The organism is Mycobacterium sp. NGS40 (assembly GCF_059812735.1).
This window is the reverse complement of the sequence record NZ_JCALDG010000016.1, coordinates 115,344-162,106: the sequence shown is the minus strand read 5'-3', so window position 1 is coordinate 162,106 and position 46,763 is coordinate 115,344. Positions and strand designations below refer to the sequence as shown.

The 46,763-nt window shown below is 67.0% G+C and carries 43 protein-coding genes and 1 pseudogene (1 of these 44 only partly in view); 10 read left to right on the top strand and 34 right to left on the bottom strand.

Features of this window, described 5'->3' with window-relative positions; translation table 11 throughout:
* A partial coding sequence (locus AC5Y5O_RS22985) for a DUF5134 domain-containing protein (RefSeq protein ID WP_500027605.1) occupies window positions 1-343 on the top strand: 343 nt, incomplete at its 5' end.
* 9 nt (window positions 344-352) lie between these two features.
* On the opposite strand, the gene AC5Y5O_RS22980 is transcribed toward AC5Y5O_RS22985, so the two are convergent.
* The 5 genes from AC5Y5O_RS22980 to AC5Y5O_RS22960 all read right to left on the bottom strand — a co-directional run bounded on the left by AC5Y5O_RS22980 (window position 353) and on the right by AC5Y5O_RS22960 (window position 5,804).
* Complete coding sequence (locus tag AC5Y5O_RS22980) at window positions 353-1,648, bottom strand: fatty acid desaturase family protein (RefSeq protein ID WP_096285312.1); 1,296 nt, start codon at window positions 1,646-1,648, stop codon at window positions 353-355.
* An 85-nt stretch (window positions 1,649-1,733) separates the two neighbouring features.
* The gene (locus AC5Y5O_RS22975) at window positions 1,734-2,885 is read right to left on the bottom strand and encodes a ferredoxin reductase (RefSeq protein WP_096285310.1); all 1,152 of its coding nucleotides are present in this window, start codon (window positions 2,883-2,885) and stop codon (window positions 1,734-1,736) included.
* Between the two features lie 87 nt (window positions 2,886-2,972).
* Window positions 2,973-3,479: a DUF6912 family protein gene (locus AC5Y5O_RS22970; protein ID WP_096285308.1), complete on the bottom strand. Its 507-nt coding sequence runs from the start codon at window positions 3,477-3,479 to the stop codon at window positions 2,973-2,975.
* A 2-nt stretch (window positions 3,480-3,481) separates the two neighbouring features.
* On the bottom strand, window positions 3,482-4,321 hold the full coding sequence (gene ppk2 / locus AC5Y5O_RS22965; RefSeq protein ID WP_423790882.1) for a polyphosphate kinase 2: 840 nt from the start codon (window positions 4,319-4,321) through the stop codon (window positions 3,482-3,484).
* Between the two features lie 73 nt (window positions 4,322-4,394).
* A complete protein-coding gene (locus tag AC5Y5O_RS22960; RefSeq protein WP_096285304.1) occupies window positions 4,395-5,804 on the bottom strand; it encodes a WS/DGAT/MGAT family O-acyltransferase in 1,410 nt (469 codons plus the stop codon).
* A 202-nt stretch (window positions 5,805-6,006) separates the two neighbouring features.
* On the opposite strand from AC5Y5O_RS22960, the gene AC5Y5O_RS22955 reads away from it, so the two are divergent.
* The gene (locus tag AC5Y5O_RS22955) at window positions 6,007-6,552 is read left to right on the top strand and encodes an Rv3235 family protein (protein WP_096285302.1); all 546 of its coding nucleotides are present in this window, start codon (window positions 6,007-6,009) and stop codon (window positions 6,550-6,552) included.
* A 4-nt stretch (window positions 6,553-6,556) separates the two neighbouring features.
* Here AC5Y5O_RS22955 and AC5Y5O_RS22950 read toward each other — a convergent pair whose 3' ends face one another.
* The 11 genes from AC5Y5O_RS22950 to AC5Y5O_RS22900 form a co-directional block, all read right to left on the bottom strand.
* Window positions 6,557-7,714 carry a cation:proton antiporter gene (locus tag AC5Y5O_RS22950; RefSeq protein ID WP_096285300.1) on the bottom strand — a complete coding sequence of 386 codons (1,158 nt, stop codon included), beginning with the start codon at window positions 7,712-7,714 and terminating at the stop codon, window positions 6,557-6,559.
* Between the two features lie 4 nt (window positions 7,715-7,718).
* Window positions 7,719-8,201 (bottom strand): cation:proton antiporter regulatory subunit, encoded by a 483-nt coding sequence (locus AC5Y5O_RS22945; protein ID WP_096285298.1) that lies wholly within the window; start codon window positions 8,199-8,201, stop codon window positions 7,719-7,721.
* A gap of 78 nt (window positions 8,202-8,279) precedes the next feature.
* Entirely contained in the window at window positions 8,280-9,035 is a 756-nt protein-coding gene (gene mddA, locus AC5Y5O_RS22940) for a methanethiol S-methyltransferase (protein WP_500027601.1), read from the bottom strand.
* A gap of 47 nt (window positions 9,036-9,082) precedes the next feature.
* Window positions 9,083-10,666 carry an HD domain-containing phosphohydrolase gene (locus AC5Y5O_RS22935; protein WP_500027597.1) on the bottom strand — a complete coding sequence of 528 codons (1,584 nt, stop codon included), beginning with the start codon at window positions 10,664-10,666 and terminating at the stop codon, window positions 9,083-9,085.
* Between the two features lie 33 nt (window positions 10,667-10,699).
* The gene (locus tag AC5Y5O_RS22930) at window positions 10,700-11,446 is read right to left on the bottom strand and encodes a hypothetical protein (RefSeq protein WP_096285292.1); all 747 of its coding nucleotides are present in this window, start codon (window positions 11,444-11,446) and stop codon (window positions 10,700-10,702) included.
* A gap of 129 nt (window positions 11,447-11,575) precedes the next feature.
* A complete protein-coding gene (secA, locus tag AC5Y5O_RS22925; RefSeq protein WP_096285290.1) occupies window positions 11,576-14,425 on the bottom strand; it encodes a preprotein translocase subunit SecA in 2,850 nt (949 codons plus the stop codon).
* Window positions 14,426-14,507: 82 nt separating this feature from the next.
* The gene (gene hpf, locus AC5Y5O_RS22920) at window positions 14,508-15,188 is read right to left on the bottom strand and encodes a ribosome hibernation-promoting factor, HPF/YfiA family (RefSeq protein WP_500027619.1); all 681 of its coding nucleotides are present in this window, start codon (window positions 15,186-15,188) and stop codon (window positions 14,508-14,510) included.
* Between the two features lie 346 nt (window positions 15,189-15,534).
* Window positions 15,535-16,167, bottom strand: coding sequence for a ComF family protein (locus AC5Y5O_RS22915; protein ID WP_096285286.1), 633 nt, complete (start codon window positions 16,165-16,167; stop codon window positions 15,535-15,537).
* Window positions 16,168-16,195: 28 nt separating this feature from the next.
* Window positions 16,196-17,221, bottom strand: coding sequence for a nitronate monooxygenase (locus AC5Y5O_RS22910; RefSeq protein WP_500027594.1), 1,026 nt, complete (start codon window positions 17,219-17,221; stop codon window positions 16,196-16,198).
* Entirely contained in the window at window positions 17,214-18,101 is an 888-nt protein-coding gene (locus AC5Y5O_RS22905) for a Crp/Fnr family transcriptional regulator (protein ID WP_500027592.1), read from the bottom strand. Before AC5Y5O_RS22905 ends, AC5Y5O_RS22910 begins: the two co-directional genes overlap by 8 nt.
* A gap of 104 nt (window positions 18,102-18,205) precedes the next feature.
* The gene (locus AC5Y5O_RS22900; RefSeq protein WP_500027588.1) at window positions 18,206-19,240 is read right to left on the bottom strand and encodes an AraC family transcriptional regulator; all 1,035 of its coding nucleotides are present in this window, start codon (window positions 19,238-19,240) and stop codon (window positions 18,206-18,208) included.
* 229 nt (window positions 19,241-19,469) lie between these two features.
* On the opposite strand from AC5Y5O_RS22900, the gene AC5Y5O_RS22895 reads away from it, so the two are divergent.
* Window positions 19,470-20,543, top strand: coding sequence for a methyltransferase family protein (locus AC5Y5O_RS22895; RefSeq protein WP_500027586.1), 1,074 nt, complete (start codon window positions 19,470-19,472; stop codon window positions 20,541-20,543).
* 102 nt (window positions 20,544-20,645) lie between these two features.
* On the opposite strand, the gene lpqB is transcribed toward AC5Y5O_RS22895, so the two are convergent.
* From lpqB to AC5Y5O_RS22845, 10 genes are all read right to left on the bottom strand, one after another.
* A complete protein-coding gene (gene lpqB / locus AC5Y5O_RS22890; RefSeq protein ID WP_165796309.1) occupies window positions 20,646-22,400 on the bottom strand; it encodes an MtrAB system accessory lipoprotein LpqB in 1,755 nt (584 codons plus the stop codon).
* A complete protein-coding gene (gene mtrB / locus AC5Y5O_RS22885; protein ID WP_096285276.1) occupies window positions 22,400-24,091 on the bottom strand; it encodes an MtrAB system histidine kinase MtrB in 1,692 nt (563 codons plus the stop codon). Before mtrB ends, lpqB begins: the two co-directional genes overlap by 1 nt.
* A 100-nt stretch (window positions 24,092-24,191) precedes the next feature.
* Window positions 24,192-24,878 (bottom strand): two-component system response regulator MtrA, encoded by a 687-nt coding sequence (gene mtrA / locus AC5Y5O_RS22880; protein ID WP_007168097.1) that lies wholly within the window; start codon window positions 24,876-24,878, stop codon window positions 24,192-24,194.
* Between the two features lie 80 nt (window positions 24,879-24,958).
* Window positions 24,959-25,591, bottom strand: a complete 633-nt coding sequence (locus tag AC5Y5O_RS22875; protein WP_096285274.1) for a dTMP kinase — start codon at window positions 25,589-25,591, stop codon at window positions 24,959-24,961.
* A gap of 88 nt (window positions 25,592-25,679) precedes the next feature.
* Complete coding sequence (ahcY, locus tag AC5Y5O_RS22870; protein ID WP_096285272.1) at window positions 25,680-27,137, bottom strand: adenosylhomocysteinase; 1,458 nt, start codon at window positions 27,135-27,137, stop codon at window positions 25,680-25,682.
* A gap of 85 nt (window positions 27,138-27,222) precedes the next feature.
* Window positions 27,223-27,828: a TetR family transcriptional regulator AlkX gene (alkX, locus tag AC5Y5O_RS22865; RefSeq protein WP_423790860.1), complete on the bottom strand. Its 606-nt coding sequence runs from the start codon at window positions 27,826-27,828 to the stop codon at window positions 27,223-27,225.
* Window positions 27,829-27,845: 17 nt separating this feature from the next.
* Window positions 27,846-28,028, bottom strand: coding sequence for a rubredoxin (locus AC5Y5O_RS22860; protein ID WP_500027580.1), 183 nt, complete (start codon window positions 28,026-28,028; stop codon window positions 27,846-27,848).
* Entirely contained in the window at window positions 28,025-28,198 is a 174-nt protein-coding gene (locus tag AC5Y5O_RS22855) for a rubredoxin (protein ID WP_096285266.1), read from the bottom strand. Before AC5Y5O_RS22855 ends, AC5Y5O_RS22860 begins: the two co-directional genes overlap by 4 nt.
* A complete protein-coding gene (locus AC5Y5O_RS22850; RefSeq protein WP_096285264.1) occupies window positions 28,195-29,442 on the bottom strand; it encodes an alkane 1-monooxygenase in 1,248 nt (415 codons plus the stop codon). The genes AC5Y5O_RS22855 and AC5Y5O_RS22850 overlap by 4 nt, the downstream gene beginning before the upstream one ends.
* A 102-nt stretch (window positions 29,443-29,544) precedes the next feature.
* On the bottom strand, window positions 29,545-31,020 hold the full coding sequence (locus AC5Y5O_RS22845; protein WP_096285262.1) for an amino acid permease: 1,476 nt from the start codon (window positions 31,018-31,020) through the stop codon (window positions 29,545-29,547).
* Window positions 31,021-31,115: 95 nt separating this feature from the next.
* On the opposite strand from AC5Y5O_RS22845, the pseudogene AC5Y5O_RS22840 reads away from it, so the two are divergent.
* Window positions 31,116-32,515 (top strand): annotated as a pseudogene (locus tag AC5Y5O_RS22840) (FAD-dependent oxidoreductase).
* On the opposite strand, the gene manA reads toward AC5Y5O_RS22840, so the two are convergent.
* The 4 genes from manA to AC5Y5O_RS22820 form a co-directional block, all read right to left on the bottom strand.
* On the bottom strand, window positions 32,493-33,719 hold the full coding sequence (manA, locus tag AC5Y5O_RS22835; protein ID WP_096285260.1) for a mannose-6-phosphate isomerase, class I: 1,227 nt from the start codon (window positions 33,717-33,719) through the stop codon (window positions 32,493-32,495). The pseudogene AC5Y5O_RS22840 and the gene manA sit on opposite strands and share 23 nt — an antisense overlap.
* A gap of 8 nt (window positions 33,720-33,727) precedes the next feature.
* Window positions 33,728-34,840 (bottom strand): TobH protein, encoded by a 1,113-nt coding sequence (locus AC5Y5O_RS22830; RefSeq protein ID WP_096285258.1) that lies wholly within the window; start codon window positions 34,838-34,840, stop codon window positions 33,728-33,730.
* Complete coding sequence (locus tag AC5Y5O_RS22825; protein WP_500027576.1) at window positions 34,837-36,234, bottom strand: phosphomannomutase/phosphoglucomutase; 1,398 nt, start codon at window positions 36,232-36,234, stop codon at window positions 34,837-34,839. The genes AC5Y5O_RS22830 and AC5Y5O_RS22825 overlap by 4 nt, the downstream gene beginning before the upstream one ends.
* Before the next feature lie 67 nt (window positions 36,235-36,301).
* Window positions 36,302-36,784, bottom strand: coding sequence for a DUF3499 domain-containing protein (locus AC5Y5O_RS22820; protein WP_207768472.1), 483 nt, complete (start codon window positions 36,782-36,784; stop codon window positions 36,302-36,304).
* Window positions 36,785-36,957: 173 nt separating this feature from the next.
* Between AC5Y5O_RS22820 and AC5Y5O_RS22815 the strand changes: the two genes are divergently transcribed.
* Entirely contained in the window at window positions 36,958-37,380 is a 423-nt protein-coding gene (locus AC5Y5O_RS22815; RefSeq protein ID WP_500027617.1) for a metallopeptidase family protein, read from the top strand.
* A gap of 18 nt (window positions 37,381-37,398) precedes the next feature.
* On the opposite strand, the gene AC5Y5O_RS22810 is transcribed toward AC5Y5O_RS22815, so the two are convergent.
* On the bottom strand, window positions 37,399-37,770 hold the full coding sequence (locus AC5Y5O_RS22810) for a WhiB family transcriptional regulator (protein ID WP_341477073.1): 372 nt from the start codon (window positions 37,768-37,770) through the stop codon (window positions 37,399-37,401).
* A gap of 291 nt (window positions 37,771-38,061) precedes the next feature.
* On the opposite strand from AC5Y5O_RS22810, the gene cofD reads away from it, so the two are divergent.
* Genes cofD through AC5Y5O_RS22790 form a run of 4 tightly spaced genes read left to right on the top strand, consistent with a single transcriptional unit; the run spans window position 38,062 to window position 42,548 of the window.
* Complete coding sequence (gene cofD / locus AC5Y5O_RS22805) at window positions 38,062-39,063, top strand: 2-phospho-L-lactate transferase (RefSeq protein ID WP_500027573.1); 1,002 nt, start codon at window positions 38,062-38,064, stop codon at window positions 39,061-39,063.
* A complete protein-coding gene (locus tag AC5Y5O_RS22800) occupies window positions 39,060-40,421 on the top strand; it encodes a coenzyme F420-0:L-glutamate ligase (protein WP_500027571.1) in 1,362 nt (453 codons plus the stop codon). The genes cofD and AC5Y5O_RS22800 overlap by 4 nt, the downstream gene beginning before the upstream one ends.
* A gap of 10 nt (window positions 40,422-40,431) precedes the next feature.
* A complete protein-coding gene (locus AC5Y5O_RS22795; protein ID WP_096285247.1) occupies window positions 40,432-42,009 on the top strand; it encodes an Eco57I restriction-modification methylase domain-containing protein in 1,578 nt (525 codons plus the stop codon).
* The gene (locus AC5Y5O_RS22790) at window positions 42,006-42,548 is read left to right on the top strand and encodes an NUDIX hydrolase (RefSeq protein ID WP_207768471.1); all 543 of its coding nucleotides are present in this window, start codon (window positions 42,006-42,008) and stop codon (window positions 42,546-42,548) included. The genes AC5Y5O_RS22795 and AC5Y5O_RS22790 overlap by 4 nt, the downstream gene beginning before the upstream one ends.
* 78 nt (window positions 42,549-42,626) lie before the next feature.
* Here AC5Y5O_RS22790 and manB read toward each other — a convergent pair whose 3' ends face one another.
* The 3 genes from manB to rfbD are packed head-to-tail and all read right to left on the bottom strand — an operon-like array spanning window position 42,627 to window position 45,502.
* Window positions 42,627-43,706, bottom strand: coding sequence for a mannose-1-phosphate guanylyltransferase (gene manB, locus AC5Y5O_RS22785; RefSeq protein WP_500027568.1), 1,080 nt, complete (start codon window positions 43,704-43,706; stop codon window positions 42,627-42,629).
* Between the two features lies 1 nt (window position 43,707).
* A complete protein-coding gene (locus AC5Y5O_RS22780) occupies window positions 43,708-44,604 on the bottom strand; it encodes a glycosyltransferase family 2 protein (RefSeq protein ID WP_096285243.1) in 897 nt (298 codons plus the stop codon).
* Window positions 44,597-45,502, bottom strand: a complete 906-nt coding sequence (rfbD, locus tag AC5Y5O_RS22775; RefSeq protein ID WP_500027564.1) for a dTDP-4-dehydrorhamnose reductase — start codon at window positions 45,500-45,502, stop codon at window positions 44,597-44,599. The genes AC5Y5O_RS22780 and rfbD overlap by 8 nt, the downstream gene beginning before the upstream one ends.
* A gap of 94 nt (window positions 45,503-45,596) precedes the next feature.
* Here rfbD and AC5Y5O_RS22770 point away from each other — a divergent pair, with 94 nt between their 5' ends.
* Window positions 45,597-46,763, top strand: partial view of an LCP family protein gene (locus AC5Y5O_RS22770; protein ID WP_423790859.1) — the 5' portion only. It continues 300 nt past the right edge of the window; 1,167 of the gene's 1,467 nt are visible here — the first part of the coding sequence; it begins with the start codon at window positions 45,597-45,599; its stop codon lies off the right edge, out of view.

Below are 46,763 nucleotides of genomic sequence, written 5' to 3'. Positions count from 1 at the left end.
TGAGCGACTCACCAACGCCTACTACGCGGCGATGGCGGCGGCGATGGTGTGGATGTACGCGGTGATGAGCGGTAGCCTGCCGGGCCAGGTCAGCCACCCGAAGCCCGATTCGCTGGCCATGAACATGCCCGGCATGGAGATGCCGGCACACGAGATGTCCAAGGCCCCAGCAGGATTCGGGTGGATCACCGCGGTGAACTGGATCGTGGTCCTCGGTTTCGCGGTTGCGGCGCTGTATTGGTCAAGCCGTTGCGCCGCCCGGCGGCAGTCCGCGCGCTTGGTACCGATGTATCAAGCTTGCGCTGCCGCCGGCACCGCGGCGATGTTCTTCGCCCAGCTCTAGGCGCAGCGCCTAGGCCGCCAGGTCGTCGGCGTCCTTGAGCATCTGCTCCATCTTCTTCATGGCGCGCTTGTTGCGGCGCCAGCCCCGAACGGTGGCGATTGCGGTCTTGAGGCCGCGCCGCCGGCCGGTCTGCGGGTCGGTACCCGCGAAGTCGGCTTCCAGTTCGGCGAACATCCGCTCGCTACGGGTTTCCGGAGCGTCGTCGGCGTTGTCCAGCAAGTACTTGTTGGGCAACGACAGCTTGGCCATCGTGCGCCACGTCTTGCCGTACTGCACCAGGAAAGATCCTGTGGTGTAAGGCAAGTCGTACTTGTCGCAGACCTCGCGCACTCGCACCGAGATCTCATGCAGCCGATTGCTCGGCAGGTCGGGGTACAGGTGGTGCTCGATCTGGTGGCACAGGTTGCCGCTCATGAACCGCAGCGCCGGTCCCGCCTCGAAGTTGGCACTGCCCAGCATCTGGCGCAGGTACCAGTGTCCCTTCGACTCTCCGATCATGTCGGTCTTGGTGAATTTCTCTGCGCCATCAGGGAAGTGGCCGCAGAAAATCACCGCGTTGGCCCACACATTGCGGATCACGTTGGCAACGGCGTTGGCCTTCAGCGTGGACTTGTAGGTCGCGCCGGGCGACAGCGAGGTCAGTGCCGGGAATGCGACATAGTCCTTGAGCACCTGACGACCGGCCTTGGCGAAGAACTCGTCCGTGCGCTGCCGCGCTTCGTCCTGATCCATCCGCTTCTTGACGATCTTGCCGATTTCCACGTGCTGCAGGCCGACACCCCACTCAAAACCGAGGGCCAGCAAGGTGTTCCACACCAGGTTTAAAAGGTTGAACTTCTTCCAGCGCTGGTCGCGGGTGACGCGCAGCATGCCGTAGCCGACGTCGTCGTCCATCCCGAGGATGTTGGTGTACTTGTGGTGCACGAAGTTGTGGGTGTAACGCCAGTGCTTGGACGAGCCGCTCATGTCCCACTCCCACGAGGAGGAGTGGATCTCCGGGTCGTTCATCCAGTCCCACTGGCCGTGCATGACGTTGTGGCCGATCTCCATGTTCTCGATGATCTTGGCCACGCCCAAAGTCACAGTTCCGGCCCACCATGCCGAGCGCCGCGAACTCGCGGCCAGCATCAGTCGGGCGGACACCTCCAGCGCACGCTGTGCGGCGATGGTGCGATGAATGTAGCGGGCGTCCCGCTCGCCACGTGAGTCCTCCACGTCCTGGCGGATAGCATCGAGCTCAACGGCCAGGGCTTCGATATCAGCGTCCGACAGATGCGCGAATACGTCGATGTCTGTGATCGCCATCGTTCTCACCTCCCGGCGTTCGATTTTGTGGTCAGTACCTACGCTATCGTAACCTACGACTCCGTAGGTTACCTATGAGTAATACCTAAATGTCGAGCACACAATCGCCGGAAGCCGCCGACACGCAGGTCTGCACCCGGCTTCCCGGCTCGTGTTCCTGCCCGGTTCGCAGGTCACGGACGTGACCCTCCACCAGGGGTACCACGCAAGACTGGCAGATACCCATCCGGCAGCCGAAGGGCATCTGGATTCCGGCCCCCTCCCCCGCATCCATCAGCGAGGTCGCGGCGTCGGCGGCCACCGTGCGACCGGTGCGGCCGAAGGTCACCGTTCCGCCCTGGCCGGCCGGTGCCGACTTGGCCACCGCGAACCGCTCCAGGTGCAACCGGTCGCTGATGCCCGCGGCAGCCCATACCTTCTCGGCCTGGGCCAGCATGCCCTCCGGTCCGCAGGCCCAGGTTTGACGTTCGCGCCAGTCCGGTACCTCGTCGTCGAGCCGGGCGAGGTCGAGGCGCCCCTTCGTGCGGGTCTCGCGCACCTGCAACCGGTACCCGGGATGCACCGAGGCGAGCGCGGTCAACTCGGCACCAAACATCACCTCGGATTCGGTGGGCGCCGAATGGACGTGCTGAATGTCACCAATCTGCTTGCGGCGCACCAGCGTTCGCAGCATCGACATCACCGGCGTGATTCCCGATCCCGCAGTGAGGAACAGAATCGACGGCGGAGCCGGGTCGGGAAGCACGAAGTTGCCCTGGGGTGCGGCCAGCCGCACGATGGTGCCCGGCTCGACACCGCCCACCAGGTGGCTGGACAGGAAGCCTTCCGGCATCGCCTTGACACTGATCGTCACGGTGCGCTCGTGGCCGGACCCCGACCGCGCCACCGGGCTCGACGTCAGCGAATACGACCGCCAGCGCCAGCGGCCGTCCATCCGCAGTCCGATCCCGATGTATTGGCCGGGCTCGAAGTCGAAGCTGAAGCCCCAGCCCGGCTTGATGACCAGGGTCGCGGAATCCTCCGTCTCGCGGCGAACCTGCACGATGCGGCCCCGCAATTCCCGCGCCGACCATAACGGGTTGGCCAGATGTAGATAGTCGTCGGGCAGCAGCGGTGTCGTGATGCGCGCAGCGATCTGGCGCAGCGCATGCCAGCCGGGATGCCGTTCCGCGCCCGCGACCGTCGGGCGCTTGGTGTCGACCACATTCGCGGTGACCGATTGGTATTTCCTACCCATAATGAAAGCTACGGTACCGTAAGTTACGTTATCTTTTCCAGGCTGACCCGCCCGGATTGCGTCACATTCGCCGGCCGGTCGAGGCGGTCACAACAGCTCGAGCAGGAACGGCAGCTCCTGGTTCGCATACCAGGCCAAATCGTAATCCTGGGCGTCGCCGACGATCAGATCGGCATCCTCATCCCCCAGGTCAGCGGCATCGATGGCCTCGATCGCCTTCGCCACGGCCTCCTCCGCGCCGGCGTTGTCGACATAGGCCGCGACCACCTGGTCCATCGAGACCGGCCCGGCGATTCTGACCACCGCATCGTCGAGGTCGGGACGGAAGGTGACGTCGTCGACCTCGGCGGTCAGCACCGCGCGCCGCGGCCGCACCGACTCGGCGTCGTGGGCCGCCAGCAGACGCAGCGACGCCAGCGCCGCCTCGCGCAACGCCACGTCGGCGAGCTCGTCCTCGTCGCCTTCCGCATAGGCCTCGCGCAGTGTCGGGGTCACCGCGAACGCGGTGCCGTTGACCGGCCGCAGCGAGTCCTCGGCGACGAGCTGCTGCAGCATCGTCAATGTGACCGGAATGTAGACCTGGGTCGCGCCCATCCCTAGGCCTCGATCAGGGTCGCCGCGTAGTCGTCGACATACGTCGACAGCTCGCGGGGCGGACGATGATAGTTGCCGCTGACGACCGGACGGTCCGGCAAGTCAACCTTCGGCTGGTCGACCTCGTGGTAGGAGATGCTGGACAACAGGTGGTGCATCATGTTCAGCCGCGCGTGCTTCTTGATATCGGATTCCACTATGTACCAAGGGCTTACCGGCGTGTCGGTGTGCACCATCATTTCGTCTTTGGCGCGCGAATAGTCCTCCCAGCGGTACACCGATTCCAAGTCCGTGGTGGACAGTTTCCAGCGCCGGACGGGATCGTTGCGGCGTGCCTTGAAACGGCGCAACTGTTCGGACTCGGAAACCGAAAACCAGTACTTGCGCAGCAGAATCCCGTCGTCGATCAGCATCTGCTCGAATATAGGAGTCTGGCGCAGAAACAGCGCATGTTCTTGCGGCGTGCAGAATCCCATGACTTTCTCGATGCCGGCGCGGTTGTACCACGATCGGTCGAACAGCACGATTTCGCCCTTGGAAGGCAGGTGCGCGATATACCGCTGGTAGTACCACTGGCCGCGCTCTCGATCCGTGGGCACCGGCAAGGCGGCGATATTGGCGGTACGGGGACTGAGGTATTCGGTGATCCGCTTGATGGCACCCCCCTTGCCCGCGGCGTCACGGCCTTCGAAGAGCACCACGATTCGCGCGCCGGAATACCGTACCCACTCCTGCAGCTTCACGAATTCTGCTTGCAGCCTGAACAATTCGGCTTCGTACACGGCCTCGGAGATCCTGGCGACGGCGCGCGCCGGCGATTTCTTTTTCTTCGTCTTCGCCACTGGTGCGCCGTCATTCGAAGTGCTCACATCAACGAATGGTAGATGCACGCATACCAATTTTCACCGCTAACGACTAGCGGGAAGCGTCGAGTAGTTCCTCGAGTGATTGCTTCAGCAGCGCGGGCAGCAGGTCGACATCGCTCATCGCCTCGCGGTCGGCATTGATTCCGAAATACAGCGTCCCGTTGTACGACGTCACACCGATGGCCAGCGCCTGATTGTGCAGCAGCGGCGGCACCGCATAGGTCTCCAGCAGTTTGGTGCCGGCGATATACATCTGCGACTGGGCGCCGGGGGCATTGGTGATCAGCAAGTTGAACAGCCGCGCCGAGAAGCTGGTGGCCACCCGGATGCCCATGGCGTGCAGGGTCGGTGGCGCGAACCCGGACAACGTGACGATGGTCCGGGCGTCGACCAACCGGGCGGCCGACGGATTGGATTCGGTGGCGTGCGCGATCTGCGACAGCCGCACCACCGCATTGGCCTCGCCCACCGGCAGGTCGACCAGGAACGGGGAGACCTGACTGATCATTTGGCCGGGGCCCGTCGAGTCGTGCTGGTCCTCGGCATACACCGAAAGCGGTGCCATCGCCCGGATGGTGGCGCTCGACGACACCCCTTCCCCGCGCGACATCAGCCAGTTGCTCAGGGCACCGGTCACGACCGCCAGCACCACATCGTTGATGTCGCAGTCGTAGCGGGCGCGCACCGTCCGGTAGTCCTCGAGGCTTCCGCGGGCGACAGTGAAGCGCCGATGACGCGAAACGGTGGCGTTGAGCGGACTACTGGGCGCGGTGCCGCGCGCGACCGTGCGCGCGATGTCGAAGACCCGGCGACCCACGTTGAGCAGTTCGCCGTAGTTCGTCGCCACCCCGGCCATCGCGGAGCCGACGGCCTGCAGCTGCGTGCCGGGGCCCACCAGCCAGTCGGTGAGCGCGCCCAGCAGCAGCCGCGTCGAGCCGGGCTCGCGTTCCGGGATCCAGATGTCCTCGGGGAACGGCGCCGGCTGCCGGGTCCGATCGGCGATCACATGGCCGATCTCCAGCGCGGTCATCCCGTTGATCAGCGCCTGGTGCGACTTGGTGTAGAGCGCGACCCGGTTCTTGGCCAGGCCTTCAACCAGGTACATCTCCCACAGCGGGCGCGTCTTGTCCAGCGGGCGTGCGGCCAGCCGGGCGATCAGCTCGTGCAGCTGTTCATCGCTGCCCGGCGACGGCAACGCCGAGCGCCGCACGTGGTAGGTGATGTCGAAGTCGGCGTCATCGATCCAGACCGGCCGGGCCATGCCGACCCCCACTTCGCGCACCTTCTGCCGATAGCGAGGTATTTGCGGCAACCGCTGTTCGACTGCGGCGAGCAGCGTCTCGTAGCTCAGTCCGTTGCGCGGGCGCTGCAGGATCGACAGCGATCCGACGTACATGGGGGTGGCGCTGTTTTCGAGCCGATAGAAGGATGCGTCCGCTGTGGACAACCGGGTCACCATTGCGGCCCTGGCCTCCTTGGTCAATCCTTCGGGTTCCCCGATGTTCCCGCTCACCGTAATCGTCCGCCAGGGCGCAACACGGCGCGGGTACGCGCGATGTCGAATTGTGCGATGATGGCCGGCAACTGAAAAGCATTGAAAGACCAATTGTCTGTCACTCTCCTGCAGGCCGCTCGTTCACTGACTACTTGGAGAGTGCGCGTTGTCCATCAGCTCCGTAAACCCCGCTCACCGTGACGATTTCGCCGTCGTGCCCGTCGTCGAGTACGAACCGCCGCCGCGGCAGGTGCCGCGTAACAGCGCCGGCTGCCGGCAGCCGGCGGTGGCACGCCGAAGCGGCGGCGGGCCGCGCCGGCCGTACAGCGGGCGGCCGGTCAGGCAACCCGAGCCGGCGGCGGCTTGGTCGGCGACAATGCGTCAGGCGGGCGCCTTCGCCGACGCCGCGCTGCGCCGGGTGCTGGAGGTCATCGATCACCGCCGGCCGGTCACCCAGCTTCGGCCGCTGCTGGTGCATGGCCTCGTCGACTCCGTGCTGTCGGTGAGCCAGGCGCGCGGCGGGCGCCAGGGCGCCGCGGTGCTGCGCCGGATGCGGCTGCAGCCGGTCGGGCACCGGGATGCGGAGACCGCCGCCGAGGTGTTCGGCTCTTACAGCCGCGGCGACCGCATCCACGCCATCGCGGCCCGGGTCCAGATGCTGCCGACCAGCAACGGAATCCGGTGGCAGGTGGTGGCCCTGCACCTCGGTTGAGCGGCTAGGCCGGCGATGCGGCGCCCTCGCGCGACGGGCCGCCCGAGAATCGGGCCAGCACCGGACCCAGGATGGCCATCACGAACACATACGCCGTCGCCAGCGCGGCCACAGTGGGGATCGCCGCGCCGACCAAGCCGATGATGATCAGCGAGAACTCGCCCCGCGCGACCAGTGCGGTCCCCGCGCGCAACTGCCCGCGCCGCGCCACGCCGTCGCGCCGGGCGGCGAAGATCCCGGTGGCCACCTTGGTGGCCGCGGTGACGGCGGCCAGCGCCAGCGCGACCGGAAGCACCGGAACCAGCTCGTGCGGGTCCACCTGCAGACCGATCGCCACGAAGAAGATCGCGGCGAACAGGTCGCGCAACGGTCCCAGCACCTTGCGCGCCCGTTTCGCGGTGTCACCGGTCAGGGTGAGCCCGACCAGGAAAGCGCCGACGGCCGCCGAGGCGTGCAGCGATTCGGCCAGCGCCGCCACCATCAGGGTCACCCCCAGCACCCGCAGCAACAGCTGCTCGGAGTCGGCGTTGGCCACCAGCCGGCCCACGTGATGGCCCCAGTAATAGGACGCGAAGAACGCGACGAAGAGCGCACCGATCGCGACGGCCATCCCCGCGACCGCCTCCAGCCCGGTACCGCCGGACGCCAGCACCGCGAACAGCGGCAGGTAGGCGGCCATCGCGAAGTCCTCGAGCACCAGCACCGACAGCACGGCCGGCGTTTCGCGGTTACCGAGCCGGTGCAGGTCCTCCAGCAGGCGCGCGATCACACCGGAGGACGAGATGTAGGTGACGCCGGCCAGGGCCAGAATCGCGATGCCGTCCAGCCCCAGCAGCCACCCCGCCACCGCTCCCGGGGTGGCGTTGAGGACCGCGTCGACCCCGGCCGAGGGCAGGTGGTGACGCAGGCTGGCGGCGAACTCCGTCGCGGAAAACTCCAGTCCGAGGGTCAGCAGCAGCAGCACGACGCCGATGGGCGCACCCGTCGTGATGAACTCACCGGCGGCGGCCACCGGCCAGATGCCACCTTTGCCCAGCGACAGACCCGCCATCAGATAGACCGGGATCGGCGACAGCGCGAACCGCCGCGAGATGGCCCCCAACACCGCGAGCGCGGCGAGGAGGGCGCCTAGCTGAAACAGCAGCGCCCCCGAAACCTGCACTGGCTCAGCCCTTGTCGACGATTTGCTCGACGGCTGCGATGCCCTCTTCGGTGCCGATGACGATCAAAACGTCTCGCTCCCGCAGCAATTCGGCAGGACCCGGCGAGGCGAGCACATCCTCGTCGCGCACGATCGCGACAATCGACGCACCGGTGCGGGTGCGAGCATGGGTGTCGCCCAACGGTTTGTCGACGAACGGGCTGCCCGGCTCGATATGGACTTGACCCGCCTCAAGCCCGGGCACTTCGCGGGTGAGCTCGGTGAACCGCTCGGCAATGCGGGGAGCGCCCAGAATCAGGGCTACGGTGTCGGCCTCTTCGTCGGTGAGGTGAAACACCGGCCGGGCCTGGTCCGGATCGTCGGAGCCGTAGAGGACGACGTCGAAGTCGCCGCCGCGCCGCGCGATGATGCCGATCCGGTCGCCCTTATGGCTGACGAACTCGTATCGCAGACCGACGCCGGGCAGCAATACCTCCTTGACATCCATATCCGCAACATACCGGGAACGCCCGGCTTGATACCGCACACGTTGCCGCGATACAGGCGGAGTTCATATCGAGCAGGGCTAGTGCTGGCCGGCCGCCGCGTGCGGGTGCCGCCGTGTCCCGGGCACCAGGGCCGGCACCTCGCGGCGGTAGGCACGGTAGGGCTCGCCCAGCGACTCGACCAGGTCGTGTTCCTCGAGCCGCACCGCGATCAGGATGTAACCCGAGGTGGCGGCGCTGAACAGCAAGTGCCCGAACGTCATCGTGGGTGTCGCCCAGAATGCGATCAGGAAGCCCAGCATCAGCGGGTGACGCACCAGGCGGTACAGGTAGCGAACACGAAAGTCCAATTCGCGGTATGGTTTTCCGCGCCAGGCCAGGTACACCTGTCGCAGGCCGAACAGGTCGAAATGGCTGACCATGAAGGACGAGAAGAACACCGTGGCCCAGCCGAGCCAGAACAGCGCCCACAAAACCACCCGTGCCGCCGGCAGACTCACGTCCCACACGACGTCGGGCAGCGTGCGCCACTGCCAGTAGAGCAGCAATAGCGCGGCACTCGCCAGGATCACGTAGGTGCTGCGTTCGATCGACCTGGGCACAAATCGGATCCACCATCTCTTGAACGCGGGTCTGGCCATCACGCTGTGCTGAATCGCGAAAACACCGAGTAGGACTACGTCAATCAGCACCGCCGGGCCGACCGGGGCCGAGAGCGCATGGTCGACGCTGCGGGGCACCAGGATGTTGCCGACGAATCCGATCGCGTACATGAACGACACCAGGAACAGCAGATAAGCCACTGCGCCGTAACAGATTGTCAAATATCGACTCATGTATGGATTGTCCGCCGAATCCCCGGCGAGGGAATGGGGCGATTGCCTCAATTTTCTGCAGCCGGTGAGGACAATCCCTGTTGCAGGGCATACATGCTGGCGCCGATGCGATTCGAGACGCCGATCTTGGCGTACGTTCGCTCCACATGATTGCGGGCGGTCTTCTCGGTGATCACCAAGGCCGCCGCGATCTCCTTGTTCGACGCGCCGCGAGCGACCAGGCGAAGTACCTCGATCTCGCGCGGGGTGAGACCATCCGGACGCGGCTTGGGCCGCCCGGCCGGCCGGCCGGCCGCATGCAGCACCGCTTCGACCGCGACAGGGTCGAGCTCGCCGGCGCTCACCCGCTCGTGCATCCGCCGGCTCGCCGCGCCGGACGACAGCTCGCCGCGATATGGTCTTGGCTCACAAGCGGATTGGTAACTGACCGCCGCTGCCAGGATACGGTCGGGCAGGCTCAGCGCGGAACCGGCAAGTCCGCGTGGATATCCCGATCCATTCAGACATTCATGGTGGTTTCCTGCGACTTCGGCCAGCCGCCCCAGGCCGCGAACCTGGTTGAGGATCCGGGTGGTGAGATAGGGATGCAGTCGCACCCGTTCGAATTCGCCCGCAGTCAAAGACCCTGGCTTGGACCAGATTTGATTCGACACACCGATGCGGCCCAGGTCGTGCACATGGCCAGCGCGTCGCGTCAGGGCCGCCGAACCCGCGTCAACGCCGGCCGCGGTTGCCGCATCGCCGGCGAGTCCGGCCACCGCACGCGAATGCCCAAGGGTGAAAGGACATTTGAGGTCCACGAAGTCGCCGAACGCGACAAGCAGTGCGTCCAGCCCGTCGTCGTCGAGCCGCTGATGACGATCGGGGGCCTCGTGCACGGCCGCGGCCCACGCATCGCCGGGGCCCGGGCCGGCCAGGATTGCCTCGGCATCGCGGATGAACGTATCGACAACCTTCGGGTCGAACTGGCCACCGCGGCGACCGCGAGCCATCGCCACGGCGCCCTCGACACCGTAGGTGCGGTGGTGCACCTCGACCATCTCGGCGAGCTGGGCGACCCGCATCTGGATCGGAATCTCGTCGTCGCGGGCGCCGGCAGGCAGGCCGCCGCCGTCGTAGCGCTCGAAGGCGAACGCGAGCGACGCCTGGACGCTGGGGCCCAGGCCGATGCGATCCGCCAGCAGCGCCGCGGAGGTGCAGTGCGAGTGAATGAGCCGGGACAGCTGACCGCGCGCATCGGCGAACAGGGTTGCCATGATGGTCAGCCGCTGCGTCAACGGCTGACCGCGACCGATGTTGCCCAGCAGGAACCGCCAATACGGCAGGCCCGACCAGTCGACCAGATACGAGTCATGCCGGACCGCAATGTCATCGCCGAACCACCGCGCGTATTCATGGGAGTCGGCGTGACATCCGATCCACATCACAAGTGTCGTGTAATAGACGCAATCCCGTTGCGCGTCGGTCAATCCCAGCCGATCCGCGAGCCGGGTCGCGATCATCGCCGCACGCAGCATGTGCTCGGCGGGCTGTCCCAAGCCGAGGTCGATCGCCACCGATAACGCCGCGAGCAATTCGGCCCGGCTGGGCGCCTCGCCCGCCGGCGCCGGCTCGGCTGGGTGCGACGCCATCGGCCCATTGTCCCCTTCGGTCGCAGGCAAGTTTCAGCAAATCGAAATAGTGCGCTGCACGGCGCGATGACGGGCCGGGTCGAACGCCTCCAGACGACCGCCCCCGGTCACGAACAGCCCGCGCTGCGGACCCCAGAAGTCGGCCAAGCGGGCCTGCTGCGGCAACGGGGTCACCACGCCCAGGTCCTCGCCGCGCCATACCGCGCGCGAATCGCGGACGGCCCAGAATCGCTTGGGAGCGATCATGAATCGCTGGCCGTTCGGCGCGCTGCCGGATAGCCGCACCCGCCCGGTGCCCATCAGCGGTCCGGCCACTCGCCCGAGGGCGCCGAGGGCCCGTTGGTTGGTCCACGCCCAGGCGGGCAATCGCGGGGCGATCGCGCTCATCAGCCGGGTCGACGCGCTGGTCCCGAGATCGAGCTGCCACTCGAGCAAGCCGGCAATCCGGATGTACAGCGACCACGGCGTCACCCAGGCGACGTCGATTTCACATTGCACCGCGTCATTGGGTGTGGCCGAGCTGAAGAAGCGGGAGCAGCTGAGTTCGCCGGAACTGGTCGCGTAAAACGTCCATACCCCCGCGGTATCGCGATGCCACACCGACCGGTAGGCCGGCGCGAACGACGACGTGGGTATGCAACGCAGCGCGAGGTAATGTCCGCTGGCGAAGGGGAGCCCCAAAACCCCGAAACCGGCGAATCTTTCGTCGTCGCCGGGGGGCAGCGTGGCACTGTGCAGGACGGCCGAAGCAGCGTCGGCGGGAGTGTGCAACGTACTCATGCACCGATGGTGCGCGGCACCGCGGGGCCCGCGCATGAGGCCTATGCCTCAAACCCTGCTCGCGAATGTGCGGCCAGCCGCACACTCACCGCCGAATGTGCGGCCAGGCTCACATTCGGCGTGGTGAAGCTAGCGCTTCTTGACCGACTTCGGCGGCTTGGCGCCCCGGCCTTGCTGACGGGCGGCGGCGCGGCGCTCGCGCCTGCTGGCCCCGGCGGGCACGCCGGCCGGAGTCTTCTGCGCGCCACCGCCGTTGCGCTGAACTTCGGCCGAACCGTCTTCTGCCGGACCGGAATACGTCAGGGCGGGGGCCTCGGTATCAATGCCCTTGGCGCGCAAGGTGCTTGGCGCCGGCTCGCGTACCGCGGCGGGCGCGGCGGCGGATTCGCCCTGCTGCTGTTCGGTGGCCGCGGCGGCAGTCGCGAACTCCGCCAGGCCTTCCGGCGTTTCCACCGGCGCGACCTGCGGAGCGGGAACCGCTTCGACGCTGACGTTGAACAAGAAGCCGACCGACTCCTCCTTCATGCCATCCAGCATGGCCATGAACATGTCGTAGCCCTCGCGCTGGTACTCGACCAGCGGATCGCGCTGCGCCATCGCCCGCAGCCCGATGCCCTCCTTGAGATAGTCCATCTCGTAGAGGTGCTCACGCCACTTGCGGTCGATCACGTTGAGCAACACGTTGCGCTCCAGCTGTCGCATCGCACCCTCGCCGGCAATCTCCTCCAGCTCGGCTTCTCTTGCGGCATAAGCCCGTTCGGCGTCTTTGACGAGCGCCTCGAGCAGCTCCTCGCGAGTGAGATCGTCGTGCTCGGAGTCCGCGTCCCGACGGGTCAGCGACTCGTGCTCGATCCCGACCGGATACAGCGTCTTGAGCGCCGACCACAACGCGTCGAGGTCCCAATCCTCGGCATAGCCTTCGGTTGTCGCGCCGTCCACATAGGCGGTGATGACATCGCGGACCATCTCGAACGCCTGCTCCTGCAGGTTCTCGCCCTCGAGGATGCGCTTGCGCTCGGCGTAGATCACCTTGCGCTGCTGGTTCATCACCTCGTCGTACTTCAGGACGTTTTTGCGGACCTCGAAGTTCTGCTGCTCAACCTGGGTCTGGGCGCTCTTGATAGCGCGGGTGACCATCTTGGCTTCGATCGGCACGTCGTCGGGCAGGTTCAGCCGGTTGAGCATCGCCTCGAGCGCGGCGCCGTTGAACCGGCGCATCAACTCGTCACCCAGTGACAGGTAGAAGCGCGACTCACCCGGGTCGCCCTGCCGGCCGGAGCGACCGCGCAGCTGGTTGTCGATACGGCGCGACTCGTGGCGTTCGGTGCCCAGCACGTACAGCCCGCCGGCCTCGATGACTTCTTCGGCCTCGGCATTGGCTTCTTCTTTGACCTTGGGCAGTTCCTCGTGCCAGGCCGCCTCGTACTCGTCGGGCGTCTCCACCGGGTCCAGACCCCGGGCGCGCAGCCGCTGATCGGTGAGGAAGTCGACGTTGCCGCCCAGCACGATGTCGGTACCGCGACCGGCCATGTTGGTGGCCACGGTGATGCCGCCGCGGCGACCGGCCACCGCGATGATGCCGGCTTCCTGCTCGTGAAACTTCGCGTTGAGCACGTTGTGCGGGATGCGGCGCTTGGCGAACTGCCGTGACAGGTACTCCGAGCGCTCGACGCTGGTGGTACCGATCAGAACCGGCTGGCCCTTCTCGTAGCGCTCGGAGACGTCGTCGACGACCGCGATGTACTTGGCCTCTTCGGTCTTGTAGATCAGGTCGGACTGGTCTTGGCGGACCATCGGCTTGTTGGTCGGAATCGGGACCACGCCGAGCTTGTAGATCTCGTGCAGCTCGGCCGCCTCGGTCTGGGCGGTACCGGTCATGCCGGCCAGCTTGTCGTAGAGCCGGAAGTAGTTCTGCAACGTGATCGTGGCGAGCGTCTGGTTCTCGGCCTTGATCTCGACGTGCTCCTTGGCCTCGATGGCTTGGTGCATGCCCTCGTTGTAGCGACGACCGATCAGCACCCGACCGGTGAATTCGTCGACGATCAGGACCTCGCCGTCTCGGACGATGTAGTCCTTATCGCGGTTGAACAGCTCCTTGGCCTTCAACGCGTTGTTCAGGTAGCTGACCAGCGGCGAGTTCGCGGCCTCGTAGAGGTTGTCGATGCCCAGCTGGTCCTCGACGAACTCCACCCCGAGTTCGTGCACACCGACGGTGCGTTTGCGCAGGTCGACCTCGTAATGGGTGTCCTTTTCCATCAGCGGCGCCAACCGGGCGAACTCGAGGTACCAGTTGGAGGCACCGTCGGCGGGCCCGGAAATGATCAACGGCGTGCGGGCCTCGTCGATCAGGATGGAGTCCACCTCGTCGACGATCGCGAAGGTGTGTCCGCGCTGCACCATGTCGTCCACCGAGTGCGCCATGTTGTCGCGCAGGTAGTCGAAGCCGAACTCGTTGTTGGTGCCGTAGGTGATGTCGGCGTGGTAGGCCACCCGGCGCTCGTCGGGGGTCATGTTGGCCAGGATCACCCCGACCTGCAGGCCGAGGAAGCGGTGCACCCGGCCCATCCACTCGCTGTCGCGTTTGGCCAGGTAGTCGTTGACGGTGACAATGTGCACGCCCTTGCCGGCCAGCGCGTTGAGGTAGGCCGGCAACACACAGGTCAGCGTCTTGCCCTCACCGGTTTTCATCTCGGCGACGTTGCCCAGGTGTAGCGCGGCGGCGCCCATCACCTGCACGTCGAACGGACGCTGGTCCAGCACCCGCCAGGCGGCCTCGCGGGCCACCGCGAAGGCCTCGGGCAGCAGGTCGTCGAGGGTCTCGCCGTCGTCGAGCCGCTTGCGGAACTCGTCGGTCTTGGCCCGCAGCTCCGCATCGGTGAGTTTCTCGACGTCGTCAGACAACGTGTTGACATAGTCGGCCACGCGCTTGAGGCGCTTGACCATGCGACCTTCACCAAGGCGCAGCAGCTTCGACAGCACAGCTAGGTCCCCTGTGGGTAGGAGTCTTCGTTAGTAAGGCGACTCCCATCGTAGGTGACGACCTGCTGATGGCCGCCGATCCTCAGGAGAGCCTGATCAGTCCGTAGTCGTAGGCGTGGCGGCGATAGACGACCGACGGCCGCTCGGTCTGCTTGTCATAGAACAAGAAGAAGTCGTGTCCGACGAGCTCCATCTCGTAGAGCGCGTCGTCGACGGACATCGGCGTGGCCTCGTGCTCCTTGGTACGCACCACGCGACCCGGCTGATGGTCCCGATCGTCGTCGCCGGTGTCGTGTTGATGCGGCTCCGCGGGCGCATTGTTGTTGTGGAACGTGCTCGCCGGCGGGGCCACCGCGGTGGCCTCGGCTAGCGAAACGGGGGTCTTTTCGCCGTAGTGCACCTTGCGGCGGTCCTTGCCGCGGCGCAGCCGGCTCTCCAGCCGGACCACCGCGGACTCAAGCGCGGAATAGAAGCTGTCGGCACACGCCTCACCGCGGACTACCGGCCCACGGCCCCGCGCGGTGATCTCCACGCGCTGACAGGACTTACGTTGGCGACGGTTGCGTTCGTGCTTGAGCTCGACGTCGAAGAGGTAGATGGTCTTGTCGAATCGTTCCAAGCGGGCGAGTTTCTGCGAGACGTAGACGCGGAAGTGATCGGGAATCTCGACGTTGCGCCCCTTGAACACCACCTCGGCGGTGGTGGTCGGTTCCTGTGCGTCGATCCGTACCGGTGGTTCGTCCAGAACCTGAGTGGAATCCACGGTGAGCCTTGACATACGTGACAACTCATTTCTCTCTTCACGTCCACGCGCCCTGCGTGCCGGCTTTCTAGAAGAAGCTTCGACGGGGTGGAAACGGTTTGCGAAAATCACCGCCGCAGGCAGCCCGCCGTCGCAAGGTGTCGAATACTCACCCCCTCCGCACGTGCCGTCTCAAGCTGGGAAATCGCGACCAGTGAGTCGGGCCTGGTAGGTCCCGAAGAGTTGTTGAAGGTTGTTCTCGACGTTAGCTCGTGTTCGCCTCGCCGTGCCACCGATTTGATGAACCCGTAGCGAGTTCTTCACGTCTTCTTGGCAATTTCACTGGTTTAGGCCGAGATTCGCCGCGTCAGGCGACCGCGATCGCCAGCACCGCCGCCACCCGCACCCCGGCCGCCGACAAGACCCGGACCGACTCTCCCGCGGTCGCGCCGGTGGTGACGATGTCGTCGACCAGCAGCACCTCGGTGCGCGGCGGCCGGCCCCGCAGCAGGACCCGGCCGGCGACGTTGCGCTCGCGCTCGGCCGTGCCGAGACCGACCGAGTCGCGGGTCAGCGCGTTCATGCGCAACGCCGCGACGACGGTGGCCTCCGGATGCCGGGCCACGGCGGCGTGCGCCACACGCGCGACGGGGTCGCCGCCGCGCCGGCGCGCGGCCGCAGGCCGAGTCGGTGCGGGCACGACGGTCAGCGGGGTCTCGACGATGCCCCAGGTCAGCAGCCGATGTAAACCCACGGCCAGCGCCTGGGCCAGCGGCGGCACGAGATCGCGGCGGCCCTGCTCCTTGATCGCGAGTATCGCCTGGCGACGGGCACCGGCGTAACGCCCGAGTGCGAACACCGGTACGTGCGGGTCGACGCGGGGGCTGATCAGGTGCGGTTCGTCGGGCTTGACGACGAGTTCCCTGGCGCACGCGTCGCACCAGCGGGTCGACGCGGTCCGGCAACCGCCGCACTCCAGCGGCAGGATCAAATCAAGCACGGCCCCAGTGTCACCGGCAGGGGTGACATCAGCAGCCCGCCAGCTCTTGAACGATGTCGGTGGCTGAACCGGTTCGCGCGTCACGGAACCCCGCACCCGTCCACATGCCGACGCCGTGCGGGTCGGCTAACTTCACCGCGGCCGCCTGGATGGGGCCGGTGATCATGGCGGCCTGGGGAAACCCGAACACGGAGTGCCCGTCGTGCCTGTCGATGAAGCCGTTGCGCAACGCGCGGGCATATCGCCCGGTGAACGCGCGCGTCACCACGGTTTCGGTGAACTGCGGATCACGCAAAGCGCCGCGGTGCACCGGATTGGTTCCGGCCTCGTCGGCGAGCAATAACGCGGTGCCGATCTGCACCGCGGTGGCGCCGGCATCCTGCGCCCGACGCACGGCGGCCGGCGTCCCCAGTCCGCCGGCCGCGACGACGGGGCAGTCGAAGCAGGCGACCAGAGCCGAGACCAGATCGTCGAGGGGGTCGGCGGCCGGCGCGGCGATCGGGTCGAACGTGGCCCGGTGCCCACCGGCCTCGGGCCCTTGCGCTACCAGGGCAGTCACGCCACAGCTGTTGGCGATCAACGCTTCTCGTACCGTGGTCACGGTGGCGAGGGTGAGGATTCCGGCATCGCCTAGTCGGATGCAAGCCGCTTCGCTCGGCGGACCGAAGGTGAAGGACACCACTTCCGGACGCAGATCGCACACCACGTCGAGCTTTGCCGCGTACTCGTCGTCCGCATCGCGCGGTTCACCCAGCGCGACGCCGTAGTGTTCGGCCTCGTCCTGCAGCGCCTTCGCGAACGCGCCCAGTTCGTCGACTGTCGCGATCCTGGGCTGGGGCACAAAAAGATTCACTCCCAGTGGGCCCGAGCTGAGTCGGCGTGCGGCAAGGATCGAGTCGGCCAATTCATCGGCGGATGACAGGCCCCCGGCAAGGAAGCCCAGGCCGCCGCCGTTCGATACGGCCGCCGCCAGCGCCGGCGTCGACGGACCACCGGCCATCGGCGCGCCGATCACTCGAACAGTCAAATCCCCCAATGCAAATCGATCAAACACCAGATACCTCCCCCATACTTACCTGCCGTACCTGACTAAGGGCATGTCCGTCGACAATGACGATGCTGCCGTCTTCCAGACGGATCCAGCCGTTGGCCTCGAATCGACGTAACGTCGCGTCGATCGTCTCCGGGTCGACGCCGGCGAGCCGCGAGAAGTCGTCGGCGGTGAGATTGTGCACCACGCGCACGACATCGCCGTCCTGTTGGCCAAATCGGTGCCGCAGCAATAACAACCGGTTCGCGACGCGACCCTGCGCGTCCGCCAACCCGAAATCGACCAGCGAGTTCGTCATCGCCTTCACCCACCGCGCGAACAGCCGTAGCACCTGATCGCACACTTCCGGGTGCTCGACCATCCACGTCAGGAGCCGATCGCGGGCAATCGGCACCGCCAGAACCTCGGTGAGCGTTGTCACGCTCATGTCTTGCGGTCCCGGGTCGAAAAGTGTGATGGCACCGAAGAATTCCGACGGACCGAGAATCTTAAGCAGGATCTCTTCACCGCCGCTACGCCGATAGGAGACCTTGAGTTTTCCGGATACGATCACGTAAATGCTGCCGTCGCAGTCGCTTTGCGCACCGATCACCCGCCCGGGCGAAAAGCGCCGCAGATGCAGCTCCTTGCACAAGGCCGTGGCCACTTCCGGGCCAGTCCTGCTGAATATTCCGGACGCGATCAGCGCCCGGTGTGCGTCGTCATGCTCCGGGTGTAGCGGCGCGCCGGCGTACTCGCTGACAGATGACGTCGCTGTGCCCGGCGCCTTTCGGTCGTGCCGGTGCTTGGCGAGCGTCAGCCCGACGGGGCTCGTCGTCTCCCACCACAACACTGCCACCACCAGCAGGATGGGTGTCAGGGCGATTCCAGGAGGGCCGTTCATACGGTTAACCTTAAGCAGGACAACGTAAGACGGAGTAGCCACGGGACGCGGGCTGCTGGACAGATCGCGTAGCTTCCACTGTCCCGTGGGTGAAAAGGTGAGCCCTAACAGCGCCGGGCCGTTCCGAGGTGAGTCCGGTCGTCGGCGGCGAAGCGCTGGAACGCCCTGCGGCGCAAGGTCTCCGTCGGCGTCTCGCGGTAGCGGGCCGAGTGGGCCGCGGCGAACCTGCCGAGATTGGTGAAGCCCCAACGGTAGGCGACCGAAGCAACGGTCACCTGCGACGGGTCCGACCTCAGCAGCGCATGGTGTGCGCGCCGCAACCGGACCTCGCGCAGATAGGCCATCGGCGAGGTATCCAGGTGGCGCTGAAATCCCTGCTGCAGCGTACGGACGCTGATGTGGGTGCGGGTGGCGATCGAGGTCAACGTCAACGGCAAATGCGCTTCTTCTTCGATGATTTCGATCGCGGAACGAATCGCCCGCGGCGCGAGCCGCACCTCTTTGGCAAGAGCCTCGCGGTGCGGATGATCAGCGGCAAGCAGGAAACCGCGGACCAGGCTGTCGACGAACGGCAATCCGACCAGCGGCTGATTGAGCAGGCTGTCGGCCCGGAAAATCTGGTCCTTGAACAGCGCCACCATATTGATCCAGCTTCGCGTCGCGGCCGACTCGATACGCATGACGGGTGCGAATTCGGGCTGGGACATCACCTGCCAGCCGAGTGCGTCGCTGAGCGCATCGTCGACCGCCGGACGATCGAGTTTGACGCAGATGAACCTGGTTCCGGCGCTCCACGTCCACGCAGCGTGACCCTGCGGGGGGTAGATGGTGGCTGCACTGGGCCCGCTCCGCAGCGACCGACCCCGGTATTCGCCCTCGACGCGCCCGGCGCGCAGGACGACGATTCGATAGGCCCCACACAGCTCACCGGCATCCAGCGACGTCTCGGATCCGACCGCGATTTCGGAAATGGTCGCCGCACCGATGCGACCCACGCGGTGACAGATGGAGAAGCCGTCGGGATCGGTCAACAGCCGCATGTGGAGCCGGCCGCAGCATACGGCGGCGAAGTCGTCGAAATTCTTCACCGGCTTCCAGATATGTGCATCCGAAGCTTTCGCTGTCGATGATTCCGTCATTCGGTCGCCTCCCCCCCACCAATCCACTGATGCCCCTTCTACATCCGCGTGCCAACAAGCTAACGTCGTCGAGCAACGTCGCACCATGTCGCGCCGGTGGCCGTGCGCGATCCGGATAATCCGGTGCGCATTTAGGCTAGCCTCGGCATGGACGCATCCCTACGGTCTAGCGTGGGTAACGTGGCGAGCGACCCCGTCGGCAAAACCGGAGGTGAGCTTATGACCCACGTTGAATCTGTTCCTGTTCAGTGCTTTTCAGATGATCGCCTCACGGCGTTGGGAGCTCGGCCGGATGGTGACATCGTGCACTGTCGCCACCGGGACAATCAGCAAGGACATCGCATCGTGGTCGCGAACCCAAACGTTCCTTCCGGCAACATCATTGAACGGACTGCCTGACGTGCACCTGGGCATGATCCCCGACGACCCGGCCGAATGGAAGGCTCTGGCGTCACGACAACTACCGTTGCCACTGTTCGAAACGCACTTTGCGTTCGGTCGCGCACGCGCGATCATGGCGGCAACCAAACTCGGCATGTTCGAATCGTTGAGCCGCCAGGCAGCGACGGCCGCCGAAATCGCCGACCGCTGCGGAACCGATGCGGTGGCGACGCAGCAACTGCTGGCCGCCCTCGCCGGGTCGGATTACCTGCTGTACCGCGACGGCCGATACGCGCTGACGACCACCGCGCGCACCTGGCTACTCACCGAAAGCCCGCGCTCGATGGTCGACGCGGTGCTCTTCGCGTTCGACGAGTGGGAGCTGATGATGCATGTCGAAGACTATGTGCGCCCAGGTGTCCCGCTCGAACTGCACCAGACCATGACCGGTGTGCAGTGGGATCATTACCTTCGGTCCATGCGGGCACTGGCCGGTCTGACGGCGCAAGAAGTCGCCCAGTTCATTCCGGCGCCCGGCGGTGCCACCGACATGATCGACGTCGGCGGCGCGCACGCCCGCTACTCGGTTGCGTTGTGCCGGCGTCATTCCCGCCTGTATTCGGTGGTGCTGGACCTACCCGAGGCGGTCCGGGCGGCGGCGCCACTGCTGGCCGCCGAGAACATGGGCGGTCGCGTCGTGCACCGCGAAGCCCACGCGCTGTCGCATGACTTCGGTGCCAAGACCTACGACGTGGTGCTGCTGTGCGATCTCGCACACAACTTCACCGCCGCGACCACGTGGCGTCTTTGCGGTAATCGAACCTCTGCGGCTCGAAACTGGCTATTTTGCAGGCCAATTCGCCGCGTTGGACGAGTTGTACTTCGGGGCGACCAGCCGCTCGGGAGCATGGACCGCGCGTGACACCGCGGGATGGCAACGGGATGCCGGACTGGAGCCCGCGGCCCAACCGGTGACGCTGAGCCGCGGCGACGTCGCCCTACAGATCGCGACGAAGATCTAGCGTCAGCCCGGCAGCACCGGAGCAGCACCACCGGTCATCAAGCCCGGCACCTCCGACCAACTCTGCTGGCTTTCCGGCGCAGACGCCGAATACTGAAGCACGCCTTGCGGTGCCGCGACGTAGACGGTCGACGGGTTGGCCGCGATCGCGGTCAGCGGGATCTGCAGACCGTGGGCAGGGGCGTCGGAGTTCACCCCGTCGAGGTTCACATACGAGACCGGATGAGCAAGGTCGTTGCGGGTCACGACGATGTCGTCGCCGGTGCGCCAGTACAGGGACACCACCGAATTGCCCAGCCCGAAACCCAATCGCCGGGGATAGGTCAACGCATACTGCCCGGCCTGGGTCTGCTCCACACCGGCGAGAATGACCATGCCGCCGATCACCATCGCGGCCCGCGTGCCGTCGCGAGACAGTTGCAAGTCGCTGATCGGGCCCGCGAACTTGCTCGCCACCGCCCCGGAATCCACTGGCAGGCGCGCGGGTTGCCCGGACGCCGGCTCCTGGATGGCCCGCAGCACGTTGTTGCCGTCCACCACCACCCAGACCGCGTCGTCCAGCGCCCAGCTGGGGCGCGTCAGGCTGTGCCCGTCGGCGGATTGGACCGCCTCGCCACCTAGATCGCCGATCCACAGTGACTCCGCCATGTCCGGGGCGCCGCGGTGCAGCGTCACGACGGACGCCACCTGCCGGCCGCTGCGGGACAGCGCCGCGAGCGTCTGATCGCCCATCCGGCCGAACGCGCCGTTCACCGTGGTGGTCCGCTGCCCGTCCAGGCCGACCAGCGATCCGTTGATCAGGGCGTGCAGCCCCGCCCCGGCACCGTCGGCCACCCCCGGGTCGGTCGCGGCGACGTCGGAGGTCGTCCACCCTTCGGCGAACCTGTCATCCAGCGGTGCGCCGTCGGCATTGATCACATACGGACCTCTGATGTCGGCTCTGGCCAGCGTCCAAATGATCTGTGCGGCAAGCAACTGCCTACTGTGCGGATCGGTGGTGGACAGCTTCTGCAGATCGATGCGCGCACCGCCGTAGCCTCGCCCGACCCCGTTCTTGCCGCCGTCGGCCCGGGTCACCGGCCCGCGCAGGCGCAGCGGCGGGGCGAGCAGGTTGCGAACCGTGTGCGCCATCTCGGGCCGAGGCCCGGCCAGCAGCTTGGAGATGAGTTCGGTGGGCAGCTGATCGTGATCGGCGACCGCGACATAGCGCGGATCGGGCACCACCGTCTTACCGGTCGGGTCGGCGAAGTAGAGCGTATTGCGTTTGTAGGTGGCCTGAAACTGTTGCCAGTCCAGGAAAACACCGTTGGGCAGCTTGTCGATTCGCCAGCCACCGGATGTCTTGACCAGCTCGATCGGCCCGGGGTCGGGCAGCACACCCTCGGCCGTTTCGAACACCCCGACGTCGGACAGCGAGCCCAGGATGTCGGCCCGCATGGTGGCCGAAACACGTTCTGCACCACGGGTTTCGACGAACACGACATGGTCGATCAACAATGCGCTACCGGCGTCGTCCCAGGCATTGGACGCCGACTGGGTGAGGAACTGCCGCGCCGCCAAATGCCGGTTCGCCGGATCGGCTGTGGCCTTGAGGAATTCGCGCAGCAACACGTCGGGATCCATGCCGGGGGTTGGCTTGGGCAAATTCGACGGGGCCGGCCGCTCGACCGTGCCGATGGCCTGCGGCGCCGATGTACTGGGAACCCCCGCACAGCCGGCCAGCAACAGCGCCAGCAGTGCGACGAGGACCCGCCGCATCACACGCTCCTTTCGGCGTGCTCATGTTGGCGCGGACGTTCTTTGCCCGCCGGTGGCACCGGCTCCCCGGCCGGCGGCGCCGGCTGCGGGATCGGCTTCATCGGCAACGGGCTGGTGGTGACCTTGTGGCCGCGGACCAGCGGAAGCGTCAGCCGGAAGCAGGCGCCCTGACCGGGCTCGCCCCATGCCTCCAACCGGCCCTGGTGCAGGCGTGCGTCCTCGACGCTGATCGCCAGGCCCAGCCCGGTTCCACCGGAGCGCCGCACCCGCGACGGATCCGAGCGCCAGAACCTGCTGAACACCAGCTTCTCCTCGCCGGGCCGCAGCCCCACCCCGTAGTCGCGGACGGTGACGGCGACGGTGTCCTCGTCGACGCCCATCCGGATGCGCACCGGTTTGTGCTCGGCGTGGTCGATGGCGTTGGCGATCAGGTTGCGCAGGATCCGCTCCACCCGCCGCGGATCGACTTCGGCGATCACCTCTTCGGACGGCATGTCCACCAGCAGCTCGATGCCGGCGTCCTCGGAAAGGTGGCCGACATTGCCCAGTGCGCTCTGCACCGTGGTGCGCAGATCGACTGCCTCCACGGACAATTCGGCCACACCGGCGTCGTGCCGGGAAATCTCCAGCAGGTCGTTGAGCAGGGTCTCGAAGCGATCGAGCTCGTTGACCATCAGCTCCGTGGAGCGCTGCAGGGTGGGGTCCAGCTCGGAGCTGTGGTCGTAGATCAGATCGGCGGCCATTCGCACCGTGGTCAGCGGTGTCCGAAGTTCGTGGCTGACATCGGAGGTGAACCGGCGCTGCAGGTTGCCGAACTCCTCGAGCTGGGTGATCTGCCGCGACAAACTTTCGGCCATGTCGTTGAACGACACCGCCAGCCGCGCCATGTCGTCCTCACCGCGTACCGGCATGCGTTCGGACAAGTGGCCCTCGGCGAACCGTTCGGCGATCCGCGACGCCGATCGCACCGGCACCACCACCTGCCGCGAAACCAGCAGCGCGATTCCGGCCAGCAACACCAGCAGCACCGCGCCACCGGTGATCATCGTGCCGCGCACCAGTGTGATCGTGGCCTGCTCACTGGCCAGCGGGAAGATCAGGTACAGCTCCAAGTTGGCCACCTGCGACGATGCCGGCGTACCGACGATCAGCGCCGGTCCCGAGAAGCCCTCGGTGTGCACGGTGGCGTACTGGTAGGCCGCCTGCCCCGCCTTGACGAAGCCACGTAACGAGGCGGGCACCTGGTCGACGGGTCCGGCGGCGGTCGCGGCGCGCGGGCCGTCGCCCGGCACCATCAGCACCACATCGAACGCCCCGGCCAGGACCGGACCGGACGCCGGATCGGTTTTCGACATCAACGTGTTGCGGGCCAGCTGCAGGCTGCTGTCCAGCGAGCGGGTCTCCTCGCCGTTGACGATCCCGCCGACAGTGGTGCGGGCCCGCTCGAGCTGCTCGATGCCCGCCTTGACCTTGACGTCAAGAACGCGGTTGGTGACCTGGCTGGTGAGCACGAAGCCGAGCGCCAGGATCACCGCCAGCGACAGCCCGAGCGTCAACGCCACGACTCGTAGCTGCAGCGAACGGCGCCAGGCAATGCCGACGGCTCGACTCAGCGCACTCATGCCCCGAGTCATGGGGCCGGTGCGTCCCCAGCGGTGACCGTGGATACGTCGCCGCGAGCCCCAGATCAATGACGGCGCTCCTCAGCATCTTGACGACTTACACCGGCGCCGGTCGTGCATAAGCGCCGCTCCTCAGCATCGCTGCGCTCTGCATCGTCGCCGGCGCGGATCACGGAGGTCCGGCCTTGTAACCCACTCCTCGAACGGTCAACACCACAGTCGGGTTCTCGGGGTCCTTCTCGACCTTGGCCCGCAGTCGCTGGACGTGCACGTTCACCAAGCGGGTGTCCGCCGGGTGCCGGTAGCCCCACACCTGTTCGAGCAGTACATCACGAGTAAACACCTGGCGCGGTTTGCGTGCCAGCGCGACCAGCAGGTCGAACTCCAGCGGGGTCAGCGAGATCTGCTCGCCGTTGCGGGTGACCTTGTGGGCCGGCACGTCGATCTCGACGTCGGCGATCGAGAGCATCTCGGCCGGCTCGTCGTCGTTGCGCCGCAGCCGCGCCCGCACCCGGGCCACCAGCTCCTTGGGCTTGAACGGCTTCATGATGTAGTCGTCGGCGCCCGACTCCAGGCCGAGCACCACATCCACGGTGTCGGTCTTGGCAGTCAGCATCACAATCGGAACGCCGGAATCGGCGCGCAGCACCCGGCACACGTCGATGCCGTTCATACCGGGCAACATCAGGTCAAGCAGCACCAGGTCGGGCCGCAGCTCGCGCACCGCGGTCAGAGCCTGCGTGCCATCACCGATGACCGCAGTGTCGAAGCCCTCCCCACGAAGAACGATGGTCAGCATCTCCGCGAGCGAAGCGTCGTCGTCGACGACCAAAATCCTTTGCCTCATGGAGTCCATGGTGTCACCAGATCGGGACAAAACTCGGGCGCCACACGGGCGTTTCGCCTTCGATACGGGCAAATCGTGACAAATTTGTGCTAATTGACGGCCAAATCGGCCGCCAGGCGCGCCGGATCGACGTCCGCGTCGACCACCAGCCACCGCCCGCCCCAGCCCGCGTCGGCCAGCCCGGCGTACACCTCGCCGGTGCGCTGCTGCAGCCCGTCGTCGCGCTCGTAGCTGTCGCGCGCCCGGCCGGGATCGCTCTCGGCCCGGCTGCGAGCCCGCTGTCCGGCCAGCTCGGTCGACACGTTGAGCAGCACCTGCCAGTCCGGCGCGGGCAGCCCGAGCCGCTGGAATTCCAGCGCGTAGACCCAGGACGCCGCGTCTCCGGAGGCGTCCTGGTGCAGGCGCGCGGCGCTGTAGGCCGCGTTGGAGGCGACGTAGCGGTCGAGAATCAGCACGTCGTGGCCGCGACGCAGCTCCTCGATGTCGTCGACCGCGCCGGCACGGTCCAGTGCGAACAGCATCGCCATCGCGTAGACCGACGTCGCGAGGTCACCGTGCTCGCCGTGCAGCGCCTCGGCCGCGACGTCGGCGGTCACCGACTGGCCGTACCGCGGGAAGGCCATCGTGGCCACCGACTTGCCGGCGGCTTCGAAGGCCCTGCGCAGGCCGTCGGTCAGCGTCCGCTTGCCGGAGCCGTCGACACCCTCGATCGCGATCAGCACGCGCTATCCAGCGCCGCGGGCGTCACGCTCGCGTGACGCTCGGCGTCCAACGTCACGCTGGCGTGACACTCGGCGAGGGGGAAACGGCTCAGTAGCGGTAGTGGTCCGGCTTGAACGGGCCCTCGACGTCGACACCCAGGTACTCCGCCTGGTCCTTGGTCAGCTTGGTCAGTTGACCGCCGAGTGCCTCGACGTGGATGCGGGCCACCTTCTCGTCGAGGTGCTTGGGCAGCCGGTAGACCTCGTTGTCGTACTCGTCGTTCTTCGTCCACAGCTCGATCTGCGCGATCGTCTGGTTGGCGAAGCTGTTGCTCATCACGAACGACGGGTGCCCGGTGGCGTTACCGAGGTTCAGCAGCCGGCCCTCGGACAGCACGATGATCGCCTTGCCGGAGTCCTTGAACGTCCACAGGTCGACCTGCGGCTTGATGTTCAGCTTGTGCGCCCCGGAGCGCTCCAGCGCGGCCATGTCGATCTCGTTGTCGAAGTGGCCGATGTTGCCCAGGATGGCGTGGTCCTTCATCGCCTTCATGTGGTCCAGCGAGATGATGTCCTTGTTGCCGGTCGCGGTCACGACGATGTCGGCGTCGGCGATGGCGTCCTCGACGGTCACCACGTCGTAGCCCTCCATCAGTGCCTGCAGGGCGTTGATCGGGTCGATCTCGGTGACCGACACCCGCGCACCCTGGCCCTTGGCGGCCTCGGCGCAGCCCTTACCCACGTCGCCGAAGCCGCAGATCAGCACGTTCTTGCCGCCGATCAGCGCGTCGGTGCCACGGTTGATGCCGTCGAGCAGCGAGTGCCGGGTGCCGTACTTGTTGTCGAACTTGGACTTGGTGACCGAGTCGTTGACGTTGATCGCCGGGAAGGCCAGGTCGCCGGCCGCCGCGAACTGGTAGAGACGCAGCACGCCGGTGGTGGTCTCCTCGGTGACACCCTTGACCGACTCGGCGATCTTGGTCCACTTGCCCTTGTCGGTCTCGAACCGGGTGCGCAGCAGGTTCAGGAAGACCTTCCACTCCGCGGAGTCGTCCTCTTCGGCAGGCGGTACCACGCCGGCCTTCTCGTACTGAGCGCCGCGCAGCACCAGCATGGTGGCGTCGCCGCCGTCGTCCAGGATCATGTTGGCCGGCTCGCCGGGCCAGGTGAGCATCTGCTCGGCACACCACCAGTACTCCTCGAGCGACTCGCCCTTCCAGGCGAACACCGGCACACCCTTGGGCTCCTCCGGGGTGCCGTGCGGGCCGACGACGACCGCGGCTGCGGCGTGGTCCTGGGTGGAGAAGATGTTGCAGGAGGCCCAGCGAACCTCGGCGCCCAGCGAGGTCAGCGTCTCGATCAGCACCGCGGTCTGCACGGTCATGTGCAACGAGCCGGAAATGCGCGCACCCTTCAGCGGCTGCACCTCGGCGTACTCGCGACGCAGCGACATCAGGCCGGGCATCTCGTATTCGGCCAGGTCAAGCTCTTTGCGGCCGAATTCCGCGAGCGACAGATCGGCGATCTTGAAATCGATGCCGTTTACAACGTCGGGCGTCAGAGTCATGGCGTGTCTGTTCCTCAAAGTGGATTTAGTTAGCTTGGGTATAGGCTCGTCCGCCACTGTAGTAGGCCGCCGAAAGGCGGCCAGGTCAGGGGATGTTGATGACGCCGTGACGCTCGGCAAAAGGCGTCATCAACCGGGCGAGGTCCTGCGCAACATCGTGATCGGCCTCCGGCGGCATCGAGACGTAACTGAGCGCCAGCCGCACGATGGCGCGCGCCAGCACACCAGCGTCCTCGTCACTGGTCGCCACCCAGCTATGGGTGAAGGCCAGGGTCAACCGGTCCGCCGCCCGGGTGATGATCGGACCGCTGTCGGTGGTGATGATCTGCAGCAGGTCGGGCTTCGCGACGCCGGTCAGCAAGGAGGTCACCAGCGGGTCGGCCGCCGATTCGGCGAAGAATGCGCGGAAGCCCTCCAGGAACGCCTCGTAGATGCGGCCGACGTTGGCGTCGATCGCCGCGTGGACGGCGTCGACCAGGCGGTCGGCCAGGCGCAGGGCGTATCCCTGCGCCAGGCCCTGCCGCGAGCCGAACTCGTTGTAGATGGTCTGCCGGCTGATCCCGGCGCCGCGGGCCACGTCGGACAGCGTGATCGCGGACCAGTCTCGGGTCAGCAGCAAGTCGCGCATCGCGTCCAACACCGAGTTGCGCAGCAGATCGCGCGACGCCTCGGCATAAGGAATCCGCTTCACAGGCGCGACAATAGTGCTCACGGACGCGCGACCTCCACCATCTCGAAGTCGGATTTGGCCGCGCCGCAATCCGGGCAGCTCCAGTCGTCCGGAATCTCGTCCCACCGGGTGCCCGGGGCGATGCCGTCTTCCGGCCAGCCCTTGGCCTCGTCGTACTCGAATCCGCACTGCACGCAGACAAAAAGCTTGTAGTCGGTCATTGGTTCACTCCTATTTTTTCGAAGTCGACCTTCTCGAGCACCGCACAATCGGGGCAGCACCAGTCGTCGGGAATCTCACTGAACGGCGTGCCCGGCCGGAAGCCTTCCCGCGGAGCGCCTTTGGTTTCGTCGTAGATGTAGTCGCAGCCCGGGCAGCGGTAGGCCGTCATGCCGGCACCCCGTATTTGGCCAGCAGCTTGTCGCGCATCCGCGGGTGAACGTTGACCTTGGTGATGTCACCGTCGTAATGCGCCAGCACCCGGTGGTCCATCACCTTGCGCCAGACCGGCGGGACGTACGTCAGCGCGATCATCGACGCGTATCCGCTCGGCAGGTTGGGCGCGTCCGCCATGCTGCGCAACGTCTGATACCGCCGGGTCGGGTTGGCGTGGTGATCGCTGTGCCGCTGCAGATGGTAGAGGAACAAGTTGGTGACGATGTGGTCGGAGTTCCAGCTGTGCACCGGCGCGCACCGCTCGTAGCGGCCGTTGGCGTTGCGCTGCCGCAACAGTCCGTAGTGCTCCAGGTAGTTGACGGTTTCCAGCAGCGAGAAGCCGAAGACCGCCTGGATGACGATGAACGGGATCACGCCGGCGCCAAAGACCGCGATCAGCGCGCCGAACAACACCACCGACATCGCCCAGGCGTTGATCACATCGTTGGACGCATACGTCCGGGGGTCCCAGGGGCTGCGGCCGAGCCGGCGGATGCGCTGTGCCTCGAGATGAACCGATGAGCGCAGGCTGCCGAACACGCTGCGGGGCAGGAACTCCCAGAAGGTCTCGCCGAAGCGGGCCGACGCCGGGTCCTCCGGCGTGGAGACGCGCACGTGGTGACCGCGGTTGTGCTCGATGTAGAAGTGGCCGTAAGCGGTCTGCGCCAGGGTGATCTTGGACAGCCAGCGCTCCAGTGAGTCCTTCTTATGCCCCATCTCGTGCGCGGTGTTGATGCCGACGCCGCCGAGCACGCCGACCGACAGTGCGACGCCGATCTTGCCGACCCACCCCAGGCCGCCTTCGAAGCCCAGCCATCCCAGGTCCGACGCGGTGAACAGGTAGGCGCCCATCACGACGCTGAGGTACTGGAACGGGATGTAGATGTAGGTGCAGTAGCGGTAGTACTTGTCGTTCTCCAGCCGCTCCATCACCTCGTCGGGCGGGTTCTGCCCGTCGGGCCCGAACCGCAGGTCCAGGATCGGCAACAGGATGTAGAGCAGGATCGGCCCGATCCACATCGGCACCTGGGCGGCGCCGTGCCAGCCGAGTTGGTTCAGTCCCCAGACGATCGGCAGCATCACGAACAACGCCGTCGGCGGGATCAGGCCCATCAGCCACAGGTAGCGCTTCTTGTCGCGCCACTCGGTGGCGCCGAGTTCCTGGCGCTCTGGCTGGGGCGCATGGATCTGTGTGGTCATATGCCAAACCTCCTTGTGAGTCACACCACGTTGAGATTGGACAATACCTCGCCACACGTCCTCTGTCTAGACAAAGGATAATGATTTGTAAAGCAGGTGGCTTTACGTCTGCCGGACGGCCTGCCTACGGCCCTGGATGGAGTGGCGGTATCCGTAGCCGAGATAGATCGCGGTTCCCACCACTAACCACACGCCGAACCGGACCCAGGTCAGGGCGGTGAGGTTGAGCATCAGCCAGATACACGCGCAGATCGAGGCGATCGGCAACAGTGGCACCCACGGCGCGCGGAACCCTCGCTCCAGATCGGGGCGGGTGCGGCGCAGAACGATGACCCCGGCGGAGACCAGGACGAACGCGAACAGCGTCCCGACGTTGACCATCTCCTCAAGCTTGCTGGTCGGGAAGACCGACGCCGTCGCCGCGACCACCAGTGCGACCAGCACGGTGATCCGGACCGGCGTCCCGCGCGAGCCGGTCTTGGCCAGCGACCGCGGCACCAAGCCGTCGCGCGCCATCGCGAACAGGACCCGGCACTGCCCGAGCACCAGCACCATCACGACGGTGGTCAACCCGGCCAGAGCCCCGATGGCGATGATCTTGCTCGCCCACCCGATCCCGTTCGCAGTGAATGCGGTGGCCAGGTTTGCCGGCTTGCCGCCGGGGACGGTCTTGAGCTGGGTGTAGGAAACCATGCCGGACAACACGACCGAGACGGCGACATACAGAACAGTGACGACGGCCAGCGACGCCAGAATCCCGCGCGGCACGTCGCGCTGCGGCTGTTTGGTCTCCTCGGCCATCGTCGCGACGATGTCGAAGCCGATGAAGGCGAAGAACACGATCGAAGCCCCGGCGAGCACCCCGTACCAACCGTAGTGGCTGCTGTGCGCCCCGGTGAGCAGCGACAGCACCGACTGGTTGATGCCGCTCGCCTCGTGCCCGCTTTCCGGCTTGGGGATGAACGGCGAGTAGTTGGAGCCCTTGATGTAGAAGAGGCCGACCAGCACGACGAAGATGACCACCGACACCTTGATGGCGGTGATCACCGCCGAAACCCGGGACGACACTTTGGTGCCCGACGCGACCAGGGTCGCCACCACCGCGACGATCAGCAGCGCACCCCAGTCGATGTCGACCGACCCTACGTTGACGGTGCCACCGCCGAATCCGAAAACGGTGCCGAGATAACTGGACCAGCCCTTGGACACCACGGCGGCACCAATTGCCAACTCCAGCAACAGATTCCAGCCGATGATCCACGCCAGGAACTCGCCGAAGGTGGCATAGGAGAAGGTGTACGCGCTGCCCGCGACGGGCAGCGTCGAGGCGAATTCGGCGTAGCACAGCGCCGCCAGCGCGCAGGTGGCCGCGGCGATCAGGAACGAGATCCAAATCGCGGGTCCGGTGATATCACCGGCGGTCGATGCGGTGACCGTGAAGATGCCGGCGCCGATCACCACGGCGACGCCGAAGACCATCAGGTCCCACCAGGTGAGGACTTTGCGGAGTCGAGTGGCCGGCTCGTCGGTGTCCTCGATGGACTGTTCGACTGACTTAGTACGCCATCGGTTGGACATTTGCCTGCCTCTCGTTAACGTCAGAAGTCATTGGACCGCACAGTACTGGGTACTCCCCCCGGATGCCGGACTGCGCAACCACGCGAGACCACGCAATAGTGATAGGCGCGAGCATCGCGGGTTTGTGCGCCGCCCGAGTGCTTGCTGACCGGTATTCGCAGGTCAGCGTCTATGAGCGCGACGAACTACCGAACACCCCGGCAAATCGCGCCACGATTCCTCAGGACCGGCATCTGCATCTGCTGATGGCGCGCGGAGCGAGCGAACTCGACTCCTTGTTCCCGGGCCTGCTCAAGGACATGGTGGCCGCGGGTGTGCCGATGCTGGAAAACCGCCCGGACTGCATCCACCTGGGTGCGGCGGGCCATGTCCTCGGGACGGGCCACACGCTGCGCGACGAATTCACCGCCTACGTGCCCAGCCGGCCGCATCTCGAGTGGCAGTTGCGCAGCCGCGTCCGCGACATCGACAACGTCACGATCGTGCGCCGATCCGTCGCCGAGCCACGGTTCGACCCGGCGCGGCAGCGGGTGACCGGTGTGGTGCTGGACCCCAGGACCCCCCCAAGGACGAGGTCGGCGGCGAGCCGGAATTCGTGCGCGCCGACCTGGTGGTCGATGCAGCGGGTCGGGGCACTCGGCTGCCGGTGTGGTTGACACAGTGGGGGTATCAGCGGCCCATCGAGCAGAGCCTGGACATCGGCATCAACTACGCCAGCCACCAGTTCCGCATCCCGGACGGACTGATCCCGGAGAAGGTGGTGGTGGCCGGCGCCTCCCACGACCAGTCGTTGGGCATGGGCATGCTGTGCTACGAGGACGGCACCTGGGTGCTGACCACCTTCGGCGTGGCCGGCGAGAAGCCGCCGACGACGTTCCCGGAAATGGTCGCGCTGGCCATCAAGCTGCTCCCGGCGCACTTCACCGACGCGCTCACCGCGGCCAAACCCGTTGGCACACCGGCATTTCACGCCTTCCCGGCCAGCAGATGGCGCCGCTATGACAAGCTGGACCGCTTCCCGGCCGGCATCATCCCGTTCGGCGACGCCGTGGCCAGCTTCAATCCCACCTTCGGGCAGGGCATGACGATGACGTCGCTGCAGGCGGGTCATCTGCGGCGGGCCTTGCGAACCGCGGATGAAGACCTGGCCGGCGAGCTCAACCGGGCGACCGCCAAGACGACCTATCCGGTGTGGACGATGAACGCGATCGGCGACTTCGCTTTTCACCACGCCGGCACCAGTGCCCCGGTCCCCTGGTGGTGGCGGCCGTCGGGAGCGCTGTTCGACCAATTCCTCGGAGCCGCCGAGACCGAACCCGTTCTCGCCGAATGGTTTTTGCGCCGATTCTCGCTGCTCGACAGTCTCTATATGGTTCCGCCGCCGCGGATCGTCGGCCGGACCATCGCGCACAACCTGCGGCTGTGGCTGCGCGAGCGCCGCGAGGCGCGTCAGGCCGCCAAGGGTCGGGCCGTCACAAACCTACGGTCGCCCTGAACAACTTGGCGGGCTGGTGGGCGACCAGCCCCACCGGTCCGTCGTCGGCGGCGACCCACGCCGCCATCCCGCGCTCCAGCGACAACGATCCGGACTTTCCGTGCACGACCGCGGAACCCTCGGCGCACAACAGGATCTGCGGACCGTCATGGTGTGGTGATGCGTCGACTTCGTGGCCGAGGTGTTCGCCCTCCAGGGTCAGCAGCGCCACGGCGAACTCGTCGGCCGGGGTGTCGTAGATAAGCCCAAGGCCCTCTCGATGCACATGCGGCCGCAGCTGCGCCTCGGCGGTCGGTGCGAAGTCCAGCACCCGCAGCAACTCGGGCACGTCGACGTGTTTGGGTGTCAGGCCGCCGCGTAACACGTTGTCGGAGTTGGCCATTACCTCGATCGCGAACCCGCGCAGATAGGTGTGCAGGTTGCCGGCCGGGATATAGAGCGCATCGCCCGCGGCGAGGCTGATCCGGTTGAGCAACAACGACGCCAGCACTCCGGCGTCCCCGGGGTAGCGTTCGCCGAGTTCGAGCACCGTTTTGGCCTCAGCCGCGAATTCCGTTGCGCCGGAACTGACGTACTGAATGGCGCCGTCGATCACCGCGGACACCAGCACATCGATGTCGGGCTGCGGCGCGGTGATCCAGGTGGTGAACAGCGCGCGCAGACCGTCGGCGTCGGACTGGTCGTTCAGCAGTTCGATGTAGGGGTCGAGGTCCGTGACGGCCAGCGCCCGCAGCAACTCGATGCTGGCCGAAGCCTGACGAAATCCGGCGAGCGCCTCGAATGAGTGCAGAGCTACCAGCAATTCGGGCTTGTGCGACGTGTCGCGGTAGTTGCGGACCGGCGAGGCCACCGGGATGCCCAACTTCTCCTCACGCAGGTAACCCTCGATCGCCTGTTCGGCACTCGGATGCGCCTGCAGCGACAGCGGTTCGTCGGCGGCGAGCACCTTGACCAGGAACGGCAGCACGTCGCCGAACCGTTCGCGCGACGCGGAGCCGAGCTGTCCCTCCGGATCAGCGGTCACCGCCTCCAACAGGGACAGCTCACCCCGCTCGGTCTCCAGGTAGGCCGGATCCCCCGGATGCGCGCCGAACCAGAGTTCCGCCTCGGGGTGAGCCGCGGGCACCGGACGCCCCGTGAATTCGGCCAGCGCCGTGCGCGATCCCCACGCGTACGTCCGTACAGCCCCGCGAAGCAGTTCCACTTTTCTATCTATCCCCGCACCAGTCGCAAGTAAACGGCGGCCATCTCCAGCCGAACGGCCAATACTGCCAGTTGCTGTTCGGGCCGGGTCGCGCCTCCTGGCGCCACCGCTGCGACCAGGCCGCCGGACCCGCCCAGGCCGCCGGGTGCTTCGGGCACGTCGTGGGCCGCGATCAGGTAGACCTCGTCCAGCCCGGCCACCCGGGCGGCCACCACGGTCCGGTCACCGGCCAGCGTGAACGCCAGCACCCGCATCCGCTCGGGCAGCGGCCCGTCGATTTGTTCGTCGTGAAAGAGCGCATCCAGCGGCGCCGCGCCATCACCGACATGGACGGGCTCACGCAGCGCCACCACCGCATCGGCCAGCCCGGTGGCGGCGACCACCTGGTGCGCGATCCGCAGCAGCTGCGAACTGCCGTGCCGCGCCAGGGCCAGCGTCGCGAGACAGTCACCCGCCAGCGCCACCGGGTGGTGCGACAAGCGGGCGGCGATGGTCTTGGCCGGGTTGGTGAACAGGTCGCGGCTCGCACTGTTGCGCAGCGCTTCGGCGTCCAGTTCGTCGGCGAGCGCCGGCAGATCGATGTCCAGCCGGGGGTCCACGGTTTGCAGCGTCGCCAAGCCGGCGGCCAGGTAGCGGCACAGGCCGAACTCGTCGGGAAACCACAGCCGCGGCGCCAGCGCCGCGACGCGCCCGGCGGTGGAGTCGCGCAGCGGACCTTCGTACGGCGCGACGACGGCAACCCGCGCACCGCGGCGCACCCCGGTCGCGGCGGCTCCGACCAGGGCCGGGTCGCCGGGGTCGTCGCCGGCGACGATCAGCACGTCGAGCGGGCCTATCCACGGCGGCGCCTCGTCGACGATCGCGATCGGCGCGGACGCCGCGCCGCCCTGCGTCGCGGCCAGCATCGCGCCGGCCGTCTCGGCGGTGCCCCGCCCGGCCACCCAGATCACGCTGCGTGGCCGGTCGCCGGTGCGCAGCGAGTCCAGCTCGCCTTCCTCGACCGCGGCGGCGATGGCGCGCACCTGCGCACCGGCCGACGAGGCGGACCGCAACAGGCCCTGCCGGTCGGCGGCGATCAGGCCGTCGGTGTCTTCGAGATCGATCGCCCGGGTGGCGTTCACGGCACACCCTCATTGCGCTGCACCTGTCCGGCGATTTCGGCGCTGATCTCGGCGACCATCGCTGCTACGTCCTCGGTGGTGCGGCCCTCCGCATTCAGCCGCAGCAGCGGCTCGGTGTTGGAGGTGCGCAGGTTGAACCAGCTGCCGTCGCCCAAATCCACCGTCACCCCGTCCATGTGGTCGATGGAGTGGATCCGGCTGCCGAGCGACTTCAACACGGCGTCCACGCACTGGGCGGCGTCGGCCACCTTGAAATTGATCTCACCGGACGACTCGTAGCGCTGGTAGTCCGCGGTCAGCTCGGACAGCGGACGGTCCTGCTCACCGAGAGCGGCCAGTACATACAGCGCGGCCAGCATCCCCGAGTCGGCGCCCCAGAAGTCACGGAAGTAATAGTGCGCGGAATGCTCGCCACCGAAGATCGCACCGGTTTCGGCCATCAGCGCCTTGATATAGGAGTGCCCGACGCGCGAGCGCAACGGTGTACCGCCGCGCTCGACGACCAGCTCGGGCACCGCCCGCGACGTGATCAGATTGTGGATGACGGTGGCGCCGATTTCGCGGCCGAGCTCGCGCGCGGCCACCAGGCTCGTCACCGTCGACGGAGAGACCGGCATCCCGCGCTCGTCGACCACGAAGCACCGGTCGGCGTCACCGTCGAAAGCCAACCCGATGTCGGCGCCGGTTTCGCGGACGTGAAACTGCAGATCCAGCAGGTTGGCCGGGTCGAGCGGGTTGGCCTCGTGGTTGGGAAACGACCCGTCGAGCTCGAAGTACAACGGCAACAACGTGATCGAGTCGATCGGGCCGAGCACTGCCGGCGCGGTGTGACCGGCCATGCCGTTGCCGGCGTCGACCGCCACCCGCAACGGCCGCAACCCGGACGTCGCCACCAGCGACCGCAGGAACTCGCCGTAGTCCGAGAGCACATCGCGATCGGTGACCGACCCCGGTTTCCCGTCGTAGCCGCCGACTCCGGCGATCAGGTCTTCGGTGATCACTTTGAGCCCGGTGTCCGCACCGACGGGTTTGGCGCCGGCCCGGCAGAGCTTGATGCCGTTGTAGGCGGCGGGGTTGTGGCTGGCGGTGAACATCGCGCCGGGGCAATCGAGCGAACCCGAGGCGAAATACAGCTGGTCGGTCGAGGCCAACCCGATCCGCACCACGTCCAGGCCCTGGTTGGTCACTCCCGCCGCGAAGGCAGCGGCGAGCGACGGCGAGCTATCGCGCATGTCGTGTCCGATCACCACGCGTTGCGCGCCCTCGCCGCGCATCAGCGCGGCGAACGCAGCCCCGACATCGGCAACCAGCGACTCGTCGATCTCTTCGCCGACCAGCCCACGGATGTCATATGCCTTGATGACACGGTGGACAGTCGCGGCGGGCCGAGACATGCGGGGCCTCCTTGACGCCGTGGATTGATTTGCCTCTTGGCGTCAGCCTATCGGCCCCAGCGGTCCCCTAGTCGGACGGATCGGGCAACACTCGCAGATGCCCGCGGCGGCGACCTGACCGTTTTTCCGGCTGCGCGAGCAGATGGCTGCTGGGCGCGGTGGCCTGGGCTCCGGTGTGGTGCAGATGCGCAGATGTGGGGGTACCTCCCGCTTGCGGGGGAAATCCGTTCAACGGCATGCTGGTGCCGCCCGCGTGCGGCAGGGACGCCTTGCCCGCACCGCGTTCGCGGACGGCGTCGGCAAGCGCGACCAGGTCGTCTTCATCGGGATTCGTGGGCTCCGAATTCAGCGGCCCGGCGTGGCGCACGAGGTCCCATCCGCGGGGGGCCGTGATGCGGCCGGCGTGGCCGACGCACAGGTCCCACGAATGCGGCTCGCGCGCGGTCGCCAGCGGGCCCACCACTGCCGTCGAGTCCGAGTAGACGAACGTCAAGGTCGCCACGGCGTAATGCGGGCACCCTGGCCGGCAGCAGCGACGGGGAACGTTCACGTCGGAAAGGCTATCGTGCGCAAACGCCGCCGAAGCGCCGGACACGCGCATCCGTTCGGGCCACGATGTCCAACCGTTACCATCGGCGCGTGGGTGATTCGCGCAGTTTCCCGCGCAACGGACGGCCGTCGGGCCGAACGCCGGGGCACCGGGCAACTCGGCGCGGGCGCGATATGCGCGGTCCTTTGCTGCCGCCCACGGTGCCGGGTTGGCGCAGCCGGGCCGAGCGATTCGACATGGCGGTGCTCGAGGCCTACGAACCCATCGAGCGGCGCTGGCAATCACGAGTGTTGGAACTCGACGTGGCGGTCGACGAAATTCCACGCATCGCCGCCAAGGATCCGGACAGCGTGCAATGGCCGCCCGAGGTCGTCGCCGACGGGCCGATCGCGCTGGCCCGCTTGATCCCCGCCGGGGTCGACGTTCGAGGAAACTCGACGCGAGCGCGAATTGTCCTGTTCCGCAAGCCCATCGAACGACGCGCCAAAGACACCGTCGAACTTGGCGAATTACTGCACGAGATTCTGGTGGCGCAGGTGGCCATCTACCTCGACGTCGAACCGACCGTCATCGACCCGACGATCGACGACGAATAACCCAGGCGGGTTCGTCGGTCAGATGATGCCGCGTTTGAGGCGGCGTCGCTCACGTTCGGACAGGCCGCCCCAGATGCCGAAGCGCTCGTCGTGTGCCAGCGCGTACTCCAGGCATTCATGACGTACCTCGCAACCCAGGCAGATCTTCTTGGCTTCGCGAGTCGATCCGCCCTTCTCCGGGAAGAAGGCCTCCGGGTCGGTCTGCGCGCACAGCGCGCGGTCCTGCCATTGGTCCGGAGTCAGTTCGGGCTCCGGCAGTGGCTCGGGCTCGAATGCGATTGGCGCATCGGGGACCACGGTCAAGTGCGGTCGGGTAATCGGCGCCGGCGCGGAGCTGATCGTGGCGCGCTCAGTGCTTGGCATGACGCCCCATAGGTGCTCGTAAGACATGCGTCGTACGCCTCCTCAGCTTGGTCTTTGAGAGAGTGGTTGTGTCCCGCTGTTCTGATGTAACAGACAATTCGAACAAGTGATCGAATCTCGGTCTGCGACACCGGAACCGGCCGGCCAACCGGGAAATGACACTGATGTGATTAGACACGGGTTAACCTGCCCGGTCAAGCGTTTCGGCGTATTTCCATACCATCTCGTGATCAATTTCCGGCGTTTCCGTTATTTCGGCCCTTCGGCGTGTCCATCACAAACGCTCGCCAAAGTTCCCGGCCGGTACTGTCGTCCGGTGTGAAGGTCACCGTTCTGGTCGGTGGGGTCGGCGGCGCCCGGTTCCTGCTGGGTGTTCAACAATTACTCGGGCTGGGTCAGTTCGCAACCGGGGGAGAAACTTCCGACCACGAGCTGACCGCCGTCGTCAACATTGGCGACGATGCCTGGATCCACGGGGTTCGGGTTTGTCCGGATTTGGACACCTGCATGTATACCTTAGGTGGAGGCGTAGACCCGGAGCGCGGTTGGGGTCATCGCGACGAAACCTGGCACGCCAAAGAGGAATTGGCGCGCTACGGCATGCAGCCGGACTGGTTTCAACTCGGCGACCGCGATTTGGGCACGCACCTGGTGCGTACCCAGATGCTCAACGCCGGCTACCCGCTCTCGCAGATCACCACGGCGTTGTGCGACCGCTGGCAACCCGGCGCGCGGTTGGTGCCCGCCAGCGACGACCGTTGTGAAACCCATGTGGTGATCACCGATCCGGCCGACGACAGTCGGCGCGCGATCCACTTCCAGGAATGGTGGGTGCGCTACCGGGCCAACGTGACCACCCACAGTTTCGCGTTCGTCGGCGCCGAAACAGCCAGCGCCACAACCGATGCGGTCGACGCGATCGGCGACGCCGACATCATCATGCTGGCGCCGTCCAATCCCGTGGTGAGCGTCGGCGCGATCCTGGCCGTGCCGGGCATTCGCGGCGCACTGCGGGCGGCATCCGCACCGATCGTCGGCTACTCCCCGATCATCGGTGGAAAACCGTTGCGCGGCATGGCCGATGCCTGCCTCGATGTGATCGGGGTCGAGTCCACCGCCGAAGCGGTCGGCGGATATTACGGCGCGCGCAGCGCCACCGGGATATTGGATTGCTGGCTGGTGCACGAGGGCGACTTGGAAAATTTCAAAGCGGACATCGACGGCGTCGCGGTGCGCGCGGTGCCGCTGTTGATGACCGATCCGAAGGCGACGGCCGAAATGGTGCGGGCCGGACTGGATATCGCGGGCGTGGCGCCGTGACGCCCGCACCGAAAGAGCACGGCACTGCCGCGGCCATCGAGATCCTCCCGGTGCCCGGGCTTCCGGAGTTCCGCCCCGGCGACGATCTCGGTGCGGCGGTCGCCGCCGCCGCCGCGTGGCTGCGCGACGGCGACGTCGTCGTGGTCACCAGCAAGGTGGTGTCCAAGTGCGAGGGCCGGCTGGTGACCGCGCCCGAAGACCCCGAGGAGCGTGACGAGCTCCGGCGCAAACTGGTCGACGACGAGGCGGTGCGGGTGCTGGCCCGCAAGGGCCGCACGCTGATCACCGAGAACCGGATCGGCCTGGTGCAGGCCGCCGCCGGCGTCGACGGATCCAACGTCGGCCGAAGCGAACTCGCGCTGTTGCCGCTGGACCCCGACGGCAGTGCCGCGGCCCTGCGCGCCGCGCTGCGCGAGAAGCTCGGCGTCGACGTCGCGGTGGTGATCACCGACACCATGGGCCGCGCCTGGCGCAACGGTCAGATCGACGCGGCGATCGGCGCGGCGGGACTGGCTGTGCTGCACGGCTATTCGGGCGTGATCGACGAGCACGGCAACGAGTTGGTGGTCACCGAGATCGCGGTGGCCGACGAAGTGGCCGCCGCGGCCGATCTGGTCAAGGGCAAGCTGACCGCGATGCCGGTAGCCGTCGTGCGCGGGCTGACCGTCGTCGACGACGGCACCACGGCGCGCCGGCTGCTGCGGCCCGGACCCGAAGATCTGTTCTGGCTCGGCACCGCCGAAGCCATCGAGAAGGGCCGTCGCGAAGCCCAGCTGCTGCGCCGGTCGGTGCGCCGGTTCAGCGCCGAGCCGGTGCCACCGGAGCTGATCGAGGCGGCCGTCGCCGAGGCGCTGACCGCGCCGGCGCCGCACCACACCCGCCCGGTGCGGTTCGTCTGGCTGCGCACCGCGGCGACCCGGACCCGGCTGCTCGATCGGATGAAGGACAAGTGGCGCACCGACCTGGCCGGTGACGGGAAGCCGGACGACGCGATCAACCGGCGGGTGGCGCGCGGCCAGATCCTCTACGACGCACCCGAGGTCATCGTTCCGATGCTGGTGCCCGAGGGCGCCCACACCTATTCCGACGATGAGCGCACCGATGCCGAGCACACCATGTTCACCGTAGCGGTCGGCGCGGCCGTGCAGGCATTGCTGGTCGCGCTGGCCGTTCGGGGAGTGGGCAGCTGCTGGATCGGCTCGACGATCTTCGCCGCCGACTTGGTCCGCACCGAGCTGGAGCTGCCCGCCGATTGGGAGCCGTTGGGCGGCATCGCGATCGGCTACGCCTCCGAAGACGCACGGCCCGACGGGTTGCGCGAACCCGTGAATCCCGGAGATCTGCTGATCCGCAAGTGATACTGACCCGGTGAAGACGTTCGCGGGCAAGACGGCCGCATCGGCCGACAAGGTTCGCGGCGGCTACTACACGCCGGCGTCGGTGGCACGGTTTCTGGCCCGCTGGGTGCGCGGGGCCGGACCCCGCATCCTCGAGCCCTCGTGCGGCGACGGCCGGATCCTGCGCGAGCTGGCCGCGCTCAGCGAGCAGGCACGGGGCGTGGAACTCGTGTCCCAAGAGGCGCTCAAGGCACGACAATTCGCTCCCGTCGACGCCGCGAATCTGTTCAGCTGGATCGCCCGCAACGAGGCGGCCGGCTGGGACGGGGTGGCGGGCAATCCGCCTTACATCAGGTTCGGCAATTGGGCGTCCGAGCAACGGGAGCCGGCGCTGGACCTGATGCGGCGCGCGGGGCTGCGGCCCAGCAGGCTGACCAATGCCTGGGTTCCTTTCGTCGTCGCGAGCACGGTCATGGTGCGCGACGGTGGCCGGGTGGGATTGGTATTACCCGCCGAATTACTGCAAGTCGGTTATGCCGCACAATTGCGCGAATTTCTGCTTTCCCGCTACCGCGAAATCACTCTGGTCACTTTTGCACGCCTAGTATTCGACGGCATTCTGCAGGAGGTCGTGTTGTTCTGCGGGGTGGTCGGCACCGGGCCGGCGCGCATTCGCACCGTCAATTTGACCGACGCCGACGCGCTCGCGCACGCGAGCCTCGACGGCCAAGCCGCACCCGCGCTACTGCACGAGAAGGAGAAGTGGACCAAGTATTTCCTGGACCCCGCCGCGATCCGGCTGCTGCGCACGCTCAACCGGTCGGACACGATGACCCGGCTCGGGGCCGTCGCCGACGTCGACGTCGGCATCGTGACCGGTCGCAACAGCTTCTTCACCTTCACCGACGCACAAGCCCGCGAGCTGGGCCTGCAACCACACTGCGTGCCGCTGGTCTCGCGCAGCAGCCAACTGTGCGGCCTGGTATACGACACCGATTGCCGGGCAAGCGATATCGCGGCCGGCCAGCGGACCTGGTTGCTCGACGCCCCGCAGCAGCCCGCCGATCCCGCGCTCATCGCGCACCTCGGTGCCGGTGAGGCCGCGGGCGTGCACCTGGGCTACAAGTGCTCGATCCGCACGCCGTGGTGGCGCACCCCGTCGCTGTGGGTTCCCGATCTGTTCCTGCTGCGCCAGATTCACCTGGCCCCGCGGCTGGCCGTCAACGCCGCCGCGGCGACCAGCACCGACACCGTCCATCGGGTGCGGCTGGTGCACGGTGTCGAGCCCACTGCGTTGGCCGCGGTGTTCCACAACAGCGCGACGTTCGCCTTCGCCGAGATCATGGGCCGTAGTTATGGTGGAGGCATCTTGGAACTCGAGCCCACCGAAGCCGAGCAGCTGCCCATTCCCGCCCCTGCGCTGGCCGGCGCCGACCTGGCCGCGGATGTGAATCTTTTGCTGAAGGCCAACGAAATCGAGAAGGCACTCGACACCGTCGACCGTCATGTCCTGATCGACGGGCTCGGCTGGTCACCCGATGTCGTCGCGCAGTGCCGAGCGGCATGGCATACGCTGCGCGACCGCCGGACCAGGCGCGGCGCCCGGTGAGCATCCGCGATTCGGCCATCTCGGTGCTGACCGACTGGCGGGGACCCGACCCGACGCAGGAGTCGCTGCGGCACGCCGTGCTGGCCTTCGTGCACGGTCGCCCCGACGCCTGCCGCCGCGAGTGCGAGGCCGGCCACGTCACGGCGTCGGCGATCGTGCTCGACCACACCGGCACCCAGGTGTTGTTGACCCTGCATCCCCGGCTAGGACGCTGGGTCCAGCTCGGGGGCCACTGCGACGATGACGACGCCGACATCGTGGCCGCGGCGCTGCGCGAAGCCGTCGAGGAGTCCGGCGTGCCCGATCTGCGCATCGCTCCGGAGCTGGCCGCGATTCACGTCCACCCGGTCACCTGCTCGTTGGGCGTCCCGACCCGGCATCTGGACCTGCAATTCGTCGCGCACGCACCTTCGGGTGCGCAGATCGCGATCAGCGAGGAATCCGACGACTTGCGGTGGTGGCCGGCCGACGGCTTGCCCGATGGCACCGACCACGCGCTGGCCTACCTGGTTTCGCGCGCGACCGGCACGACGGGGTAAGCCGTCGAATGTGCGGCTAGTTTCACACTCGAGGCCGAATGTGCGGCCAGCTTCACACTCGCGGGCGTTGGCTCGCGATCACACGTCGCTCGAGTAGCGGATCCCGCCGTCGGGAATCGAGACACCGGGCCAGACCCGCGCGCCGCGCAACAGCTCGCAGCGCGCACCGATGTCGGCGCCGTCGCCGATCACCCCGTCGCGGATCAACGCGCGCGGACCGATGCGGGCCCCGAAGCCGACGATCGAGCGCTCGACGACGCTGCCCGCCTCGATCTTGACGCCGTCGAAGATCACCGCGCCGTCCAGCCGCACACCGGGACCGATCTCGGCGCCGCGCCCGACGACCGTGCCGCCGATCAGCACCGCACCGGGCGACACCGCCGCGCCTTCGTGCACCAGCTTCTCGCCGTGATGGCCCTGCAGCGCGGGGGACGTGACGATGCCGCGCACCAGGTCCGACGATCCGCGGACGAAGTCGTCCGGGGTACCCATGTCGCGCCAGTAGGTGGCGTCGACGTAGCCACAGAACTTGACGCCGGGGTCCGACAACAATGCCGGGAACACCTCGCGCTCGACCGACACCGGCCGCCCGCGCGGAATCCGGTCGATGATGTTGCGCTCGAAGACGTAGGTGCCGGCGTTGATCTGATCGGTCGGCGGATCCTCGGTCTTCTCCAGGAAGGCCAAGACGCGGTTGTTCTCGTCGGTCGGCACACACCCGAAGGCACGCGGATCACCCACCCGCACCAGGTGCAGCGTCACGTCGGCCTCGTTCGCCCGGTGCAAATCCACCAGCTGGCCGAGATCGGCGCCGGAGAGCACATCGCCGTTGAAGATCAGCGCGGTGTCATAGCGCAACTGGTCCGCGATGTTGGCAATGCCACCGCCGGTCCCCAGCGGTTCCTCCTCGGTGACGTAGTCGATCTCCAGACCGAGCGCCGACCCGTCGCCGAACTCCGCTTCGAACACCCCGGCCTTGTACGAGGTGCTCAGGATGACGTGCTGGACGCCCGCCGCGGCGATGCGCGACAACATGTGGGTGAGAAACGGCACCCCGGCCGTCGGCAGCATCGGCTTGGGCGCCGAGAGCGTCAGCGGCCGCAGCCGAGTGCCCTTGCCGCCGACCAGAATCACCGCATCCACTGAAGAAATCGCCAACTCAGCGCCGCCCTTCCGAGGACTTCTCCGAACGCTGCCGGCGCGAGTTGCGCACCATCAGAGCCGAGCGCAGCGCCAACGAGGCCCGCAACACCCAGCGCAGCGGGGCCAGCCACCAACCGGTATGGCGGTCGGCCAGAAAGATATAGGTGCTGCGGTGATGTGCCGCGAGGTGGCTGGCCGGATCGTCCCCGGTGGAATGGCCCTTGTGGTGCAGCACTTCGGCGGACGGCACATAAACGTTGAGCCAGCCGGCCTTGCCGAGCCGGTCGCCGAGGTCGACGTCCTCCATATACATGAAGTAGCGCTCGTCGAATCCGCCGATCTGACCGTAGGCCGAACGGCGCAGCAGCAGACACGATCCCGAGAGCCAGCCCACCGGCCGTTCGCTGGGCTCGAGCCGCTCCTGGCGGTAGGCCGCCGTCCAGGGATTGCGCTTCCAGAACGGCCCGATCACCGCGTGCATGCCGCCGCGGATCAGGCTGGGGAGATGGCGCGCTGACGGATACACCGAGCCGTCGGGGTCGTGGATCAGCGGGCCCAGCGCGCCGGCTTGGGGCCAGCGGGCAGCGGCCTCCAGCAGCGCGTCGATGCTGTTCGGGCCCCACTGCACGTCGGGGTTGGCAACCAGCACCCATTCGTCGATCTCCCCGCGTTCGGACAGGTGCTCGATCGCGCGGTTGACCGCGGTGCCGTACCCGAGATTGCCTCCGGTGCTGAACAGCCGCACGTTCGGATACCGCTCCACCGCCGCCTGCGGGGCGCCGTCGGTGGAACCGTTGTCGGCCATCAGGACGCTGACCGGGCGCTCGGTCGCCAACGACAGCGAAGCCAGAAAACGTTCGAGGTGGTGGCCCGGCGAATAGGTCACCGTCACGACCGGCAGGACGTCAGTCACGCGTCGAGGTTATCGGTCGTTCGGCCGGGACAGGCCCTTGCGACGCGGCCAGCGCGGCGACGAGCGCGGCGCGCCAGGGCCTCAGCGGCGTCATGCCCGCCGCCGACTGCCGGCCCGACAACGCGGAGTAGGTCGGGCGGGGTGCGGGACGGGGAAATTCGGCGGTGCTCACCGGGTGCACCCGCTCGGGGTCGGCGCCGCACTCCTCGAACACCGCGCGGGCCAGCTCGAATCGCGAGACGGCGCCCTCGTTGGCGGCGTGCAGGATCGGCCCGGGCACACCGTCATCGGCGATCTGGAGCAGTGCCGCGGCCAAATCGGCGACGTAGGTCGGCGAGCCGACCTGGTCGTCGACGACCTTGATCGGGCCGTCACCGGCCGCGAGCTTGCGCATGATCGCGACGAAGTCCTTGCCGGTGCCGCCGGTGTACACCCAGGCGGTGCGGACCACAGCGCACTGCGAGGCCTCCGGCAGCGCCGCCAGCACGGCGACCTCGCCGGCGCGCTTGCTGCAGGCGTAGACGCCGCGCGGCGAGGTCTCGTCGCCGGGTTCGAACGGGTGGGGATCGGCGTAATCACCGGCGAAAACGAAGTCGGTCGAGACGTGGATCAGCCGGGCGCCGGCGCGCGCACAGGCCCGCGCGATGTGCGCCGGCGCGGCCTCATTGACCGCGTACGCGCGCGCTTCGTCGCTCTCAGCACCGTCGACATCGGTGTAGGCGGCGCAATTGATCACGACATCCCCGCTTGTCACGATCGCCTCGGCGGCGGCGGGGTCGGTGATGTCCCACTGCGCGGACGTCAGCGCGAGGACGTGGCGCCCCTGCTCAACGCCGCGGGCCGCCAAACACCCGCCCAGCTGGCCACCTGCTCCGGTGACGACGATCCTGCCCGACATGGTTCGAGTCTGGCATGTCTCAGAAAGGACCGGAAAGCTCGGGCCACGCCGCTGCTCGCTACCCGGGAAGCGACTGTGTCGCAAGTAACCTAGTGTGATGCCTGTGCATCGTGTGGTTCGTGTTGTTGCCACTGTGCTAGCCGTCGTCGTCGTTCTCGGCACCGGTGTGGCGTGGAACAACGTCCGAGCATTCGAAGACGGCATCTTCCACATGTCGGCACCTTCGCTGGGCAAGGGCGGCGATGACGGCGCGATCGACATCCTGCTGGTCGGCCTGGACAGCCGCACCGACGCGCACGGCAACCCGTTGACCGCCGAGGAGCTGGCGACGCTGAAGGCCGGCGACGAGGAAGCCACCAACACCGACACCATCATCCTGGTCCGGATACCGAACAACGGTAAGTCGGCCACCGCGATCTCGATTCCGCGCGACTCCTATGTAGTGGCGCCCGGTCTGGGCAAGACGAAGATCAACGGCGTCTACGGCCAAACCCGGGAAGCCAAGCGGACCAACCTGGTCAAGGCCGGCGATTCGGCCGAGGACGCCGCCACTCAGGGAACCGAGGCCGGCCGCGAGGCCTTGATCAAGACCGTCGCCGACCTCACCGGCGTCACCGTCGACCACTACGCCGAGATCGGGCTGCTGGGTTTCGCGTTGATAACCGATGCACTCGGCGGCGTCAACGTGTGCCTCAAAGACGCTGTATACGAACCTCTTTCGGGTGCGGACTTCCCGGCGGGTCCGCAAAAGCTGGACGGCGCGGAGGCGCTCAGCTTCGTGCGTCAGCGCCACGACCTGCCGCGCGGTGACCTCGACCGGGTGGTACGCCAGCAGGTCGTGATGGCGTCGCTGGCGCACCGGGTTATCTCGGGCCAGACGTTGTCCAGCCCCGGCACGCTGAAAAAGCTGGAAGCCGCGGTGCAGCGCTCGGTGGTGATCTCCCAAGGCTGGGATGTGATGGATTTCGTCCAGCAGTTGCAGAAGCTGGCCGGCGGTAACGTCGCCTTCGCCACCATCCCGGTGCTCGACGGGGCCGGCTGGAGCGACGACGGCATGCAGAGCGTGGTCCGGGTGGACCCGCACCAGGTTCAGGACTGGGTGGCCGGCCTGTTGCACGACCAGGATCAGGGCAAGACCGAACAACTGGCCTACACACCCGCCAAGACCACCGCCACCGTCGTCAACGACACCGACATCAACGGACTGGCGGCCGCGGTGTCAGATGTGTTGAGCTCCAAGGGATTCACCACCGGTGCGGCG

Excerpts from the sequence above, each read along its gene's own strand:
- AC5Y5O_RS22970 (WP_096285308.1), bottom strand. The coding sequence starts at position 3,479 with ATGGGCGCGACCCAGGTCTACATTCCGGTCACATTGACGATGCTGCAG.
- lpqB (WP_165796309.1), bottom strand. The coding sequence starts at position 22,400 with ATGCGGCGGGTCCTCGTCGCACTGCTGGCGCTGTTGCTGGCCGGCTGT.
- AC5Y5O_RS22850 (WP_096285264.1), bottom strand. The coding sequence starts at position 29,442 with ATGACCACACAGATCCATGCGCCCCAGCCAGAGCGCCAGGAACTCGGC.
- ahcY (WP_096285272.1), bottom strand. The coding sequence starts at position 27,137 with ATGACTCTGACGCCCGACGTTGTAAACGGCATCGATTTCAAGATCGCC.
- AC5Y5O_RS22810 (WP_341477073.1), bottom strand. The coding sequence starts at position 37,770 with ATGTCTTACGAGCACCTATGGGGCGTCATGCCAAGCACTGAGCGCGCC.
- rfbD (WP_500027564.1), bottom strand. The coding sequence starts at position 45,502 with ATGTCGGGCAGGATCGTCGTCACCGGAGCAGGTGGCCAGCTGGGCGGG.
- AC5Y5O_RS22930 (WP_096285292.1), bottom strand. The coding sequence starts at position 11,446 with ATGAGTACGTTGCACACTCCCGCCGACGCTGCTTCGGCCGTCCTGCAC.
- AC5Y5O_RS22860 (WP_500027580.1), bottom strand. The coding sequence starts at position 28,028 with ATGACCGACTACAAGCTTTTTGTCTGCGTGCAGTGCGGATTCGAGTAC.
- mtrA (WP_007168097.1), bottom strand. The coding sequence starts at position 24,878 with ATGGACTCCATGAGGCAAAGGATTTTGGTCGTCGACGACGACGCTTCG.
- mddA (WP_500027601.1), bottom strand. The coding sequence starts at position 9,035 with ATGAGTCGATATTTGACAATCTGTTACGGCGCAGTGGCTTATCTGCTG.
- AC5Y5O_RS22855 (WP_096285266.1), bottom strand. The coding sequence starts at position 28,198 with ATGACGGCCTACCGCTGCCCGGGCTGCGACTACATCTACGACGAAACC.
- AC5Y5O_RS22825 (WP_500027576.1), bottom strand. The coding sequence starts at position 36,234 with ATGTCTCGGCCCGCCGCGACTGTCCACCGTGTCATCAAGGCATATGAC.
- AC5Y5O_RS22815 (WP_500027617.1), top strand. The coding sequence starts at position 36,958 with ATGCGCGGTCCTTTGCTGCCGCCCACGGTGCCGGGTTGGCGCAGCCGG.
- AC5Y5O_RS22975 (WP_096285310.1), bottom strand. The coding sequence starts at position 2,885 with ATGGGTAGGAAATACCAATCGGTCACCGCGAATGTGGTCGACACCAAG.
- AC5Y5O_RS22980 (WP_096285312.1), bottom strand. The coding sequence starts at position 1,648 with ATGGCGATCACAGACATCGACGTATTCGCGCATCTGTCGGACGCTGAT.
- AC5Y5O_RS22935 (WP_500027597.1), bottom strand. The coding sequence starts at position 10,666 with ATGGCGTCGCACCCAGCCGAGCCGGCGCCGGCGGGCGAGGCGCCCAGC.
- AC5Y5O_RS22900 (WP_500027588.1), bottom strand. The coding sequence starts at position 19,240 with ATGACGGAATCATCGACAGCGAAAGCTTCGGATGCACATATCTGGAAG.
- AC5Y5O_RS22905 (WP_500027592.1), bottom strand. The coding sequence starts at position 18,101 with ATGAACGGCCCTCCTGGAATCGCCCTGACACCCATCCTGCTGGTGGTG.
- AC5Y5O_RS22945 (WP_096285298.1), bottom strand. The coding sequence starts at position 8,201 with ATGGATGTCAAGGAGGTATTGCTGCCCGGCGTCGGTCTGCGATACGAG.
- AC5Y5O_RS22845 (WP_096285262.1), bottom strand. The coding sequence starts at position 31,020 with ATGTCCAACCGATGGCGTACTAAGTCAGTCGAACAGTCCATCGAGGAC.
- AC5Y5O_RS22960 (WP_096285304.1), bottom strand. The coding sequence starts at position 5,804 with ATGGTGACCCGGTTGTCCACAGCGGACGCATCCTTCTATCGGCTCGAA.